Raw genomic sequence first — 57,671 nt, forward strand, 5'->3', positions numbered from 1 at the left:
TTACTCCCCCACCCCGGCCGGAACCACCAAAAGACATTTACCTCGTTACCTCCATCCGTGTGAATAACGTACCGAAAGACAGCCTCGTTTATAACGATCACCACCAGGTTACAGAAAGATGGGACTATAATACATCATACAGGATCTGGCAAAATTATGTGGCCTACCAGTACAACCAGGAAGGTTATGTATCAATGGCCAGATATTACACCGAAAATGATAATACCATCAAAAGTCTTAGCCAGAAGGACTCTGTAGCGTGGACAACAGACAGGTTTATTGTTTACACCACCTTTTACAGGGAACTCGGTAATGAAATTTCCGGATACGATACGCTTGGTTATTTACATATAAACAATCAAAAACTGCTCACCCTCGAAGGTACTAAAGATACCTTTCTTACTGGTGTAGGGGTGGCGGTGTTATTCAAACAATATCAATATAACGGGAAAGATGTCACACAGTTCCTTGATTGGAACTGGTACCATGTATATAACGGGCAACCCATTTTACTCATGAACAAATTTGACCTGGCGTATCTTCCATTTGAGAACCCCTTGTTTCCACAGGTATCAAAAAATCCGCTGTTGTTCCGCGCCATTGGTGGTGATAAATTTCCTTATCCTTCCAACGAATATTACCCTTACCTCTTGAGTGAACACCTGGCAGGTGCTTTTACGTATGAAGCAGATGATATACCTTCGAAGATATGCCCGGTAACCTATAAAATGTATGATACCACGCATTATCCACAAACGCAAAGCATTGCAGGCATCAATAAAACAATTGATTACACTTATAAAGTGATTAAAGCAGAGTAAGAACCCGATTATACCCATGAAATACATTACTCAACTGGCCTTTGTGCTTGCGATACTTAGTACTGCCGGATGCAGAAAAAAAGATCGGCCTAAAGAAGCGACCGGACCGGCGCCCTTAGAAGTTACCCGCCTGTTGACGTTCATTTATAAAGATAATGTTCTTTATGAGCGGCTGGACTATAACAACAAACAACTGACCACCTGGCATCATTTTGACCCCACCACTGAAGTAAATAATATCCGTCTGGAATTTAAAACCGATACCAACGGAAAGCTAATAGGAACACTCCTTTACCAAAAAGACGGAACCGGTTTTAAGCTGATAGAAAAAAATGAGGTACAATCACTCGAAAAAGAATTTAAGATAACAGGAAACCTGTATCGGCTATCCTCCGGAACCCCGGACACGATACCGGATGCCATGCGATTTGCATTTGATGACAACGGCAGAATGATTGAACTCACGGATACATTGACAACGGAGAAGAAAACCGATTATCTGAGTCAACTCATAGTCATCACTACCTGTAATTATTCTGGCGATCAGCTCAACAACCTGACACGCAAAGCTTACAATTATTATGTTTCCCCCACACTGCCTGGCGGAGAAAAAATCAATCTGTACCACACAGGTATATTTCAGTATGAATACGATGATACACCCAACTTTTTCTATGCCCTTGGCAAACGATATCCTTATCTGCGGTTTATAATGACGCCGGAGCATCCTTTATTTGCCGGCCGCACCAATGTAAAAAAAATAACGTATCCTGGTGGCCAGACTGAAATTATCCATCTCTTTCAGGATACCCATGATGACCACGACAACCATATCATATACACTACAGAGGTGACTCTAAACAATGGTGTTACCAATAGTACCACCCATTGGCAGTATCATTATATCCTTCTCCCATAATTTCCGGAAATTTTCCTGACTTTTGTAACCAGATATAATTGTTACTCATGAACCTTGCACAATTTCAGGAATATTGCCTTTCATTACCCGGCGTTACAGAAGAGTTTCCTTTTGGAGATGAAACCCTGGTATATAAAGTTTGCGGAAAAGTATTTGCACTCAGCGGCCTTTCAAATTTTGAATCCATTAATCTCAAGTGCGACCCGGAAGAAGCCGTTGAACTACGGGAGCGCTATGAAGGCGTGATCCCCGGCTATCACATGAATAAGAAACACTGGAATACTGTGGATGTACATTCCGGTATCCCCAATAAATTGCTGCTGGAATGGATCCGGAACTCGTACAACTTAGTAGTGGCGAGTTTGCCAAAGAAAGAAAGAGAGAAACTGGGCCAATAACCGTTCCCCATATACCTGGCAATCATCCCCCGTTTTTTTATTACATTAGCCCGAAATCTAAATCTAAAATAAACTGTTTATGAGAAAATGGCTGCTGCTGGCCTGTGCCGCGCTGTTTGTAATTCCGGTGGCATGTAAGGCCGTTAACCAGGATTCACTCTGGATGTATGAGCACTACACAAAAAAGGAAGTATACATCACCATGAGGGACGGTATTAAATTGTTTACCTCTATTTACCTGCCAAAAGATCAATCGGAGAAGCATCCCATCCTGATGACCCGCACCCCCTATTCCTGCGCGCCTTATGGCGAAAATGTCTTCCGTCCGTTGTATAAAAATCATTACAAGGAATACCTGAAAGAAGGCTACATCATGGTCATACAGGATGTAAGAGGCACCTGGATGAGTGAAGGTAAATTTGTAAATGTAAGACCTTTCAATCCCGCTAAAAAAGGGAAGAAGGATATTGATGAAGCCAGTGATACTTATGATACGATCGATTGGCTCGTAAAAAACCTCGGTGGCAACAATGGTAATGTTGGGATATTCGGTATTTCCTATCCTGGCTTCTACTCAACAATGGGCGCGCTGAGTGGTCACCCGGCCCTGAAAGCCGTGAGTCCGCAGGCGCCTGTTACGGATTGGTTTTTGGGAGATGATTTTCATCACAACGGTGCTTTCTTTATTGCAGATGCCTTTTCTTTTTATACCGTGTTTGACCATCCGCATCCCAAACCCACTACGGAAGGACCAAAAGGTATCGACTACTATACGCACGACAATTACAAATACTACCTGGAAACCGGCGCGTTGCCCAACTTCGCCAAAATCATCGGCGACAGCGTAACCTTCTGGCATGAAATGTATGCACATCCTACTTATGACAGCTGGTGGAAAGCCCGCAACGTGCGCAACTTCCTGCAAAATGTAAAACCTGCCATGCTGATTGTTGGGGGCGTGTTTGATGCGGAAGATTGCTTCGGCGCGTGGAATACCTATAAAGCAATTGAAACCAAAAGTCCGGCTACCAACAACCGTATTGTAATGGGTCCGTGGTACCACGGACAATGGGCATCCAATGATGGTACCCACCTCGGTAATGTGCGCTTTGGCAGTAACACCGCCGAATACTATGCGCAAAACGTTGAAATTCCTTTTTTCAACTATTACCTCAAAGGCAAAGGCGCTGCACCTGATATCGCAGAAGCCACTATTTTCTTCACCGGCGAAAACAAATGGAAACAACTCCCTAAATGGCCTCCGGCTAACATGGAAGATGCACCGGTTTATTTGCAGGAAGATGGCAAGCTCTCTTTTACCAAGCCCGCTGCTGCTAATAGTTTCAGCGAATATGTAAGCGATCCGGCCAAACCTGTTCCATATACAGAAGATGTGCATTTTGGACGTACCATTAACTACATGACCGACGACCAGCGCTTTGCCGCCCGCAGACCAGATGTGGCTGTATTTGAAAGTGAAGTACTGGATAAAGATATTACCCTGGCCGGCCCGGTAGTGGCAGACCTGATTGCCAGCACCAGCACTACAGATGCCGATTTCATTGTAAAAGTGATTGACGTATTCCCCGACGATTTCAAATATGAAGAAGACGCGCCTACCGAACATCGCCGGGTGCCTTCTGCCACTTACCCGATGGGCGGCTACCAGATGCTGGTACGTGGAGAGATCATGCGTGGTAAATTCCGCAATAGCTTTGAAAAGCCGGAAGCATTTGTTCCCAATCAACCTGCTGAAGTGAAATTCACGATGCCGGATGTAGCCCATACCTTCCAGAAAGGACACCGCATTATGATCCAGGTACAAAGCAGCTGGTTTCCGCTGACAGACCGGAACCCGCAGCAGTTCATGGATATTTACAAGGCCACAGATAAAGATTTTAAAAAGGCTACTATCCGCATCTATCACGATGCACAGCATCCATCCAATGTGGTGCTGCCGGTAGTGAAATAATCAATTGCCGGGATGATGCCGATGGCATCATCCCGGTATTATTACCACCGTACTTTTCCACCCCCTCCCCATTCGATCCAGTCGGAAGCTGCTCCGTTTACGGTTTTAAGTCCGAGTTGTAAAAAGCCGTATTTAGCAATGTTATAACGGATAGCCAGCCGCATAAAATAATCGCCTTTTTCATTATCTCTTTTCCACACGTAAGTACCCACCTCTGCCCTTACCTGGAAACGCTTAATATTTAATACATAGGCCAGGTGTGTGCCCATCAGCATTTTATCGCTGGGGCGAACTTCGCCGTAGCGCTGCTGGTAGGTCCAACCCAAGGAACCGTCGTAGAAACCATCCATGCCAATGCCAACGCTGCTTTTATGACTGAAGCGGTAATCATAACCCAATATCAGGGAGGCGGTGCCATAAAAGGCTTCCAGCTTTTCATCGCTGGAGGCCTGCACTACACCAAAAGCGCCGTATAAACTGATTTCATGATAACGTTGCAGCGGTGGCACCGGCGTTGTAATGAATGTAGGGCGGCGTGCGGCTTCGTATGTGGGGTCAATCTGTTGCTTTACGATACTGCGGATGGTATTATAATGATAACGCACGCCAATATTCAATCCCGCCATATTGAGCCCCAGGTTGGGCGTATGGGTGCGCCCGTTTGAAAAATGGGTAAGATCAATGCCATAAAGAAAATCGAATGAATTCGACACTTTCAGCACTCCGGTGATGCTGAAATTAACATAGGCATCCAGCTTAGACCCGATGGCGTCGTTGAGCGGGTTGGTAGTGGAGTCGTAAGGGTTCAGGTCGTATGTGATACCGAGCGACAGACCCGCTTCAAAGTGATTTCTTTTCCGGCGGTGGAAGGGCGCATAAAAAAAACCGTACACCCCGCTGGGGTTGCCGAGAATGGTAGGGTTACCGATATCGCCGGTGTAGAATCCAATGCCATAACTGGGATAGTTGAATACCCGCTGCCACTCTTTTTCCCCGGTCGACTGCCACCCCATTCTCAGTTCCAGCGACTTATAACCGTCGTTCAGCGCGTTTTTCAGCTCATCGCTGGTATAAAGATGCGTGCCCCCGTGGAGTTTCAGTTCAATAAACTTATGTCTTCCCAGGTTTGGATTCAACCTGGCTTTTTTCCACAAATCCGTGGTATCCTGTGCCGGCAGGCATCTCCCGTAAAATAACAGTAAAACAAACAGGGTAAATTTCCACATAATAAAAACAGATGAAAACAAGGTAACGTAATCGAATGTTCATCTCTGCAAAAGGCTTGCCTGTGAAATATTATATTGATTAACTTGCAGCATCTTTAAAAAGCCTTATTTTAACTAACATTTCTGTCTATTATTTATGATGTACAAAAAATACCTGTTCATAGGAGCCCTGGGATGCTTATCCGTACAAGGTTTCAGTCAGGCTAAACCTGCACCTAAGAAGCCAGTGGCCAAAACAGCCGTTAAGTCGCCGGTATTGAAAAACAAACTGGATTCCGTGAGCTACGGAATTGGGGTGAGTGTTGCGGAAAACCTCAAAGCCCAGGGACTGGAAAATGTGAATCCTGCCCTCCTGTCCAAAGCGGTACAGGATGTGTTGAAGAATAAACCATTAACACTGTCAAAAGATCAATGTGATATGAGCATAAGTAATTATCTGCAGCAGCTGAAAGCAGACAAAGCTGCCAAAAACCGCGAAGCAGGACTTAAATTCCTGGCGGAGAATAAAGTAAAACCAGGCGTGGTAACACTGCCTGATGGTTTGCAGTACCAGATCCTGAAAGAAGGCAATGGCCCTAAACCTACAGCCGCCGATAAAGTAAAAACGCATTATCACGGTACCTTAATCGATGGTACGGTGTTCGATAGCTCCGTAGACAGGGGACAACCTATCTCCTTCCCTGTGGGCGGCGTGATCAAAGGCTGGACAGAAGCGCTCCAGTTAATGCCTGTGGGCTCCAAATGGCGTCTTTTCATCCCTTCCGAGCTGGCGTACGGCGACCGTGGTGCGGGTCCGAAAATCGGCCCTGGAGCGGCGTTAATATTCGATGTGGAGCTGCTGGCGATAGAGCAGTAATGCAGCGGGTGGGCGCCTTCATAGCGCCTTCGGCGCTTTTAAATTGTCTTGGAGCAGGATTACGCTGATTATGCTGATTGAGATGATTTTCCCACCTTTTGTTGTTTGATATTTTGAGGGGATATGAAAGCGGATATTTGATTTTATTGATTTTTTTTACCTTTTTGTAATAAAATATTTTGGTGAGATAAAAGCGGATATTTGATTTTATTATAACCACCAGATTAACAAAATTCGGGGAGATAGCAGCAAATGTTTTTGCTGTTATCTCCCCGAGATATTTAGTCAAAAAATCAATAAAATCAAATACCCACTTTCATCTCCCCTCAAAATATCAAACAACAAAAGGTGGGAAAATCATCTCAATCAGCATAATCAGCGTAATCCTGCTCCAAGACAATTTAAAAGCGCCGAAGGCGCTACTCCGCTCTAAACACCCGCGGGCGGCGCTGTTCCAGCAGGAAGAAGTCGGCCAGTACCATAGCGGTCACCGCTTCCAGTACCACTGGTACGCGCAGCGCGATGCAAAGGTCGTGACGCCCCTTCACGCTGAAAGTTTCCACTTCTCCGCTTTTTATGTTGAGGGTTTGTTGTTCTTTCGGTGTGCTGGAGGTAGGTTTCACAGCGATGCGGAATACCAGCGGGTTGCCATTGGTGATACCGCCCACTACGCCGCCGGCGTGATTGGAGGCTGTTTTACCGGTTGTATCGACGATGGGATCGTTATGTTCCAGTCCTTTCATTTTAGCGGCGGCAAAGCCGGCGCCAAACTCAATGCCTTTGATAGCAGGAATCGCGAAAACGGCATGCGCCAGTGCGGATTCCAGCGAATCGAAGAAGGGTTCGCCCAATCCAATGGGGAGGCCATTTACTACGCACTCTACGATACCACCTACCGAATCTTTTGCTGCAATAGCTGCTTCCAGCCCGGCTTCCGGATCGGGGTTGCCCCCTACTTCCGTGATAGTAGCGTTTACCTGGATTTCTTCGCCCAGGATCTTTTTAGCGATTACACCGGCGGCTACCAGGTTGAGGGTGAGCCTGCCGCTGAAATGTCCGCCGCCGCGATAGTCTTCAAAGCCGCCGAACTTTTCGGTAGCTACAAAGTCGGCATGCCCCGGACGTGGGAATTCCCGCAGCTTTTCGTAATCAGTACTGCGGGTATTGTTATTTTCAAAAAGAATAGTCACCGGTGCACCGGTGGTGAAATCGTTAAAAACACCTGACTTGATAAAGGGCAGGTCTTCCTCTTTGCGGGGCGTAGTGCCCCTGGAGCCGCCTTTACGGCGTTCCAGGTCTGCCAGGAAATCTTCCTGCTTTAACGGGATACCGGCAGGTATACCATCTATATTTACGCCAACGCTGGCGCCATGTGATTCTCCAAAAACATTTACCCTGAATAATCTGCCAAAACTGTTCACACGCTGATGATTTAAAGTGAAATTATACGGTTACTGCCACTTTACCACCCAGCAATTCCAGGTGGTCATAAAATTCCGGGTAGGATTTATTGATTGCTTCTGCATTGTCGATGATCACCGGGCCATCTGCTGTGAGGGCAGCTACTGCGCAGGCCATTGCAATACGGTGGTCGTTATGTGAATGTACGTGTGCGCCTTTAATGCCGGTGCCGCCATGTACCAGCATGATATCGCCTTCGAGGTCAATGCTGATACCCATCTTGCCAAATTCTGCCTGTAGTGTTAAGCCACGGTCACTTTCTTTATGGGCTAAACGGCTAACGCCTTTTATTTTCGTAGTACCGTTACAGTTAGCCGCCAGCGCTACCAGCGGAGGGAACAGATCGGGGCAGTCGGTGGCATCTATTTCAAATGCGTTCAATCCGCCTTTTTCTATGTTTACGGTGAATACGCCGGACATTAAATGTGCCCCGGCTTTCTCCAATGCTTCCAGGATGGCTTTATCCGACTGGGCAGAGGAGGTGTTGAGATGCTGTACTTCCGCTTTACCGGCTACTGCTGCAGCAACCAGCAGGAATGCGGCGCCGCTCCAGTCGCCTTCCACCGTATAGTCGCAGGCGTTATATGCCTGTTTCTTTCCGAAATGAAAGGTTTCAAAATTCTTTTCTTCCACCTGAACGCCAAAATGCGCCATCAGTTGGAGGGTCAACGCAATGTATGGTTTGCTTTTCAAATCTGTTACGGTGATCGTTACATTTTCTGCGGCAGCACCGTAGGCCATGAGCAGGCCGGTGAGGAACTGAGAGCTGAGAGAACCATCAATCGTAATATCTTTCGGATGTAACGGGCCCTCGATATGCAGCGGCAATTTACCGCCCTGCGTGGAACACTTTACATCCAGTTGTGGTAATACTTCTTCAAAGAAATCCATCGGGCGGGTAGTTAAACTACCGTGGCCTTCTATGGTGATGGGCAGTGACGACAACGCTGCGATGGGTGTAAACATACGGATACCCAAACCGGATTCGCCGCAGTTGATTTCATCATAAAACGGTGCTACACCGTTGCTGGTGATTTCGAAATAGTCGTATTCCCGTTTGATTTTAGCACCCAGGTTTTCGGCTACTTCCAGTGCTGCCAGGCAATCATTGCTCAGGCCGGGATTACGGATAATACTCTTCCCTTTTGCCAGCAAAGCTGCTGCCACAGCGCGTTGCATGGCGCTTTTGGAAGGATTGGCCGTAACTGTGCCTTTAATGATGGCTGGTGATACAGTAACTTGCATATGTATATTTCGTCTGCCTTTAATTGATTAGAAAAAAATTTACAATTCCTGCAGTAACAACTTCAGTTCTGCAATGGGAACGGGCATGGTGGTTGCTTTCCCGATCTGTTCCAGCAACACAAAATGTATTACATCTTTCTCCCGTTTTTTATCCAGTTTAAAGATGTCGAACACCGCGTCTTTATCTGAATTAAAAGCTACGGGCAGCTGGTAATCGCTGATCAGTTTTATCAGGCGGATGGTTTGATCTGCCGGCAGGTTCATCAGCTTTTCCGAGAAGCGGGCAGCTGCTACCATTCCTATCGCTACGGCTTTACCATGCGCTATATGTTCGAGTTTTTCCACGGCATGCCCGAGGGTATGACCAAAGTTGAGCCATCTGCGGGGGCCGATTTCCAGCTCATCTTCCAGTACTACTTTCGTTTTTGCTGCTACCGATTTTTCCACCAGGTATTGCAGTACTTCCACATCACGGGCCAGTGCTTTCTCCCTGTTATTTTCGAGATAATCAAACAGCGTGGCATCCATGATACAAGCGTATTTGATAATTTCAGCAAAACCGTTGTGCCATTCTTCTGCCGGCATGGTGAGGGGCAGGGTGTAATCGAAGAGGATAAACTCCGGCTGACGGATAATGCCCAGCAGGTTTTTCTGTTTACCATGACTAACCCCGTTCTTTCCGCCAATGGAGGCATCTACCTGCGCTAATAAGGTGGTAGGTACAAAGCCAAAGGGAATGCCGCGCATGTATATGCTGGCGGCAAATCCTGCCACATCGGTGAGCATTCCGCCACCAATTCCTACCAGCGTTGTTTTGCGGTCGGCTTCGTAAGCAATAAGACCATCGATGATCTTATCTACCGTAGCCATATTCTTTAATTCTTCCCCGGAGGGCACCACAATTTTGTTCCAGTTGTGCAGATGATGACCGTGATAGTATTCTACATTTTCATCAATTACCAGTATAGCCCTGTGACGGTTTACATGATTGCCCAACTCCATCAGGCTTGCTCCTAAAAAATAGGTCGTTTCCTGTTGTTGAAACTGGTGGGTTTGTATGAGCATGGAGCGATTAGCTTTAGCTGTCAGAAAAACTACTGCCGGCTGTTGTGATTGTCCAACAGCCGGCGGCTGATGGATCTACTTATCTTCGTTCATTACTTTGTTCTGGCGGTTGATGGATTCCAGGTGAACTGCATCGAAATACTTCACGATGAAGTCTTTGGTCAGACCCAGCTTCTCACCCTTAGACACAGCGCGGTCCAGGATTTCATTCCAGCGGTTTGTTTGCAGGATGGTGATGTTATTTTCTTTCTTGTACACACCGATCTTTTCTGCAATTTTCATACGGTTGCCGAGCAACAGCATAATTTCATCATCTACCTGGTTGATCTGCGCGCGCAGTTTTTCCAGTGCGGAGTTGAAATCTTTTTTATCGGAATGTTCTCTTCTCCAGGTGATACCATCCAGCAGGTCTGCTAATTTTTCAGGCGTGATCTGTTGTTTAGCATCGCTCCATGCGTTATCCGGATCTACGTGTGTTTCCAGCATCAGACCATCGTAGTCGAGGTCGATTGCTTCCTGGGAAACTTCCTGCAGGATATCGCGGCGGCCGGAGATATGCGAAGGATCGCAGATCATTGGCAGTTCAGGCATACGGCGTTTCAGCTCAATAGCCAGGTGCCACATGGGTGCATTACGGTATTGGGTGTTGCCATAGCTGGAGAAGCCACGGTGAATTAAACCAACTTTATTGATACCTGCTTTCTGGATTCTTTCCACGGCGCCAATCCACAGTTCCAGGTCAGGATTGATAGGATTCTTAATTAAAACGGTAGTGTCCACACCTCTCAGTGCATCGGCTACTTCCTGTACAGAGAAAGGGTTTACGGTAGTACGTGCGCCTACCCACAGAATATCCACACCGAAATGCAGCGCGTCTTCCACTTGTTTGGCAGTAGCTACTTCCACCGCCAGTGGCAGGCCGGTGATTTCACGGGCTTTCTGCAGCCATGCCAATCCCTTTGTACCGATGCCTTCGAAAGAACCGGGGCGGGTACGGGGTTTCCAGATACCAGCGCGTAAAACGTCCACTTTACCTGTTTTCTGCAGGGCCAGTGCGGTGGCTAATACCTGCTCTTCGGTTTCTGCACTGCAGGGTCCGGAAATGATCAACGGCTTTTTATCGGAAGACGGATCGGAGAATTTTGTTTTAGATAATATCTGTTCCATTGTCTGTACCATAGTATTGAAGTTAAGTAGATTATCAGAATTTAGTTATTTCAGGATCTTCCTGATTTTATTGGATTTTTGAATCAATTTGTAAAAGGTGTCGTAGTCTTCGTTTTCCAGCAATGTTTTCATTTGCTGTAACTGGCTGATGTGCTCTTCCAGTACATCAAGTACATTGTTCCGGTTGTGTTTGAAGATAGGTACCCACATATCAGGGGAGCTTTTCGCCAACCGCACGGTGGATTCAAAACCACCGCTCGCCAGTTCGAAGATGCGTCCTGACTCCTTCTCTTTTTTCAGCACGGTTAAGGCCAGTGCAAAAGAAGTGATGTGGGAAATGTGGGATACATAAGCGGTGTGCAGATCATGTTCTTCCGCATTCATATATACGGTGCGCATCTGCAGCCGGTCTACCATGTTTTCCACTACTTCAAGTGCGTCTTCATCGCTGTTTTTCACATCGCAGAGCACCATCGTTTTGTTAACGAAGAGATTGCGTACAGCAGCATCGGGGCCGGAATACTCGGTGCCGGCCATCGGGTGAGCCGCTACAAAGCGTCCTCTGTTGGGATGACCGGCAACGAGTTGCAGTATTTTTTCTTTGGTAGAACCTACATCCATAATCACCTGGCCGGGGCGCGCTTTATCCATGATGGCAGGCAGGGCTTGCAGCACTGCATCCACCGGGATGGCCAGTATTACCAGGCCGGAGCGATTCATGGCATCCTCCAGGCTCGCGCCTTCATCAATGATGTTCAGTTCCAGTGCCCGTTGCAGGTGCTCCTGGTTCTGATCCACCCCGATGATCCGCTCCGCCACGCCTTTTTCCTTCAGCGTGATGGCGAGCGAGCCGCCGATTAAACCCGTTCCTATTATTGTTGCAATCATTTTACGTTGGTTTTGATACGTTCTATCGCTTCCTGGAAAACCTTTTCATCCTGGCATAAACTCACCCTGATATAGCCGTTACCGTTACTTCCGAATATTCCTCCCGGAGTAATGAATACACGTGCCTTCTGCAGTATTTCATCAGTGAGCGTATATCCGTTCTCGTTAGTGGATGGTATCTTCGCCCAAACGAACATGCCCACCTGGTTTTTATCGTAGGTGCAATGCAGCAGATCCAGTAACTGGAATACTTTTTCCCTGCGTGCACGGTAAATTTTATTTAAGTCGTCGTACCAGTCTTTTCCCAGCTGCAGTGCTTTTACAGCGGCCATCTGCATAGGCTGGAACATACCGGAATCCATATTGCTTTTGAAGCGCAGCACCTGTGCAATCCATTCTGCCTTGCCCACCAGCATACCGATACGCCATCCGGCCATATTGGATGATTTGCTGAGGGAGTTCAGCTCCAGCACCACATCTTTTGCACCTTCAAACTGCAGCAGGCTTTCGGGTTGTTCATTCAGGATGAAGCTGTACGGATTATCATGACAGATGAGGATATTATGTTGTTTGGCGAAAGCGATGAGCTTTGCGGCAAATTCCCTGTTTACTTTTGCGCCGGTAGGCATATGCGGGTAGTTTACCCACATCAGTTTCACGCGGCTCAGGTCTTTTTGTGCCAGGGCATCCAGGTCTGGCAGCCAGCTGTTTTCTTCTGTCAGGTCATAATCAACAACAGTAGCGCCACTCAGGTTCACTGCGGAGCGGTAGGTAGGGTAACCCGGGTTAGGGATCAGGGCCTCATCACCTTCCTGCAGGTAAGTCATGCAGATATGCATAATCCCTTCTTTGGAACCTATTAGCGGCAATACTTCCGTATCGGGGTTCAGGGTTACGTTGTAATAGCGTTGATACCAGTCTGCCATCGCTTTACGCAGGGCGGGAATGCCTTTGTATCCCTGGTAGTTGTGCGTATTCGGCAAAGCGGCATTTTCGTTCAATGCAGCCACCACTGAAGGATGAGGAGGCAGATCGGGGCTTCCGATACCGAGGTTGATCACCTTTGTGCCGGTTTGGTTCATTTCCTCAATTTCCCTGAGCTTTTTGGAGAAGTAGTATTCTTCTGTGCCTTGTAATCTTTTAGCAACCTGTATCTGCATAAAACTGATTAATGTGTTTTTCCTTTTTTATAAATACCCAGCACTTTCAGGTGTTCTGTGAGTGGCTCTATTTTCGATAATGCTTTTTCGAAGTGAGCGGCGTTATCAAATTCCATGTCGGCGTGGAAGTAATAATTCCATTCTTTTGCCGGAATCGGAAAGGATTGCAGCTTCGACAGGTTGATGCCGGCCACTGCAATCTGGGTAAGTACTTTAGCCAAACTGCCCCTGTCGTGGCTTGTTTGAAAGTATACAGATGCTTTGTTGGCATCTTCCGGCGTAGCGATGGGCGTACGGGATACAGCCAGAAAGCGGGTATAGTTATTTTTATTGGTGTGGATATTAGGCGCTATGATATCCAGTTCAAAGATTTCGGCGGCCAGCTTACCTGCAATAGCAGCCGTACTTTTCAGTTTCTTCTGTCTTACGTGCTTGGCACTGAGGGCGGTATCTTCTGTTTCCACCAGTTTGATATGCGGGTATTTTTCCAGGAAATCCATACACTGCAAAAGGGCCATCGGGTGAGAATGCACCTCCCTGATATCTTCCATTGTTTGCCCGGGCAACACCATGAGGTGCTGATTGATCTGGAGATAAATTTCACCGGTGATATGCAGACCGGAGTTTTTAATGAGACTGTAGTTTGGTAAGATGCTACCGGCAATTGAGTTTTCGATGGCCATCATACCTGCATCCACATCGGTTTGTTGTTTTGCTTTTTTAACCAGTTCTGCAAAGGAGGCACAGCATTCTATTTCAGTTTGTTTACCGAAATACCCCTGGGCAGCAACCTGGTGAAAAGACCCTTCAAACCCCTGTATGGCAATTTTCATGTGTATGTGATTGATTTTATTCAGTTATAGTTGCTACAGCAACTAGCTATTTAAAACAGAAAGGGTCCCGATCCGGGACCCTTTGCGCTGTACTTTTATATGTAAGTATGTTATTGCAAACGAGTCCCCTGCTTCTTCGCATAAAAGAAGTAAGAGAAGTAATAAAAAAAGTATTTGCCTGAAACTGGCTGTAACATGTACTTATTTGTTTGTTGGCATCCACTGCCGGTCATGGTATTAAAAAAGGCCTTCCGGTTCCGGAAGGCCTTTTTGTAGTTCTTTTATCTTTTACAAACGACCTCCCTATTTCTGGTACCAGAAATAATAAAAGCTAAAAAAGCCGAAAGAGGTTTGCTGCGTCATATTATTATTTGTTACTCGTTTTGAGTGTAGGACAAAAATACGGCACGATTTTAATTATCCAAGGGCTAATATCAAAAAATATGCTTTTTTTAATAATAAAGGTCCTTTATTGAATAACTTTCAAAGAAACATATTTCCGTAACCAAAAACAGGGCATAAAAAAACCGTTCAGGCTAAGCCGGAACGGTTAATTATAAATTCTAAAGTCAGATTAGTGATGAGCAGCAGCTGAATCAACAGTTTTAGCAGTAGAATCAACAGTTGCTTTTGCAGCGTCAGCTACAGAGTCAACAGCTGAAGTAGCTACCTGAGCAGCTGAATCGATAGAAGCACCAGCAGCGCTAGCAGTAGAGTCAGTACCATTTTCAGTTTTTGCACCACCGCAAGCAACTGCGAACAGACCGAAAGACAGAGCTAAGAAACCAATTTTGATTACGTTCTTCATGTTACAATTATTTAAGTTGTTTTTGAATGATTTAACCTTTATACCGGGATCACCTAAAAGGTAACCCAAACTTTTAAAAATATTTTTTTTCGCTACTTTGGGTTACCAAATGCCTAATAACTGTATTAAGAGTGAAGCAAAATCAAGACATAACAAGAGACCGGGAATTATTGCTGGGACTGGCAAAAGGCGAGGATAAGTCATTGGAAATCATCTATTCTGAGAATTTTCCGGTGGTATTACGAATGATCCTTCAGCATAATGGCTCCGAAGATGACGCAAAAGATGTGTTCCAGGAGGCCATTATAGTATTATATGAAAAGGTACAAACCAGTGATTTTACTTTAAGCAGCAGGCTAAAAACCTTTCTTTATTCGGTTTGCCGCCATCTGTGGCTTAAAAAAGTTCAACGTACCTACGGATTATATGCTTTAACGCCCGAACTGGAAGAAGTGATTCCGGCTACGGAAGAGCTGGAAGAGCACGATGCAAAGGATCAGGAATTCAGGATCATGGAAGGCGCGATGAGCAATATTGGTCAACCCTGCCAAACCATCCTGGAAGATTATTATCTGCATAAAAAATCTATGCAGGAAATAGCAGAAAAGTTCGGATACACCAATGCTGAAAACGCCAAGAACCAGAAGTATAAGTGCCTGATGCGGTTGAAGAAGTTATTTTTTGATCAATACAAAACACCACTATAAGCAGAAAGCAGCCATGAAAGAAGACATGATCTTATTACGTGAAATTGAGCGTTACCTGGAAGGGGAAATGAGCGAACAGGAGAAAACTGCTTTCGAAACTTTACGTCATACCAATCCCTTGATTAACAAACAGGTAGAAGAACATCAACTGTTCCTTCAGCACCTGGGCAATTACGGCAAACGCCAGCAGTTACAGGCAAAGCTCAACCAGATACATCAACAACTGGATATGCCAAGCCTCCGCAAACAGGCACAGGAAGAAAACCAGACTGCAAGAAGATTAACCATCCGCCGCAGAACCATTACGAACCTGGCTGCCGCTGCCTGTATAGCACTGGTTACTTCTTTATCCACCATTGCGATCATACAGAATGTATCTAAAAGTAAATCAACTGCACAATACGAAGATGTAAGAAGGGTACTGAATAATATTCAGCGTTCCCAGAATGCACTCATCAACGATATGAACAGCAAGAGCCGGGCTCCGTTAAACCCCGGCACTTATGGAGGTACTGGTTTCGCGGTATCCGGTAATGGCTATATCGTTACCAACTATCATGTAGTAGCCGGCGCCGACTCCGTATATGTTCAGAATAATAAAGGAGAGGCTTTTAAAGCCATCAGCATATTTGAAGATATTTCCAGTGATCTGGCAATACTGAAAATTGCAGATTCTACTTTTAAAAGTCAGCCCCTGCCTTATGCTTTGAAACCACAGAGCGTAAAACTGGGCGAAGAAGTATTCACCATGGGATTCCCCCGCGATGAAATTGTTTATGGCAAAGGTTATATCAGCGCCAAAACAGGTTTTAACGGGGATACCACTGCCTACCAGGTATCTATCCCGGTGAACCCGGGCAACAGCGGTGCTCCCCTGCTGGATAGCAAAGGAGATGTAGTAGGAATAGTAACCGGCAAACAAACTACTTCCGATGGTATTGCCTTTGCGGTAAAATCTGCCCACCTCAAACACCTGCTGGATGAGATGCCAAAAGACAAACAAACCAGGAAGGATTGGAATCATAAGAGCCGCCTGGAAGGAATGAACCGGGTAGATCAGATTAGGAAGCTGGAGGACTTTGTATATATGGTGAAGGTGTATAATTGAACCAACACCTATTAACATAAAAAAGCGCGGGATATAACGATTGTTATATCCCGCGCTTTTTTATGTTCCAGCCTGGTTATTTCTTCAACCAGGATTTGTATTTATCAGTAATCCAGTACAACAGATCGTTGTTATTAATGGTACGCATGGTATTATAATCAGGATAATTATCCCTCATAAACAACTGGAGTGAGTCGCCTTTAAGCCCTGTTACCCGGCTTACCAATACCGGTGTAAAGCGGGAGTCTATAAACTTCTCCTTTTCCATCTTCTCATAATTCTCTTTAAACTGCCGTTTTTGTTTTTCTTTTTTGGAGAAACGGGTAATCGGACTAAACACAATACCAGCACCTTCAGGCGTACTACCGCCAGCCAATGGCTTGTTTGGATTATCCAGGATATAGCCGTACTGGTTACGTCTTTCCATTGAATCTATCTGGTAAGGACTGTACTGGGAGGTGATTTCCACTCCTTTCAGGAACTTACCGGCAGATTCCATCACCACGTTAATGGTTTGAGTACCGGAAGTTTGGGTAACAATGATCGTATCCGGCTTGTACCCTACGAAAGTAACCAGGAGCCGGTCGTTGCGGGAGGCTGATATCCTGTAATACCCTCCCTGGTCAGAAAGCGACCGCTTCCCGGAGTTGAGATTGCTGACGGTGGCGTAGGGCAGCACCAGCTTGTTGCTGTCTGAAATCATCCCGGTAACAGTTACCTGGGCCTGTACCTTTGGAGCAAATGCCATACTGAATATACAGCCTAGTGCTATGATGCGCATGAAAACCTTCATATAAAATATAATAATTTTTACAGCCGAATCCCTTCCATTCTTTACAAACAGATCAGTATAGACATTGTTCATCTACCCTAATGAAGTACAAATTAAAGAAAATGCCACGGTGTTTTAAAAACAAATCCTTCCACCCCGGGGGCGGAAGGATCGCTGTATTTAAAATTTCAGGTTGTACCAATCAGGCAGACTTCAGTAAATCGATCACTTCGTCCCGGCTTTTACCCAATTTCTGCTGCAGTTTTCCGATCAATTTATCTTCTTGTCCTTCTTCGTACAACAGGTCATCGTCGGTCAGGTCTGCATACTTTTGTTTCAGGGTACCTTTTATTTCGTTCCACTTTCCTTTGATCTGTAACTTGTCCATAATCTTTCAATTTATATGGTGATATAATCGGGTTGCTTATGAACATGAAGAGCCAAAGAATATGCCATCACCCTTATTTTATAAAGATACCTGGATGCGGGTACTGAAAACCCTGCTTTCGCCGGCAGCCAGCTGAACCAGTCCGAGTCCGTTGTTAAAGGCGTCCGGCGCGCCGCTGAGGTTTTCTACAGCGATGCTGGTACGGTGCGGTGGAATATATATCTGCAGGATGGGATAGCTATTTTCGGGATAGAAGGCAATGTTGATATTTTTCTTCGGATCGTGGATCGTGGCCAGCGGTTGTGGCTTTGTGAGATCCAGTACAAAAGAATTATCCAGCTCCACGTCTTTCAACACCTTTCCTTCAACAAATTCGGTATATGGCAAAACGTTTCCTGTAGGCAGCAGTTTTTCATTGAACTCCACTATTTCTTTGGAAGCGAAGGTAAGTACCAGCTCATCTACCGGTGTACCTGTGCTGAAGTATGGATGCCAGCCATCCATCACGGGAATGGCAACGCCACTCTTATTCACGAGCGTGGTATTCAGCTGCAGGTCGTTGCCGGCCCGCAGGGTAAAGGTAGCGATGCAGTCGTATGCAAAGGGGTACCCTGCATCATCGGTTTGTTTAAAATGATGGGTAAGGGTTACCGATGCCTGCTGGTCATCTGCCTGTTGCGCTGTTACGGTAAAGGGCGCATCATATAATAAGCCGTGGATGGCATTTCCGGGTGCCAATGTTTTCTGGATAGTGTAGGGTTTGCCTTCCCAGGTATATTGTGCATCCTTCATGCGGCATGCATAGGGACTAAGTTTTACGCTTTTGAAGCTGGTGCGGAGATTTGCTTCCAGGTCGGCGATATCTTTGTAACTATCTATCAGATTCAGTGGTCCTGTTGTATGCTTTACTTTGAAAGCGTGCAGCAGTGCGCCGAAAGAAGGAATTATTTCCACCTGTGTACCTGCTTCGAGATCCTGGAGCGCAATGATGTCAAATCCTGCCTCTTGAAAAGAATGGATGCCAAATTTCATTGTTCATTATTTTGGAAGAAAAATAAAACATTTTGGGATTTTACTTTGGGATTATTTGGTAACAGCCATTTGTTGCTACCGGTAATCCAAAGAAAAATCCCAATAGTATATTAGATGCTTGCGTTGATCAGGTTTTCCAGCCATTCCTGTTTGCCGCTGGTTTGTTTAGGCTCTCCATTTGCCACTGCAAAATTGCGGAGGTCTTCCAATGTAAGTTTACCCGCTTCAAATTCCTGTCCTTTACCGCTGTCGAAAGACGCGTACCGGTCCTGGCGGAATTTTTTATACGGTGTGGCGGTCAATACTTTTTCTGCAACAATAGCAGCTCTTGCGAAAGTATCGATGCCACCTATGTGTGCGTGGAAGATGTCTTCCAGGTCGGTGGAGTTACGACGGGTTTTTGCGTCGAAGTTTACGCCGCCGCCGGCAAATCCGCCAGCTTCGAGAATAACCAGCATGCTTTCAATGAGGTCGTTGAGGTTGGTGGGAAACTGATCGGTATCCCAGCCATTTTGCGCATCCCCGCGGTTAGCATCGATGCTGCCCAGCATCCCCGCATCTACTGCCACCTGCAGTTCGTGCTGGAAGGTATGGCCAGCCAGTGTTGCGTGGTTTACTTCGAGGTTCAGTTTGAAATCTTTATCGAGACCAAACTGGCGCAGGAAGCCGATCACTGTGGCGGCATCATAATCGTATTGGTGCTTGGTAGGCTCGCAGGGTTTAGGCTCAATAAAGAAGGTGCCTTTAAAACCCTGTGCCCTCGCGTAATCGCGGGCCATGCCCAGGAAACGGCCCAGATGTTCCTGTTCGCGTTTCATATTGGTGTTGAGCAGGGTCATATATCCTTCACGACCGCCCCAGAATACATAGTTTTCGCCGCCCAGTGCGATGGTGGCATCCAGTGAATTTTTCACCTGGGTACCTGCATAGGCCAATACGGCGAAATCAGGATTGGTAGCAGCGCCGTTCATATAGCGCGGGTTACTGAATACATTGGCAGTGCCCCATAACAGTTTTACACCGCTGGCTTGTTGTTTCTGTTTAGCATAGGCAACGATCTGCTGCATACGGCTTTCATATTCTGCGATGTTGGCGCCTTCGTCTACCAGGTCTATGTCATGAAAGCAGTAGTAAGGAAGCCCCATTTTGGTAATGAACTCAAAAGCTGCGTCCATCTTGTCTTTAGCACTCTGATTCGCATCCGGGGAAGCGAGCCAGGGGAATTGTTTGGTACCAGGACCAAAAGGATCACCACCTGTTCCGCAGAAGGTATGCCAGTAGGACACGGCAAAACGGAACAGTTCTTTCATAGATTTACCCGCGATGAGGCGGTTTTCATCATACCATTTATACGCCAGCGGGTTATCTGACTGTGGTCCTTCAAACTGTATTTTACCAATCCCTTTGAAATACTCGTTGTTTCCTAATGTAATACTCATAACTAATATGGTTTTTTAAAATGCCAGATCTACTTATATGTTTCCGTTAATGCATCAGGGTACGAAGACCGTTCAGCCAGTTGCCATAAACATCCCGGTATTGTGATTGCAGGGCGGGATCCGGTTCTATTACTGCGAGGCATTCCATGCCACGGAAAGCATCTGCCATGCTAACATAACCGGCGCCTATTGCTGCGCCGCGGGCTGCGCCCTGTGCTCCATCTGTATTATATAGTTCTATCACAACATTGGCGGTATTGGAAAAAGCTTCCCGGAATAAGGGGCTGAGGAACATGTTGGCATGTCCGGCTCTTACGCGATGGATGCTGAGGTCCATTTCAGCCATGATATCCATGCCATAGTTGAGACCAAACACGATGCCTTCCTGTACGGCACGCATAATGTGCGCGCGGCTGTGGCGGTTGAACTCAAGGTTGCGGAGGGTAGCGCCGAGGCTCCTGTTTTCCAGGATACGTTCCGCACCATTGCCAAAAGGAAATACCTGCAGGCCGTTGGCGCCTATCGGCGCCTGTTGCGCCAGGGTATTCATTTCGGGATACGTGATATCACCTACCAGGTTTTTGAGCCAGCTGTTGGCAATGCCGGTACCATTGAGGCACATGAGCACCCCATTTCTCGTATGGGCGTGGTCGTTATTCACATGCACAAACGTGTTGACGCGACTTTGCTGGTCGAAGCTGTTTTTATCGTGCACGGCATATACAACGCCTGAGGTTCCTGCCGTGGTGGCGGCTTCACCGGGTTGCAGCACATTGAGAGAAAAAGCATTGTTAGGCTGATCGCCGGCGCGGTAGGTAACCGGTGTGCCGGGCGCCAGTTTCAGTGTAGCAGCTGCAGCCGCTGTAAGCTGGCCCTGGATGCCGAACGTAGGTACGATGGCAGATAGCAGTTGTTCGTCTATGTTATAATATTTCAGTAATGATTTGGAAACTGCATTTTCCTCAAAATCCCAGAAGGTACCTTCTGATAAGCCCGAGATGGTGGTGCAGGCTTCGCCGGTTAATTTCATGGCAATGAAATCGCCGGGCAACATTACTTTATGAATGCGTTCATAAATATGCGGTTCATTTTCCTGGATCCAGCGAAGCTTCGAGGCGGTAAAATTACCGGGTGAGTTCAGCAGGTGCTCCAGACAGTACTGTTCGCCAAGTGCTTTAAAGGCAGTATTGCCGGTATTTACAGCGCGGCTGTCGCACCAGATAATGGCCGGGCGCAGCACCTGCTGTTGTTTATCCACACACACCAATCCGTGCATCTGGTAGGCAATACCTATTCCTTTGATCTGTGCAGGATCCACTGTAAAGCGGTTCAGCAGCAGTTCCGTAGCGTGAACAATTTCCTTCCACCAGCTCTCGGGGTCTTGTTCTGCCCAGTCGGCGTGTGGTACATCAATGGCCATCTCTTTTTCGGGGCAGGTGGCGGTGGCCACGCAGGCGCCGGTGTCAGCGTTAAGCAATGCTGCTTTGATAGATGATGACCCAATATCGTATCCTATAAAGTACATAACGTGAGAAATTAACAATCTGAAAAAGGACCGGATATTTTACGACAGGAAAATGTCCTAAAATATCCGGATACCAAAATAATAAAATGTTCTTATTACCAGAATACAGTGTACAAGGCGATAAGGATACCAACAATCAGTAAGGCGCCCACCGTAAAGCCCAGGTTGGGTTTAAACATGCTGGCATCGATAGCCAGTCCTTTCGGATTGTTCACACTGCGTTTATCCGACAACGTGATAATGATCATACCTACTACGCACACTACAAACACCAGTCCCATACGATCGATGAAAGCCATTTCGTATAACCCGCTGTCCGGGTTCAGTGCGGCAAAGCCAAGCTGATGCAAAGGTTCCAGGTTCACCCATGCCGGCATAAACTTCAGGAAGAAGGAAAGGAGTAAACCACCAATCATCGCAAACATGGCTGCGCTGGAGGTTGTCCGTTTCCAGAAAAACCCGAGGGCAAACATGGCGAATACGCCCGGAGAAACAAAGCCGGTATATTCCTGGATAAACTGGAAACCACCTTTTTTATCTATGCCAAGGAAGTTGGAGATCACGATTGCGATGATCATGGTGATAATTACCACAGCACGGCCCACGCCTACGATCTTCTTTTCATCGGCATCTTTGTTATATATCTTCTTATAAATATCCAGGGAATAAATGGTGGAAATACTGTTGGCTTTACCTGCCAGGGAAGCCACCACCGCAGCTGTTAAAGCAGCAAACGCGAGTCCTTTTAAACCGGAAGGCAGGAGATTGAGCAATACCGGGTAAGCGTTATCCGGGTTCAGGGAACCTCCTTTCATCATGGATTGTGCAAAGTCGCCGTGATTCTGGGCATACAGTACATAAGCCGCAATACCAGGTAATACTACGATCACCGGCATCAGGAGTTTCAGGAAGCCTGCAAACAGTAATCCCTGACGGGCAGTTTTCAGATCCGCACCCAATGCACGCTGCGTAATATACTGATTACATCCCCAGTAATTCAGGTTTACGATCCACATCCCCCCTATCAGCACGCTCAGGCCGGGCAGATCGAGGTACTTGGGATTTTCTTTATGAAGGATCATATGGAAATGATCGCTGGCATGTTGCGTCATCAGGGAGAAGCCTCTTAATACGCCTTTTTCGCCGAAGTGCTCAGACACCAGCTGTAATGCCAGGTAGGTAGTGGCTAATCCGCCGAGGATAAGGAAAAACACCTGTATCACATCGGTGTAGCCGATCACCTTCATCCCTCCCAGTGTAATGAGGATGGCGAAGAAGGCCAGCGCCACCATACACACATAGAAGTTAATACCGGAGATCGTGGACACCGCGAGGGCGCCAAGGTACAGGATAGAAGTAAGGTTTACCACCACATACAATAACAGCCAGAAAACGGCCATGATGGTACTTACCGTTTGATTATACCTGCGTTCCAGGAACTGGGGCATGGTATAGATCTTATTTTTCAGGTAAATCGGCAGGAAAAATACTGCCACCACGATGAGCGTAGCAGCCGCCATCCATTCGTAAGTGGATATGGCCAGCCCCATACTGAATCCGTTTCCGGACATCCCGATAAACTGCTCCGCAGAAATATTGGAAGCAATGAGCGATGCGCCGATAGCCCACCAGGTAAGGGAACCTTCTGCCAGGAAAAAGTCTTTGGAATCCGTTGTGGTCTTCTTCTTTTTCTGATAGATATAGTAACCATAACCAGCCACTATTAAAAAATATACCAGGAATACCAGGTAATCAAAGATGTGTAAGGATTTTGTTTGCATAACGTTCAAACGTGGTTATAAAAAATTTAGCGGATCAATATACATAATAAATGTAAAAAATACGCTTACAATTGTTTTTTTTGCGTGAAATAAAAAAACGCGAGGGCTGCCGCGGTTTACCGGGTGTTAAAACTATACATTTAAATTGCTCATCATAGTGCATTTATGTAAAAAGAAACAATTGATACCCTTTACTTTCACAAAAGGTACCTGTGAACGGAATAAAATATCTTCCAGGTTGATTTCCTTTCCTTTATGGGGGTGGGGAATTGTCAACTGAATGCCTGGTAGCGTGGAAATAAAAAATAAATATAGAGCACAGAAAACCGGGAAGCAAGTTTTTCCGCTCCGTCGGGAAAAAACATTTTAATCAATGGGCAGGTCGGGGCAAATCCCGCGGGCGCCTTCAGGACTCCAGTGCCATTACAGCGATGTTATCCCCGATTACAGAACCGATGGCCACTCCCATTCCTCCCATGCGTACGCCCATGATCACATTATTCGTATGTGCTTTTACGATAGGTTGTTTTGTTTTACCAAAAGCCATGATACCCGTCCACTTGTCGGCTATGGTTACCTCTCTGCCGGGCAGTATTACGGTGCGCAGCAATACTTCCAGTTCGTGCTGGATCCGGTCGTTGAACCGGAAGTCGGTGGAAGTTTCCCCGGCGAAGTCGAGCTGGCGGCCACCGCCAAGCAGTACCCTTCCTTCCAGTTCCCTGAAATAATAATATCCTTCTTCCATGTGGAAAACGCCTTTAAAGGGCAGGTCTTTTACCGGTGTGGTGATCAGCACCTGTCCCCTGCCGGGCACTACTTCTTCCTCCGGGAGCAGCCGGCGGGTAAAGGCATTGGTGCAGATGAGCACCTTACGGGCTGAAAAGGCAATATCTTCTTCCAGGGTATGATGCGGCACGATAACGTTCACACCTGTATGAAAATCGTCTATTGTTTTCACGGTGCAACCGGTTTTAATTTCCACTCCTTTTAATACAGCTGTATCGATCAGCGCCCGCATCATTTTGCCGGTATGCAGTTCACCCTCAAAATTATTGCGGATAAGTGCTTTTACATATGCTGAGGCAAAACCGAAAGCAGGAAGACGGTCGTTTGCCAGCGTGAATGCGGGTTCTCCGTTGAAGAGCTCACCCAGGATGTGATTTACTTCCGGGAGCTGGTGCAGGGCCCATTCTTCGCGGGGGCCAATCAGTTCATGGCTGCCATTTTCCTGGTAGCCGATGGTGGTATCGCCGAGGCGGCTGCGCAGCAGGCGTAAGCCTTGCAGCCGCAGCCGGACCAGGTCCCTCACCGCATCTGTGGGCATTGTTTGCAGATCGGTCAGTATTTCGGTGAGGCTTCCGATGCAGGCGAAGCCGGCATTTTTGGTACTGGCGCCGGTGGGCAAAATGTCCCGTTCCAGCACCAGTACCCGGCAGCCGGGCGCTCTTTCTTTCAGGCTGATGGCAGCCGACAGACCAACGATACCGCTGCCGATAATGATATAGTCGTATTGCAACAAGCTTTCCTTCTCCCAGAAACTTAACATACTTGATATTTATACAGTGCCTACAGATCCGCCGTCTACCCGGAATACCGCGCCTGTGATGAAGGAGGCGTGATCAGAAGCCAGGAACGCCACTATGCTGCCGGTTTCTTCCGGGGTGCCGGGGCGGCCCAACACCTGGTAGGGACGGTTTTCTTTCAGGAATTCTTTGGCAGCTTCGGCGATAGAAATATTTTTTTCTTTTGAGATGCCTTCCAGCATTTCATCTACCAGTGGTGTTTTGATAAATGCCGGCGAAACGGTGTTTACCAGGATATTATCTTTTCCGTAATTCTGCGACAGCGTTTTTGAATAGTTATTCAATGCGGCCTTTGTAGCATTGTAATGGCCCATGTTGGGGTCCGGCTGTTCCGCATTTTCGGAGGAGATGTTGATGATCCTGCCGCCACCCTGCTTTTTCATGTGAGGAATTACCAGCTGGGTGAGCGCTACCAAGCCGAAGAAATTGACTTCAAATACCTGCCGCCACTGCGGCATGCTGATGGTGTCCAACGGACCGAATGCGTCTATACCGCCGGCGTTATTTACGAGGATATCGATGTGACCGAGCTGCTGCACCGTGGTAGTGACCAATTGCTGCAGGTCCGCTTCTTTTGTCATATCTGCTACCACCGCCAGCACGTCCAGTCCCTGCAGGCGGAACATAGCGGCTGTATCTTCCAGTTCATCGGCATTACGGGCGGTGATCACTACAGTAGCGCCTTCCTGCAACAAAGACGCCGCGATCCCTTTGCCTATACCTTTACTGCCACCGGTAACGATGGCTACCTTTCCTTTTAAATTAAGCTCCATGATCTTATATTTTAGACCAAAAATAAAAACCGGGTATCTGTTTATTACTGTATAAGTTATTGAAAAAACAGTAAAAGCAGCTGTTTAACCCCGCAGGATTCCGGATAGTACAAATTATGTAGCTTCGGGGGACTAAAATTATACACCATGATTGCGACAAAAGCTTATGCTGTGCAGGATGCTGCATCACCGTTGGGTCCCTGGAATTTTGAACGCAGAGAGCCGGGACCGCATGATGTGCAGATTGAAATCCTTTATTGCGGGGTATGTCATTCCGATATTCACCAGGTGCGGAATGAGTGGGGCAATTCAATTTACCCGATGGTTCCCGGCCATGAAATAGTGGGGCGGATCACCAAAGTGGGTGATCATGTCACCAAATTCAAGGTGGGCGATCTGGCGGGGATAGGTTGCTTTGTGGATTCGTGCCGGGTGTGCGATCCCTGCAAATCCGGAGAGGAACAATATTGCATCACCGGTGGCGCCAGTACCTATAATGGTTACGAAATGGACAGAAAAACGCATACCTATGGCGGATATTCCACCCATATTGTAACAGATGAAAAATATACGTTGAAGGTTTCTGATAAGCTGCCGCTTGAGGGAGTAGCGCCGCTGTTATGCGCTGGCATCACCACTTATTCCCCGCTTCGCCACTGGAAAGTAGGCAAAGGTCATAAAGTAGCGGTAGTGGGTTTGGGCGGTCTGGGCCACATGGCGGTAAAGCTTGCGGCGTCTATGGGGGCTGAGGTAACGATGCTGAGCACCTCTCCCTCCAAGGAAGCGGATGCCCGCCGGCTGGGCGCCCATCATTTCGCGCTGATGACAGATAAAGCGCAGGTAAAGCAGCTCTACAGTCAATTCGATTTTATCATCAATACTATTTCCGCCCCCCACGATTACACGACTTACCTGAACCTCCTGAACCTGGATGGTGTGATGATTTGCCTGGGAGTGCCACCGGAACCGTCCGTGGTACCGGCCTTCAACCTGATCATGGGACGCAGGAGCATTGCCGGATCATTGATCGGCGGCATCCGCGAAACGCAGGAAATGCTGGACTACTGTGCGGAGCATAATATTACCAGTGATGTGGAAGTAATTAATATTAAGGATATCAATACCGCTTATGAGCGGATGCTGAAGGGTGATGTGAAGTACCGGTTTGTAATTGATATTGCCAGTTTGAAATAAGTGTAGCCGGAGTGGCCACTTTATTTATACCCGTTCCGGTAAACCGGAACGGGTATTTTTTTGTTATGCAGTTGTTAAGCAGAAATTGTCCTTTGATTTTGTTGGTATATTAGTCACTATCCCTAAATTTCCCGTTATGTCGAGTACTACCTCAAAGAACCACAACAGGTACCGGCACCTGCATTTAGCTATAATTAGCACGGTTGTTATAGCCATTGCCGGCGTTTTACTGTACTTTTTTGTTAAGCGGCACACGCCTGATTTACCGGATATCGCCGCCAACCTGCACCAGGCAGTAATGCCGGAAGAAGATACCAGTGTAGGAAAATGCGCGCAGTATCCCATCACTGCATTAGAGCTTCAAAAGCTATATCTGGCGAATGATCCGGTAGCCGTGGAAAAGTATACAAATGAAACGGTGTATATAAACGGTGTTTACATTGGTACTGGTATTAACCCGATGGGTACTGCCTACATGATCCTTAAAAGTGGCGACAGGTCCCATTCCATTAAGTGTTTTCTACAGAACAAAGAAGATATTAATTTAACGAAGGGGAGCCGCGTTTTACTGAAGGGTTATTGCCGGGGGCAGATATGGGATCTCAAAATTGAGGAGTGTGAATTACTGGATCTTCCGGTTGTAACATCGCAAAAAAAATAGCGCGCCCTTTTACGGGCGCGCCTCATCTCTATACAAGATATCCGAACAGGCTGTCGTCTTTATTGAGTTCGGTGATCTGGAAATTATATTTCTGACAATTGGCAATCAGTTTATCATAGTCCTCGCGGTTTCGCAGTTCCACCCCTACCAGCGCGGGACCTATCTCCTTATTATGTTTCTGGATATATTCAAACCGGGTGATGTCATCATCCGGGCCGAGTATATCGTTCACAAATTGTTTCAGGGCTCCCGGGCGTTGTGCAAAACGTACAATAAAATAGTGTTTCAATCCTTCATACAGGAGTGAACGTTCCTTTATTTCCTGCATGCGGTCGATGTCGTTGTTACTGCCGCTGATCACACATACTACTTTTTTCCCTTTGATTTCCGCGGCATGGTCGTCCAGTGCTGCGATGGACAAGGCGCCCGCGGGTTCTACCACAATTGCATCTTCGTTATATAACCGGAGGATGGTGGAGCACACTTTTCCTTCCGGCACGAGGTGCATTTTATCCAGCACATCTTTGCAGATTTCGTAGTTGAGGGTACCTACTCTTTTAACAGCAGCGCCATCTACAAAGCGCTCTATTTCATCGAGGGTAACGGGACCGCCGTTTTCCAGTGCGCGGAGCATAGAGGGTGCGCCTTCCGGTTCCACCCCGATGATACGGGTATTAGGGCTATATGTTTTGAAATAAGTGCCGAGGCCCGCAGCAAGACCGCCGCCGCCAACGGGTACAAAAAGAAAATCGATAGCGGACTGGTCTTCCAGGATTTCAACGGCTACGGTTCCTTGTCCTTCAATTATTTTCGGGTTGTCGAATGGTGGGATAAAGGTCATACTATTGGCTTTTGTGAAAGCCTGGGCTTCCACAGAGCAATCGTCGAAGGTATCCCCTACGAGGCGGATTTGTATATGATCGCCGCCAAACATATTTACCTGGTTAACTTTTTGTTTTGGTGTGATCACCGGCATAAACACCACGCCTTTAATATTCATGGCTTTACATGCATAAGCAAAGCCCTGGGCGTGGTTACCGGCGCTGGCGCAGGTAACGCCTTTGGCCAATAGTTCAGCAGGCAGGCTGCTGATCAGGTTATAGGCGCCGCGCAGTTTATAAGAGCGTACAATCTGCATATCCTCTCTTTTCAGATATACGTCGCAGTTATAACGCCGGGAAAGATTGGCGCTATACATCAGCGGAGTGCGGGTAACGATTGGTTTCAGTTTCACAGCCGCGTCCAGGATATTCAGGGAATTGACACTACTCATTACTTCAGACATAAAATGTAATTAATACAAATGGCAAAGCATTTTCGGGATTATCGAAATCATGGAACCTGTATTCAGTATCAGAAAGATGTATTCTTCCGTACTAAATACGAGCGCCAATAATTTCAATAATTCGAAAATGCTTTGCCATTTGTAATGTATAATATTTGCTATTACGCGTTGTTAGGGCGCAGCTTACGTACGGCCGCACCAGCCTGCCACATTTCGCTTTCACGGAGTTCTTTCAGTTCTTCGTTCAGTTTCTCACGGTAATCCGGAGTGCTGTTGGAAGCGATAGAACGGGCAGCTTCTTTACCTGCAGCAACGCTGGCATACAGTTCATCAAATACAGGCTGGGTAGCAGTTTTGAACTTCTTCCACCAGTCGAGCGCACCGCGCTGAGCAGTAGTAGAGCAGTTGGCATACATCCAGTCCATACCATTTTCTGCTACCAGTGGCATCAGTGACTGTGTGAGTTCTTCTACTGTTTCATTGAAAGCTTCAGAAGGTGAGTGACCATTCTTACGCAGTGTTTCGTATTGAGCAGCGAAGATACCCTGGATACAACCCATGAGAGAGCCGCGTTCGCCGGTAAGATCGGAGAAAACTTCTTTTTTGAAATCTGTTTCAAACAGGTAACCGGAACCAACACCGATACCCAGTGCTACTACGCGTTCTTTAGCGCGGCCGGTAGCGTCCTGGAAAATGGCGTAGCTGGAGTTCAGACCCTGACCAGCCAGGAACAGGCGGCGCAGTGAAGTACCGGAACCTTTTGGAGCTACCAGGATTACGTCTACATCAGCAGGAGGAATGATACCGGTTTGTTCTTTATAGGTGATACCGAAACCGTGGGAGAAGTACAGTGCTTTACCAGGAGTCAGGTGTTGCTTTAAAGTAGGCCACAGGGTGATCTGTCCGGCATCAGACAGCAGGAACTGAAGAATAGTACCTTTCTGAGCTGCTTCTTCGATATCGAATAAAGTTTCACCAGGAACCCAGCCATCAGCAACTGCTTTGTCCCAGGTTTTGGAATTTTTACGTTGACCTACAATAACATTAAAGCCATTGTCTTTCAGGTTCAGTGCCTGGCCAGGACCTTGTACGCCATAACCAATAACTGCAATCACTTCGTTCTTCAGCACTTCCCTTGCTTTTTCCATAGGGAATTCTTCTCTGGTTACTACTTGTTCGAGTACCCCTCCAAAATTGATGGTTGCCATGTGTTGTTTTTTTAGCTTTTAGCTACTAGCTGTTAGCTGTTAGCTGAGGTGTGATTTGAATGAATAATGATTAAGATGTCAGCTGCCGGCGGCTGGCCGGCAGCCAGTTATTTGCTGAAAGCACACGGCTAAATGCCGGGAGCTTCCTGTGTGTGTAATTCTTTCAGGTGCTCGTGGAAACGGCGGCTCCATTTTACAATGGCTACCCTTCCGCTCTTAGTGTACTCTATCAAGCCATATGGCTCCAGTTTCTTGATAAAGTCGGTCAGCTCCTGCTGGTGACCTGTTTTCTCGATCACAAAATAATCCGCGGTGATCGTCAGGATACGCGCATTGTTTTCACGTATCAGTCTTTCAATATCACCTGTATGTAACGACCGGGTAGAAATTTTGTACAGCGCCAGCTCCTGGTATACCACTTCATCTTCTTCATGCACAAAAGCGCGGTGAATTTCAATCAGTCTTTCTATCTGTCCAACTACTTTATCCAGCTTCTCACGTGTAGACATCACCGTTATTACAAACTTATACACACCGGGAATTTCTGTTTCAGCGGTGGTTAAGCTGGTGATATTGATACCCCTGCGGGTAAATATTATGGTGATACGGTTGGTTATACCTATACGGTCTTCCGTATATACCGTTACTGTATACTCTTTTTGCATATACCTGTTGTGAATTACAAATGATCAATGTGAATCCTCCGGGATGCTGCTACTCCAGCCTGATGCTGGAAACAGGAGCACCTGCGGGCACCATAGGGAATACGTTATCTTCTTTTTCCACTACCACTTCCAGCAGATAAGCACCCTTGTGCGCCAGCATTTCATCAATAGCGGCGGATATATCTTCCCTTGCTGTTACTTTTTTGCCGGGGATATAAAATCCTTTAGCAACCTGTACAAAGTCGGGATTGACCATTTCAGTGGAGGAATAGCGCCTGTCGAAAAACAGCTGCTGCCATTGTCTTACCATTCCCAGGAAGTTGTTATTCAGGATCACTATTTTCACACCAATCTGTGACTGGTGAATAGTGGCCAGTTCCTGTAAGGTCATCTGGAAACAACCATCGCCGATAATAGCAACTACTTCTTTTTCGGGCGTACCGGTTTTAGCGCCCATTGCTGCCGGCAGCGAAAAGCCCATCGTACCCATTCCACCTGAGGTGACATTGGTATTGGGATTTTTGAAGCGGTAATAGCGGGAGGCTACCATCTGGTGCTGACCGACATCTGTTACCAGCACTGCTTCGCCTTTGGTTTTTTCTGAGATCAGGCGGATTACTTCTGCCATTTTCAGCTCACCTTCCTGTGGATACAGTTCAGCATGCTGTACTTTATCATATTCTTTTTTATCAGCGGCGCGGAATTCTTCCAGCCAGGCGGCATGCTCAGCAGGGTTTACCTGTTTGATCAATGCTGCCAGGGCTGGCTTTGCATCTGCGTGAACGGCTACATCAGCTTTGATGATCTTATTGATCTCTGCTGCATCGATTTCGATGTGTATAACTTTGGCGTTGGGAACATAAGTGCCTACGTCGCCCGTTACACGGTCATCGAAGCGCATTCCCACTGCGATCACCACATCGGCTTCGCCGGTGAGCATGTTAGGACCATAGTTACCATGCATTCCCAGCATACCTACATACAGCGGGTGATCTACCGGTACGGCAGACAGGCCCAGTAAAGTAGATCCGATAGGAATGGCGGCTTTTTCCGCTAGCGCGATCAGTTCTTTTTCGGCACCTGATAACAGTACGCCATGGCCACAGAGGATGAATGGCTTCTTTGCACCGTTGATCAACGCTGCTGCTGCTGTTACCGCATCCTGGTTTAATTCAGGAATAGGACGGTAACTGCGGATATATTCACATTTCTTGTACTCGTATTCAAATTCCCCGAACTGTGCGTTTTTGGTGATATCCACCAGTACAGGGCCGGGACGGCCGCTGCGGGCAATGTAAAATGCTTTGGCCATTGCGCCCGGAATATCTTCCGGACGGGTCACCTGTATATTCCACTTGGTAATAGGCATGGTAATGCCGATCACATCTGTTTCCTGAAATGCATCGGTTCCTAACAGGGCGGCAGCTACCTGGCCGGTTACGCATACCATTGGGGTACTGTCCATATAAGCGTCGGCCAAACCTGTAACCAGGTTGGTGGCGCCCGGACCGGAAGTAGCAAAAGCTACACCTACCTTACCGGAACTGCGTGCATAACCTTGTGCAGCATGAGTGGCACCCTGTTCGTGCCGGACGAGTATGTGATGGACCTGATCCTGGAAATCGTAAAGGGCATCATAAATAGGCATGATCGCCCCGCCGGGATATCCGAAAATGGTGTCCACCCCTTCTTCGATCAGGGAGCGGATCACTGCTTCGGAACCTGTAATCACAGGCTTTGCAGCTAACTGTTTATCTGCTATCTCAGGCTTCATCGGTAACACATCCTTCTGTTGCATTTTTTACAAGTTTTGCGTACTTAAATAAGATTCCATTGGTCACTCTCAATGCGGGTTGTATCCACGCTGCCCGGCGTGCGGCCAGCTCTTCGTCACTGATTTCCACATTGATAAAGTTCTTCGTTGCGTCTATTTCGATGATATCGTTGTCTTGTACAAGTGCGATATTTCCCCCTTCAAAAGCTTCCGGGGTGATATGCCCAACCACAAATCCGTGGGTACCACCGGAGAAGCGGCCATCGGTAATGAGGGCTACGCTTTTGCCTAATCCCACGCCCATGATGGCGCTGGTAGGTTTCAGCATTTCCGGCATACCTGGTGCGCCTTTCGGGCCTACCTGGCGGATCACCACCACATCTCCTTCTTTTACTTTACCGGAGGTGATACCTGCGATCAGTTCAAATTCGCCGTCGAATACACGGGCGGGGCCTCTGAAGCGTTCGCCTTCCTTACCAGTGATTTTCGCTACGGAGCCTTCTGTAGCGAGGTTACCGTAGAGGATCTGGATGTGGGCGGTTGGTTTCAGTGGTTTTTCCAGCGGCACAATGATATCCTGTGTGCTGAAGTCTATGTCTGCCACGTCTTCCAGGTTTTCGGCGATTGTCTTACCGGTAACGGTCAGGCAATGGCCGTGGATATACCCTTTTTTCAGGAGGTATTTCATTACCAAAGGAACGCCGCCGATGTTGTGGAGGTCTTCCATGAGGTATTTACCACTTGGTTTCAGGTCGGCGATCAGCGGTGTTTTGTCGCTGATGCGCTGAAAATCTTCCAGCCTGATGGAAATGCCTACTGACTTCGCGATGGCGATAAAGTGCAGTACGGCGTTGGTGCTGCCACCCAGGGCCATGATGATGGTGAGAGCATTTTCAAATGCCTCTTTGGTCATGATGTCCTTAGGTTTAATATCTCTTTCAAGGAGCAGGCGGATGTATTTACCGGCAGCAATACATTCATCTTTTTTGTCCTGGCTCAATGCGGGGTTGGATGAGCTGTACGGGAGGCTCATACCGAGTGCTTCGATAGCGGAAGACATGGTATTAGCGGTGTACATACCGCCACAGGCGCCTGCGCCGGGGCAGGAATTCTGTACAATGCCTTTGAAATCGCCTTCATCCAGTTTACCGGCCATTTTCTGACCTAATGCTTCAAATGCTGAGATGATGTTGAGATCCTGGCCTTTATATTTTCCGGGTGCGATAGTACCGCCATAAACCATGATAGAAGGGCGGTTGAGGCGACCCATCGCCATCAGGGAGCCGGGCATGTTCTTATCGCAGCCTGGTACGGTGATCAGGGCGTCGTAATACTGTGCTCCTGCAACGGTTTCAATGGAATCTGCAATCAGATCACGGCTAACGAGGGAATAACGCATCCCCGGTGTACCATTGCTCATACCATCACTGACGCCAATGGTATGGAAAATGAGTCCGACCAGATCATTTGCCCAGACGCCTTTTTTGACATCTTTAGCCAGATCATTCAGGTGCATATTGCAGGTGTTGCCATCGTAGCCCATGCTAACGATACCCACCTGTGCTTTTTTCAGATCTTCTTCTGTTAAACCAATTCCATACAATTGTGCCTGCGCAGCTGGTTGCGTAGGGTCTTGCGTGATCGTCTTGCTGTATTTATTTAATTCCATTGCTTTTTGTTATTACCCCGATTACAGGTGTTTATAGGTACCCTATTTTAAAAACTCTCCACAAATTACCCGGTGGCGTCGTCAAATTCAAACCAACTTATTCCAATTTACCGGTCTTCAAATCTGCCTTTTAAGCTTTAAAACCCTTTACTGTAAAGGATTATAAGTTTTTCGATTTACAACCTTCAAAGGATTTTAACTGTCAGCTGTTAGCATTTAGCGAATGCTAACAGCTAACAGCCAACGGTTATGCCAGTTGAGCTTCGCGTTGGAATGCTTTTTCCAGCACTTTAGCTTTGTAGGCCTGTTGGAGTATTTTTCCGAGCGACTGCGCCCAGGGCTTGCTGAAAGACTGACCGTCCAGGGAGTCGATACCGATGATTTCTGCTGCAGTACCGCAGAAGAAGGCTGCTTCGGCTTCTTTTAATTCCGGGATGGTAAATAATTTTTGTTCCAGTGGGATATTCAGTTCCTGGCAAAGTTCGATAACAGTGGCGCGGGTGATGCCTGGGAGGATGTTACCGGCGGGAGGAGTGTATATTTTGCCGTCTTTTTCAAAGAAGATGTTAGCACCGGGGCCTTCTGCAACGTAACCATTCATATCCAGCAGCAGCGCTTCATCGTAACCTTTTTCTTTTGCTTCCTGCGAGGCCAGTATTGAGTTTACATAAAGGCCGGCCGACTTGGATTCTATTTTAAAGGCTTTGGGATTTGGTCGTTCGTAGGAGGAAGTCATTACGCGCAACAGCTTTTCTCCCAGGTAAGCTCCCCATTCCCATGCGCAGATCAGGATGTGCGACTCTGCGGCGGCTTTCAGCGTCATATTCGGCGGACAGAACACCAGCGGCCTGATATAAGCTTCTTCCATGTTATTCATCTCCAGTACTTTATAACAAGCGGCGATCAGCTCTTCGTTATCAAATTTGTAGGGGATGTGGATCAGTTCGCAGGAGCGCTTCAGGCGGTCGAAGTGTTCTTTTGCTTTAAAGATCTTCACTTCGCCGTTTGCGGTTTTGTAGGCGCGGATGCCTTCAAAAACAGCATAACCGTAGTGGAGCGACTGGCCATACAGGTCAGTTGTAGCAGCATTTGCTTTGGTGTACTCACCGTTGATGTAAAGAAAAGTGTTGTCGTTGTAATAGCTATACATAAAATTGAAATTATACCAGGAATATACAGTCCAAAAAAAAGCCTCCCTCTTTGCGGAGGAAGGCGTTATATTTTGTGATTATATGCACGTTTACCTATCCTCCATACTGGTGGCTAATAATGACAACGACGATAATCACGACCTTCGTGATAGCCCAGTTGAGCTGAGGCACGATGTGATTAAGTTTTATATTGTCTTTATTTACCCACATGGAGGTGCTTATTTTCTTTAGCGTTTCTACAAAAGTATTCGTGAAAAAAATAAAAAACAACAATACAGGCAATATTTAGTAAAAAATTAATCACATTAAGGGTTTTTGAAAATATTTAAAAAAACAAGGCAATAGTTGCTTGTTTTCTAAACAAATCATAGGATCGTTATAAATTAATCTACTGGTTTTGTGTACAAAAGACGCGGATTTTGTCTTTTCCGCTGATTACGCTGATTATACTGATTACCTGGATTTTTACTTTTTGGATTTATAAAGGATTAAGGGAGATAGCAGCGGATGTATCCGCTTTATCTCCCTTAATTATTATTTTAAGGAAATCTAAAAAATCTAAAAAAAATCCAAAAGTAAAAATCCGGGTAATCAGTATAATCAGCGTAATCCTGAGCCAAGACAAAATCCGCTCAAAAAAAATCCCGGTGCTTCCTGCACCGGGATAAAATGATTTCATTTCATTTACTGTTCACGTTCTAAAAAATGATTTCATTTACTGTTCACTTGTTACATTGACGTGCAGGCATTTATCGATGATATCCTGCAGTACTGTTTCTTTTTCCATGAGCCGCTGCAGTAAAACCAGTTGATTTTTTGCGCGGTCGTAATTGTGTGTCGGGTACTTGATGGGATAATATACGTCACCGTTCAGATAATCGGTGAGGAAGCGTATCCCCTGCATGTAGATCATAAACTTCCCGGCAAAGAACAGTTGTTCTTTTTCTACTTTTGTCAAAGTACCGCCAATCTCTGCGAGGTACCCCTGCATAAGGGCTTCGTAGTATTCTTCGCGGATAACGATCTGGCTGAAATCCCTTTCTTCTTCAGACACGGGGCAAACATAAGTGCGTACCATGTCGCCTAGGTCTGAGATGATTTTTCCGGGCATCAGGGTATCCAGGTCACATACACAAATACCTTCATAAGTATCCTTGTTGAGCAATACATTATTGATTTTGGTATCGTGATGCATCAGATGGTCCCTGAATTCAGGATTTGTTTTCAGTTGTTCATACGTTACTGCGATGTCAGAATAGCGGAGGAAATCTTCAATCATCTCTTCTGCTGCAACTTTCCGGTCTTCCTTTGCCGTTCGGATAGCCTCCTGGAAGGCGCTGTACCGAAGGGTCAGGTTGTGAAAGTTTGGAATCGAAGCTTTAAACGGCTTCAGGTCAATTCCCGAAAGGTAACTGGCAAGGCGGCCAAATTGTCTGGCTGCTTCATACGCCTGCTTTGGGTTGTCGGCCTGGTCTACCGTTACGGAATCCGCAATAAAAGGGATCAATCTCCAGTATTCGTTGTCAATTACAAAGAGCTCTTCCCCATTAACCGTGGGGATCGGCGTAATAAACAGATAGCCGGGATGATGAACTGCCAGATAATCCGCTGCCATTCTCTGGTTGGCGGCGATCACTCCTGGTTCCTTAAATACGTTTACGTTGATCTTTTGTAAAACGTATCTACTGCCGTCCTGCTTTTTTTCTAACAAAAAAGTGTTGTTGATGTGTCCTGATCCAAATTTTCGGACATTTAATCCTTCAGGCTCAAGTCCGAAAGCCTGAAGGATCCTGCTGTTGGGTTTTATTTCCATAAATTGTCTGGATATTCTCCATTCTTAACCAGCGCCGACAAGCTGGCCTGCACTCCCGGTGCATCTTCTTTGTAAGTAACGCCAAACCATTTTGCGCTGGTTGGAATTACTTTTACCTGGCCAATACCACGGCGGGTAAATTCGTCGGCTACAATCGTAATAAAGAATTCAGATTTAGGATTGCTGCTGTTTTTCTCCAGAAATTCGCTGAAAAGGCCCTGGCTCAATTCAAATACGCTCGGGTGGAATCCCCAGAAGTTCATGGATACCGGCGTGTTGGCAGGTAACGGATGTTTGCTGCCATCTGCTTCTTCATAAACGATCTGGTCGTTTTCAGCATATATCTTGGTCCTTTCGTTGATAGCCGCCAGGTTGCCGTCTGCGCTTACTTCGCATACGCCGCGGGAAACAGAACCGTGCTCACTGATAGTTTTGCCCAGTTCATAGCCAACTACGCTGTATACGTTGGGCTTACAGTCGTTATTCAGGAAAGCAGCCATTTTAACGAAAGCATCTGTACCATAAAAGTCATCTGCATTGATCACTGCAAATGGCTCATTGATAGCATTTTTGGCGCAAAGAACCGCATGGGCAGTACCCCATGGCTTGGTTCTGTCGGCCGGAACCGTATGATCTCCTAAAAATGCATCCATTTCCTGGTATACAAAATCAACAGCCACGCGGCCTTTGAGCTTTGGTTCAAAGATTTCCCTGAACTCAGCCGCAAAATTCTCGCGGATGATGAACACTATTTTTCCAAAACCGGCGCTGATAGCGTCGTAAATAGAGTAGTCAACGATAGTTTCACCGCTGGGGCCAAATTGCTGGATTTGCTTTAAACTGCCGTATCGGCTGGCCATACCGGCCGCCAAAATCAATAAAGTCGGTTGCATTTTTCTGATATTAGTTTTATAAGTGTCAACTATTTACCTAAAAATATCGGCGCTAAATTTAATCATTAAAACTATTTTCACACTTTCTTTTTGTAGTAACGCCCTTTTTTAAAGATTAATTAAACTGAACAATGAAGAGATTATTAGTGCTGGGAGCCGTTGCCATGCAGCTTCTTACTACTGCCAATGCGCAACAGAAAACAAATCCGGATGACATTAAAGAAAAAATGCAGTGGTTCTCCGATGCCAAACTGGGCATTTTCATTCACTGGGGCATCTATTCTGTCAAAGGAATCGATGAATCCTGGTCATTCCACAACAAAAAAATATCCTACCCCGATTATATGCAGCAGCTGAAAGGCTTTACTGCAAACAATTACAACCCGCAGGTATGGGCCGACCTGATCAAAGAATCCGGCGCCCGCTATGCAGTGATGACCACCAAACACCACGATGGCGTAGCGCTGTGGGACAGCAAATACAGTAAACTGGATGTTGCCAACAGTACACCGGCGAAAAGAGACGTGCTCACCCCTCTCTACGCGGCTTTGCGGCGCGATAGTATCAAATGCGGTGCCTATTTCTCCCTGATCGACTGGAGCCACAACGATTATCCGCAGTTCCTGAAAGACAGCAACCGCTATGATATCAAAGCCCAGCCCGAAAGATGGCAACGCTTCCTGAAATTTTACGAAGGACAAATGGCCGAGATAATGACGAAGTTCAACCCGGACCTGTGGTGGTTCGACGGCGACTGGGAACACTCCGCCGAAGAATGGGAAGCCCCCAAAATGCGACAGATGCTCACCTCCCATAACCCTAACACCATTATCAACGGACGCCTGCAGGGATACGGCGACTATGAAACGCCGGAACAGAACTTCCCCGTGTCACGCCCGAAATACCACTGGTGGGAGCTATGCATGACCATCAACAACAACTGGGGATGGCAGCCACAGGACAACAACTGGAAAACGCCTTTTGAAATTATCACCATCTTCGTGGATGCCGTAAGCAATGGCGGCAACCTCCTGCTCGATATCGGCCCCAAAGCCGATGGCAGCATCCCGGAAGAAGAAGTTCACATGCTGAAAGAACTCGGCGCCTGGAACAAACGCAATGGCGAAGCAGTGTTCAATACCATCGGTGGTATTCCGCAGGGACACTTCTACGGCCCCACCACCCTCTCAAAAGATTCCAGCACCCTCTACCTGTTCCTGCCGGCTAAAACCAGTGGCCAGGTAATGGTGAAAGGACTTTCCAATAAAATTGAAAGCATCACCGTACTGGGCAACAACAGCCAGCTGACCCACAAAGTAGTCGGCAAAATTTCCTGGAGTCCTGTACCCGGACTGGTTTTCATAAACGTACCGGAAAATGTACAGGATAAATATATCACTGTGCTGAAAGTGAAGCTGGATAAGGCCGTGAAGCTGTACAGAGGCCAGGGTGGTTTCCTGACCAACGATTAATAAACGATTTTAATTTTATATTTGGGGAGATGAATGCTGCAATATGCCTTCATCTCCCCGATCTTTTTACTGCCTTATCACTTAATCGCTACATGCTTTCTTACGATAACATCACCCTTGAATCCTTTCAAACTTCCTGGCTGCCGGAGCATATCCACGCTGCCATGCTGCGTTTGGATAAAATTCACCCGGAAGTATCCGGGAATAAGTGGTTTAAGCTGAAACACAACATCGAAGCGGCTAAGACTAATAACAGCAACGGCATCCTTACCTATGGCGGCGCTTACTCCAATCATATTGCAGCCACCGCCCTGGCCTGTAAGGAAGCAGCCTTGCCCTGTGCAGGAATTATCCGTGGAGAAGAGCATAAGGGCCAGTTGAATCATATGCTTCAAACCGCAGCAGACAATGGCATGAAGCTGGTTTTTATTAGCCGGGAAGATTATCGCCATCACAAAGCAGGTAACACCTTATATCCCGGCTATCATGTTGTTCCGGAGGGCGGTCACAATGCCCTGGGCGCCCGGGGCTGTGAAGAGATCCTTTCTATCTTCCCCACAACAAATTATACACATATCCTTTGTGCCGCAGGCACAGGCACCACACTCGCGGGCCTGATCAACAGTGCTGCACCGCATCAGCAGGTAATTGGCATTCCCGTATTAAAGGGCGCGCAGTACCTTGAAAAAGAAATTACTGACCTGCTGCATCCCGGTAATAACAACCGCTGGCGGCTATTATACGAACACCACGGTGGCGGCTATGCCAAAAAATCGCCTGCACTTATAGATTTTATCAATACTGTCTATCAAGAAACAGGTATTCCCACAGATTTTATTTACACCGGCAAACTGGTAATGGCCTTTCGTGATCTGGTCCAGCAGGGCTGCTTTCCGGCGAACAGCAATGTATTGCTGGTACACACCGGAGGCCTCCAGGGCAATCTTTCCCTCCCTCCCGGCGTTCTATCCTTTTAAAAACTGTTCATTATATTTGAACGGTAGTGTATTTTTGCCAACTTTAAGAGCTCACGGAATAATCAGTATGAAGCAGATTGTGCGTATAACATTTGTTATTGGAATTTTTTTATTGACCGGATTTGCAGGAAAGGCTCAGGCACAGGAGTTTGTGCCACCTGTGCTGCCTAATTTTACCGCTTCTATTAAAACCGGTAGGATACAACTGGACTGGATCTCCGGCTTCACACAGGTAAAGGAAATAGGTATTCAGCGCTCGCTCGACAGCGTACTGAACTTCAATACCATTGGTTACGCCAGCTACCCTACTCAAACAAGGAACGCCTATCTTGATAATAAACCGTTACCGGGCAGTAACTATTACCGTCTCTTTATTTTATTCACCAACGGACGTTTCATGTACAGCAAAACGGTACTGGCTCTGTCCGACAGCACTATCCGCGCCGATCAGAAATTGCAGTATGCCGACATCATGGATGCTTCAAGGGGCCTGAGAGGCAAGGAACAGGAAAACAGGGAGCCGGAAAGAGCATCCTGGCACCCCTCCAACTATATTTACACTACTGCCGATGGCAATATCAACATAAAGCTGCCGGATGCACCGCAAAAGAAGTACTCCATTAAGTTTTATGAATCCAACGGTACTTTCCTTTTCGATATCGACCAGGTAAAAGGCCCTTCCCTCATTTTAGAGAAAGCTATTTTTATGCATGCAGGATGGTTCAACTTCGAAATATTTGAGGAGGGAAAATTAAAGGAGAAATGGAACCTGTTCATTCCGCTCAACTACAAAATGTAACTATACCATTTCAGCGTTGAACACTTCGCCGAAATGTTTACTCAGCTTAGCTTTCACTTCTTCCAGGCTTACCGGCTTACCCACTTCTTTATCGAGTGAGGCTACCTGTTTGTCGGCAATACCACATGCAATGATGTTGTTGAAGTAGTCCATCAGGGTATTCACATTCAGGGCAAAGCCGTGCATGGTTACCCAACGGCTGCAACGAACCCCCATAGCGCATATTTTACGGGCTTTCGCTTTATCGTGCGGATCCAGCCATACGCCGGTTTCCCCGGAAGAACGGTCGCCGGTTACGCCATATTCCGCCAGCGTGCGGATAATCACCTCTTCAAGGCAACGCAGGTATTTACCAATATCTGTAAAGAAATTTTCGAGATCCAGGATAGGATAACCCACCACCTGGCCGGGACCATGAAATGTAATATCTCCGCCACGGTTGGTAGGCACAAAGCCTATCCCCTGCTCCTGCAGCTCCTGTTGGGAGATCAGGAGGTTTTCCATATGACCGCTTTTACCAATGGTATACACGGGAGGATGTTCGCAAAACAACAGGTAGTTGGTAGTGGCCTTTGGCAACTGATCGGCTACCCTGGTTTTCAACTGCACATTTTCCTTCAGCAACTGCTCCTGGTAGTCCCAGGCAGCCTGGTAGTCTATTACGCCGAGGTCTCTTACTACAATCTTCTGCTTTACTTTATCCATGATCATATTGGTCTTTTTCAGCTGCGCAAAGGTACGCCAATTCGCTGTGATACGGAACATTTGCCCACAGGGCTGCTAAACTGCCAACTAAGCTTTACCTTTGCAAAAAATTATATTAATGGCTGAAGAATTGCTGGAACTGGAAGATGAGCTGGAAAACGGGGATGGCAGTGAGGAACTATATGAAAAGATTAATATGGTGGTCGACAAAGGTCAGGACCCTATCCGTATTGATAAATTCCTTACTAACCGCATAGAAGGCGCCACCCGCAATAAGATCCAACAGGCCCTGGATGGTGAACTGGTGTTGGTGAACGACAAACCCGTTAAGGCCAATTACAAGATCAGGCCACTGGACAGGATCGTCGTGTTTTCCAACCGGAACCCGGAGAATACCGACATCATTCCACAAGAGCTACCGCTGAATATTGTATTTGAAGACGACGATATTATGATCATCGACAAACCCGCCGGCCTGGTAGTACATCCCGGCTGCGGCAACCGCGATGGTACACTGGTGAATGGCCTGTCGTGGTACCTGGGCGATAAAACCCAGGCTACCGAGCCGGAAATCCCGCGCTTCGGGCTGGTACACCGCATCGATAAAAATACCAGCGGATTGCTGGTCATCGCCAAATCCGACAAAGCGATGAATGACCTGGCCAAACAATTCTTCGATCACACCGTGCATCGCCGCTATATTGCGCTGGTATGGGGCGACTTTGAAGAAGACGAAGGCACCGTGGTGGCCCACGTAGGCCGCCATCAACGCTTACGTAAGATTATGGATGCATATCCGGATGGCGAATATGGCAAGGAAGCCATCACCCACTACCGCGTACTGGAACGGTTTAATTATGTAACCATGGTGGAATGCCGTCTTGAAACCGGCCGCACCCACCAGATCCGTGTACACATGCAGCATATCGGCCACTCGCTGTTTAACGATGAAACCTACGGCGGTAACCGCATTGTGAAAGGAACCGTATACACGAAATACAAACAGTTTGTGGAAAACTGCTTCAGTATTATGCCACGCCACGCCCTGCACGCACAACAGCTGGGCTTCATACATCCCCGCACCCGCGAGCAGATGTACTTTGAAAGCAACCTGCCTTCCGACTTTACCTCCGTACTGGAAAAGTGGAAAAGATATATTGCAGCCAGACCGCTGAAAGACGACGAAGTATAACTCATAACTGGTTTTAGCGGAGAACTGTCTCCGCTAAAATCATCTTCTCCTAAAATTCATATTTATTATTATAAATATTCTACATGTTTAGGTTATCTTAGCAGCAATTACCCATGTCATTACATGAGAGACCACATATCTGTTTTCTGTCGATTCTTATTCCTTATACCGGTTTTGCTGGTATGCTGCCTGTTTGGCAACAAGGCCGGCGCCCAGAACACCCCCTTTGCTGTATCCTCTACCTGTGTAAACGATACTTCTTTTTTCCTGATCATCAATCCCGCGGGCATTGACTCTGTGAAGTGGTTTTTTAACGATCCCCCTTCGGGAGATAAAGACTCTTCCAGGAGCATGCAGGCGTATCATATTTATAACAGCGTTGGCACTTATACCGATACCCTCATCGCCTGGCGCAATGGCCTTCCGGATACCACCATTCAATCTGTTACCATTGTTACGCCTGTGATCTTCGATCTCGGCGATCAGGACATTACCCTGTGTGAAGGCGGCACCATGACATTGCAGGCGCCCATCATTCCCGGCGCTACTTACCTGTGGCAGGACAGTTCCACCGGCAGCAGCATTCTTGTAGATACTTCCGCTACCTATAAAGTAAAAATAAATGGCTGCCCGAGTCCCGACTCCGTCAATATTTTCTATACACCCATCCCGGAAATAGAGCTTGGCAAAGACCTCGTGCTATGCACCGGCGAACATATTGCGCTGGATGCTACCGCGCAAAACTGTACGTATCTCTGGAGTACCGGGAATACAGAGCCCACGCAGGATGTTTACACCTCAGGCACTTATCACGTAGACGTATATCCGAAAGGTTGCCCTACCGTGTCGGACGATATCACCATTACGTTCACCGGCGCCCCTTATCCCTTTTCACTGGGTCCGGATACCCTGCTGTGCCCCGGAGAATCGATCCGCGTAGCTCCTGCCATTCCCGAGGCCACCCGGTGGGAATGGAGTACCGGCGCCACCACGCCGGCGGTGACTATTAGCAATACCACTAACCTGTGGGCGCTGGTAGAAATTAACAACACCTGCAGTGTGGTAGATACCATCTTCATTAATTATAACCGTTTAAAAAAACTGGACCTGGGCAACGACACCAGCATCTGCAAAGGGAACTTCCTGGTGCTTACCGCCGATTTCGGAAACGGGCAATATCTCTGGCAGGACAGCTCCGATCAGGCCACGTATTATGTGACCAAGCCCGGCTTCTATTATGTGCATGCACAAATAGGCCGCTGCGAATCGATGGATAGTATCTCTGTAAAATTTGAAGACACCCTGCGGGTAAACCTTGGTCCGGATACACTGCTTTGCAGAAATGAAGTGTACCAGCTGCGCGCTACCGGCGCCGGCGGGGGTACCTATAAATGGCAGGACAGTACCAGCACACCCATGTATACCGTTACGCGGCCAGGGTTTTATGCGATGGTGGCTACCAATAGTTGCGGGCAATCCGTTGACTCGGTAGAAGTAAAATACCACGATTGCGAATGCCAGCTGTATTTTCCTACTGCCTTTTCCCCCAACGGAGATGGAAGAAATGATTATTTCCGGCCGGTATACCGGTGTCCCATATACGATTATACACTCAGCATCTATAACCGCTGGGGAGAACGGATCTTCTTTACCACAGATCCGCAGGTTGGCTGGAACGGGCGTGTAAACGGTACTTTAGCGGATATTGCCACCTATGTATGGATAGTGGATTATAAAGAAGTGATCACCAGGTTTGCTGTGCATAAAACCGGTACCATTACTTTGGTGAATTAGCTATCACTGCGCCCCTGTGAAATTCAGGAACCTGGCTGCGAACACGGCTGTTTCCCTTTTCTTGAAGGGTACGTTCCAGGTGCCGTTATAGGTAACCAGGGCGGGGATCAGGAGGCCATTGTATTTGGTCATCTGTACATCCATCTTCACATTAAAATCAAACAACATCGTTTTGTAAGAAAGAGCATATTTACGGCCAACGATCTCAAAATTATCTTTGTTAAACCAGGTGATCAGCTCATCTATCACCACATCTGCCCTGTCGATGCGGCTCAGGCCGGGCTTTGTTTTGGCGGTAAACACATAGCAGGAGGTCCCGTCCACATAGTTTGCAGCAGTGATGGAAAAGTCATAATACCGCATTACTTCACTGTTGAAGATGGCTACTTTGGGCCCTACGATGGGTACGCCACGGATAGGTTTCCCGGGGTTAAAGATCAGCTGTTTCAACTGCGCCTTGTGCCGGGCAAGGCTGCCGCTGGAGCGATCGGGATCCTCACCTGATTCATCTGTACATACGGTGCCTTTGGTAAAGAAGAGGTTAGCGTATAATTCAGCGGTATAATAATTATAATTTCCTTTGCGGGTATAGAAATCGCCGGTTACTTTTTCGTTAGAAACCTGCATGGTGCGGCACTTCCCTTTCATTTCCTGGTGGGTTTGATTATAAAGGGAGGCCTGTACCTGCGCATTTTTGCCAAGTACCTGGATATCGTTGATGGCGTCAAAACCTACGATATGCAGGTTTTTGAATGCGCGGTAAAAGGTGGTGTCATCTTCCACCCTTTTAATAAAGCTGTTAACGTCGAAGCCTATACGCTTTGCGGCTACAATAACTTCATCCAGGTTAACCGTCATTCCTTTATAGCGGGCTGTGTCCTGAGCGTTGAGTTGTAAACATTGTAACAGGCTGAGGGCAATGGTTCCGGCTATATTTTTCCAAAAATGTGACATAGCTGCAATTTAGTAAAAAAGAGCAAAGTGGGTGCCAGGCAAATACTAAAAACAGAAAGCCGTTGTAAGTAGCACTTACAACAGCTTTCTGTTTTTCTTTAAAAGGAGATAGAGAAGAACTATCTCTTTTTATCAACCGGGGATTTTTCCGGCCACATACATTTGTTCCATAGTAGGCTGCAGCGCACCACCTTTTTTCTCCAGGGTAACAGCAAACATTTGTGCTTTGCCGGTTACTTTCATTTTCTGGAGGAGGCTGGCTGTATCACCCATTTCGAACACGCCCATATCAACCGGTTTGCCATCTACGATAGCCCAGAGTTGATACTGTTTGTCGGCAGTTGGTTCTGGCAGTTTGTTAACTTTCAGATACACTTCCTGACTTTGCGGGTTCCAGAATACAGTAGCTAATGCTTCAGGGAACGCTTTGGTACCTGGCATCGGCACTTTCAGAACTTTAGGATCCTGGATAATTTCCATAGATTCCTGCATTTGTTCTAAGCGGGTTTTGTAAAGATTGCTCTTTGACAAAATGGAGTTCTGGGATACGAGCAAAGATTGGTATTTATCTTTGTACTCCTTGAATTCCTTGTACCGGTTAAAGAACACATAATTTAAAACAAGACTTCCCACCAGCAGCACGGCGGCGGCGGTGGCAAGCCATTTCCAGGATAGGCTTTTAGTTTCTTGCATGGACACTACTTTTGGTTGTTGCAGGTCTTGATCGGGTACAGGTTCACCCTCCTGCAAATTGGGTTCATTATTGATTTGTGTGAATAAACGTGTTTTAATATCCGTCTCCGGATTTTTGCCCTGCAACCTGATATATTCTTCCATACTGCGGCGATAGGCTTCCACCTCTTCGGCCACAGCCGGGTATTGGGCCATAGCGGCTTCCAGCTCCCGAATTTCTTCATCGCTGGCCATACCTGCTATGTATAGCTCAATAATTCCGGACGATATGAAATGTTGTGGGTCCACTATTGCAAAAAATATTTACTTGTTTAAAATGGTTCTTAATTGATTAATGGCATTGCGCATCCTCGTTTTCACGGTACCCAAAGGAATGTCCATCACCCGGGCAATTTCTTCCTGGGTACAACCTTTATAATATGCTAAATCTATCAGGGTACGCTGTTCTTTGGTAAGCTTTTCCAGGATCCGGGAAAACCCAAGGTAGTCGGTAGATGGCTGCACAGCAATGAGGCTGTCGACTACATGTACGTCATCCGGCATATTCCGGATTTTCTGCTCCATCTTATGGGATTTGGACCGGAGAATATCTATCGCGGTGTTCCGCGCAATATTCAGCATCCAGGTAAAAAGCCTGCCTTTTGTTTCATCGTAGCGGTCGAGATGACGCCAGATCTTCATGAATACGTCCTGCAATACATCCCCGGCGGAGCTATCGTCGTTCAGCACCTTTACAATCACCCCGTATAATGCCGGCGAATACTGGTCATACAGGTAACTGAATATTTTCTGGTCACGGGCTTTTAAACCCTGCACCAGCTCAGCTTCTGTATATATAGCAGCGTATTGCAAAACAGATTGGATATAGTTTTAGATAGTTAGTTACGGATAGATTTCACAACACGACAGAACGGAACATGATCATCATGCCTTCAGCTTTCACGGATATTTTTTTTATAACAGTTGTGCTTCTTTGAAATGGTTAATCGGGGTGCCGGTAAAGGCAAGATACTCATTTATCATGATAAACAAACCCGGCGTTATTTTGCCAGTTTTGCCGACATGCATACCTGGTCCATACTGGGATCCTGGCTGCCGCCTTTCTTTTCAAGCGTAATGGCAAAGCCTTGTGCAGCAGCCACCGCTTTCATCTGTTGTAACAGTTGTGATGCATCGGCCCCGGTGAGGAATACACCTGCATCCACCAGTTTCTTATTCACAATGGCCCACAGCTGGAATTGCTTACCGGCCGGAGGTATAGGCATTAATTGTGCCTGCAGGTATACGGCCTGTGTTTTTGCATTCCATCCTACGGCTACCAGGTTGCCTGCATACTTGCCGCCACCGGGGATCTTTGTCCATTTAAAATCGGGGTTATTCAGCGGATCTGCTTCTGCTACCACGTTGGCGGGCGTTTCCTTCAAACTGGTCAGTGCCTGTTGTTCCTTATCTGCTTCCAGCTTTTCTTTGGTGGCTATGAGCGACTGGTAGCGGCTTTTATAGTCGGTGGATTTACGGAAGAAAAAGAAGTTCATGAAAACACTGCCCAGCAACAAAGCTACAATGGCGGCTGTGAGATACTTCCATAGCTTGTCATTTGATTTTTTTTCCACCGGCAGCTGTTTTACCGGTGTTTCCCGGGAGGGTTGCTGCACTTGTTTTTTATTTTTCCCGTTCAGGGGAGCGGAGATGGGCGCACGCAGTTCATCCGGCAGCAGGTTGTTTCCTTCCTGCGTGTTTTCCTGACGGATCATTTCCATCAGCCGTTCCTTAATGCCGTAGGGAGGGGCTATCGCGTACAGCTGCACAAAACGCTCCTTGTCATGCTGCAATGAATCCACTGCAGCTTTAACGTCGGGGTATTGAGATACGGCCGTTTCTACCTCACCTTGTTCTGTTTCCGGTAACATACCGAATACATAGCTTTCAAGGATTCCGGATGATATGTATCGTTGTACATCCACTATTTCTTATAATTACAATTGTTTTAACAGTGTTCTCAATTGTATAATAGCATTACGCATGCGGGTTTTCACCGTGCCCAATGGTATTTCAAGGGACTTGGCTATCTCTTCCTGGGTATGTCCCTTGAAGTAAGCCATGTCAATAATAATACGTTGATCTTTTTGAAGCTTTTCAATCACTTTGGTTAAACCAAGATGGTCCACAGATAAATGCACCGCCAGTTGTGGTTCATACATCAGTGCCACGCTGTTTACATCCTGTACGCGCTGTTCCAGTTTGTGATTTTTTGAGCGGAGACTATCAATTGCTGTGTTGCGGGTGATATTCAACATCCAGGTGAATAACCTGCCTTTTGAGGCATCATAACGGTCAATATTCCGCCAGATCTTTACAAATACTTCCTGCAGCACATCTCCGGCGGCTGTTTCTTCTCCCACTACTTTCAGGGCTACACCATATAAAGCGGGTGAATAGTGATCATACAAATAAGTGAATATCTTTTCATCCCTGGCTATAAGGCCCTGAATCAATTCAACTTCAGTGTATGTTAAGGTAGCTCCCAAGTTTGAGGATATGGATGTTATACTTTATGATACCAAAATAACAGGTTTTCTTTACATTACAAAATTATTTCCTATTTAGGGAAAGTCATCCTGTAATCTACTCTTATTTTACCTTTGGTAATATCTTCCAGCTTACTTTTCAACATTCTGCGCTTTAATGGCTTCAGGTGATCGATGAATAAAACCCCGTCGATGTGGTCATATTCATGGAGGATTACCCGGGCAGTCACGCCGGTGAATGTTCTTACATGCGGGGTAAAATTCTCATCCACATAGCTCAGGGTAACGGTTTCCGCACGGTTTACATCTTCACGCACCTTTGGAATGCTCAAACATCCTTCATTATATGCCCACTCTTTTCCGCCGGTTTCCACGATATGTGCATTGATAAATACACCTTTTACCCCTTCATCTCCGGGATAATCGTTCTTTTCGTCTTCTTCCAGGTTATGAATAATCTGCTCACTATCTACCACAAACAGCCGGATCGCCTTATTTACCTGTGGAGCAGCAATGCCCACACCGTTAGAACCATACATGGTTTCCCACATATTGGCAATCAATTCCTTCAGGTTTGGATATTCAGGAGTGATGTCTTCTGCTACTTTTCTCAATACCGGGTGCCCGTAAGCTACAATTGGCAAAATCATGTTCAAATACTTGGTTTAATCCGCAAAGATAGACAATTTCGGAGTTCAGCGGAGGTTGTCTTTCTCAGGATTACGCTGATTTTGGTGATTTTTTATATGTTATTATATTTTATTACGGAGATATTCCTGTAATATAATAGTGGCACTTATTTCGTCTACCAGGGCTTTATTCCGGCGGTCCATTTTCTTCAGACCGCTGTCGATCATCGTCTGGAAGGCCATTTTAGAGGTAAAACGCTCATCTACCTTTACAACAGGGATATCGGGGAAATTCTTTTTAATGATGCGGATACACTCTACCACCAGTGCAGTGGCATCGGTAGCGTTACCATCCAGTCCTTTGGGTTCTCCTATTACAATCGTTTCCACCTGTTCGGCGGCGAAGTACTTTTTCAGAAAGGGAATAAGGTCGTGCGTGGCAACGGTGGTAAGCCCGGTGGCAATCATCTGTAAAGGGTCTGTTACGGCCAGTCCCGTTCTCTTTTTTCCGTAATCTATTGCCATCAGGCGGGCCATATACTAGCTTTTAACAGGGTTAGGGCTAATGAAAAACGAGCATATCTGTGATCGCAAAAACAGCGAACACCACGCTCGCAATCCCGTTGGTAGTCATAAACATGATATTGATCCTGCTGAGATCATTGGGTTTTACCAGTAAATGCTGGGAAACGAGCATCACCACAAAAACAGCCGCTCCTATCCAGTAGATCCAGTGAAAATGCCCGGTTAAGCCGATAGTCACTACCAGCGCGGCCGCTATCACATGAAGTAATTCAGAAAACCGCAGGGCGCCGGAAAGTCCCAGCCAGGCCGGAATGGAATTCAGCTGCTGTGATTTATCAAAATCCTCGTCCTGCAGGGAGTAAATAATATCAAATCCGGATACCCAGCATAATACCAGGAAAGATACCAGTACCGGTAACAGTGCAAAACTACCGGTTACTGCCAGGTAAGCGCCTATAGGCGCCAGCGACAATCCCACGCCCAGCACCAGGTGGCAAAACGCGGTAAAACGCTTGGTATAGCTATATCCCAGCACCACCAGCAAAGCTACCGGCGACAGGTAAAAGCATACCGGGTTGATAAACCAGGTAGCGATAATAAACAATACCACATTGGCTATAATAAAGAACAGGGCATTTTTGGGAGATATGATACCGGCCGGGATTTCCCTTTTTGCCGTACGTGGATTGAGCTTGTCGATATCCACATCCAGCCACCGGTTGAATGCCATTGCAGCGCTGCGCGCAAACACCATGCACAGCACTACCAGTAAAAAAGTAACCCAGTTGAAGCCGCCGCCTCCTTTGGTGGTAGCCATAAAAAAGCCGGTGAGGGCAAAAGGCATGGCAAAGATGGTATGACTGAACTTTACCAGCGATAAATACTTGTTGACCGTAGAAATCATATAATTAATCCTTTAAGCCTTCTTCAATTTTACAAAGATATCCCAAACCACAATACCAGTGCTCACGGAAATATTCAGGGAATGCTTCATGCCCAGCTGGGGAATTTCGATACAACCATCTACCAGCTTCATTACTTCCCCGTCCACCCCACTCACTTCATTCCCAAAAACCAGTGCCAGCGGCTGATCTGCCGGAGGCGTAAAACTATTCAGCATATAACTGTTCACCGCCTGCTCAATGGCCATCACCCGGTACCCGGCTGCTTTCAGTTCCTGTACCGCGCTCACGGTGGTGTCAAAATACTGCCACTCCACCGTTTCGGTAGCGCCCAAAGCCGTTTTATTGATATCGCGGTGCGGTGGCACCGGCGTATAGCCACAAAGAATGATCCCCTGTACCAGGAATGCATCCGCGGTACGGAACACTGATCCCACGTTGTGCATGCTGCGTATATTATCCAATACCAGTACAATAGGCGTTTTATCGGCAGCCTTGAACTCTTCCACCGTTTTACGGCCCAGTTCATCCATGCTTAATTTTCTCATCACCTGCAAAGATAATAGGATGGGATGAGTTTTATATATTTGCGCCATGGCAAAAAGTAAAACGGAAGAAACACCGCTCATGCAGCAACATAAGGCCATCAAGGACAGATACCCTGATGCCGTACTGTTGTTCCGTGTTGGCGATTTTTATGAAACGTTTAATGAGGATGCAGTTATAGCCGCCCGCGTACTGGGCATTGTGTTAACCAAAAGGGCCAATGGGTCCGCCTCTTATGTTGACCTGGCAGGATTTCCCCACCACTCGTTAGATACTTATCTCCATAAGCTGGTAAAAGCCGGTCACCGGGTGGCCGTGTGCGACCAGCTGGAAGATCCCAAAACAGTAAAAGGCATTGTTAAACGTGGCGTCACCGAAATGGTCACACCTGGCGTAGCCATCAACGATAAGCTGCTCGAAAACGCCAGCAACAACTTCCTGGCGGCGGTTCATTTTGGTGCAGACACCACCGGTGTGTCTTTCCTCGATATTTCCACCGGCGAGTTTTTTATTGCAGAAGGCAGCACGGAATATGTGGATAAGCTCCTCCAGAGCTTCCGTCCGGCGGAAGTACTGTTCGCCAAACAACAACAGAAAAATTTCAAAGCCACTTTCGGCACCCGTTTCTACACCTATACGATGGATGAGTGGATATTTACCACCACCTATGCGGAAGAAATACTGCTGAAACATTTCCAGACCCATTCCCTGAAAGGATACGGCGTGGAAGGCCTGCCCGCTGCTATTATTGCTGCCGGCGCCACCCTTCACTACCTGAAAGATACCGAGCATCCCAACCTCCAGCATATTACACGCATGCAGCGCATCAGCCAGGACGATTTTCTCTGGATGGACCGCTTCACCGTGCGCAACCTGGAGCTGCTCAACAGCAGCGTGGAAAACGGCCATACCCTCCTGAAAGTACTGGACAATACCGTTACCCCCATGGGGGCACGCCTGCTCAAACGCTGGATGGTATTCCCTCTCCGCGATATCAAAGCCATCAACGAACGGCTGGATACCGTGGAATACTTTATCAAAGAAACCGATCTCTCCAAATCCCTGGTACACCACCTGAAACAAACCGGCGACCTGGAAAGACTGGTATCCAAGATACCGCTGAAGAAAATAAATCCGCGGGAAGTACTACAGCTGGCCCGCTCCCTGCAACAGGTACAGGCCGTGCAGGCACTCCTGGAAAACAGCAGCAGCGACTACCTCCGCCGGCTAAACGAAAAACTGGATCCCTGCGTCCCCTTACTGGACCGCATTCTTAATGAAATTATGGAAAACCCGCCGGTACTGGTCAACAAAGGCGGCTGCATCAAAGAAGGCGTAAACGCAGAGCTGGATGACCTCCGCAATATCGCGAACAAAGGGAAGGACTACCTGCTGCAAATTCAACAGAAAGAATCCGAAGCTACCGGCATCCCTTCCCTGAAAATAGCTTTCAATAATGTATTCGGCTATTACCTGGAAGTAACCAACACCCATAAAAACAAAGTGCCCGACCGCTGGATGCGCAAGCAAACACTGGCCAACGCCGAACGCTATATTACGCCCGAACTGAAAGAGTATGAAGAAAAGATTGTAGGGGCGGAAGATAAGATCCAGGTGCTGGAAAGCAGATTGTTCGACGACCTGGTACAAAGCCTGCAGGCGTTTATTAAGCCGGTACAGGAAGATGCGCAGGTGTTTGCGCGGATCGACTGCCTCCTGTGTTTTGCACATAATGCCATGCAGTACAAGTACCGTCGCCCGAATATCACGGAAGGATTTGACCTGGTCATCAAAGAAGGCCGTCACCCGGTGATCGAAAGAGGACTCCCTGCCGGTGAAAGCTATGTTTCCAACGATCTGCAGCTGGACAAAGCATCCCAGCAGATCATTATTCTTACCGGACCCAACATGTCCGGTAAATCGGCCCTGCTGCGGCAAACAGCGCTCATCACCCTGATGTCGCACATGGGCAGCTTTGTACCTGCCACCAGTGCTGATATTGGTCTTACCGATAAAATATTTACCCGTGTAGGCGCTTCCGATAACCTGAGCGGCGGTGAATCTACCTTCATGGTGGAAATGAACGAAACCGCCAGCATCATCAACAGCATTACCCCGCGCAGCCTTGTGATACTGGATGAAATAGGGCGCGGTACCAGCACGTACGACGGGATCTCCATTGCCTGGAGCATCGTGGAATACCTCCACGATATGACGGCGCACTGCCCTAAAACGCTGTTTGCCACGCACTATCATGAGTTGAATGAACTGGAAAACAAACATGCGCGGGTAAAGAACTTCCATATCACTAATATGGAATCGGGGAACAAAATTATTTTCCTGCGTAAACTGGCGCCGGGCGGAAGTCGCCACAGCTTTGGTATTCACGTGGCGCGCATGGCGGGCATGCCGCCTGAGCTGATCAACAGGGCCAATGAAGTGCTGGCAAATCTCGAAGAAAAACATATTGATGCGCCATTGCAGAAAAACATAAAACAGATCAGCACACCCTCTCAGAAACTACAGCTGAATATATTTGACGCCCACAGTGATGTGTTCCAGCAGATCCGTGAGAAACTGGATACTGTGGATATTAACCGGTTAACACCGGTGGAAGCATTGCTGAAGCTGAGCGAGATTAAGAATATGATCGGGTAGGTTTCTGATCGTCTTTATAATAAAAAACGTCCCGGAATATCCGGGACGTTTTTTTATTATAATCATTGTTCACTGGTCCTTAACGAACGTCCCAGAAAATTTTGATGTTGGCTTTGTCCTTTGACGCTACCTGAGCATAGTTATCAGGATTGTAAATCTGCTCTGTAGATGGATACAGCAAACGCTGTGGTGGCGTCGTGGAACCGGAAGATGTACCGGTAGCAAAAGGTAATACAGGATAACCTGTACGTCTTACTTCTGTCCATGACTCGCCTGCCTGCAGGATGAAGAAGTTCACCCATTTTTGTGTCCAGATCTTTGCCAGTTTTTGCTGGGAAGTACCGGTGTAGGCAATGGCTGGCCTGGCAATGAAACTGCTGATAACAGTGCCGGACGGTGTAGGCAGTATAGGCCACACACCAGAGCTGAATACAGCAGATTGGTTAATACTGTAATAAAAATTTACTGATTGAGCAATACCGTTTTCATAATCTGTTTGCGGTGTACCAATGCTCCATCTTTCACCTGCTTCTGCTTTCAGGAAGCTTACTTCAGATGCCGTAAATATTACGCCAGGCACATTGTAGTTATTAAAGAAAGTAGCGGTATCGTAGGTAGCATACCCTAAGTTTTCATAATCAGTAGCAGTACCATTTGCCGGGAAACCATGCATACCGTGCTTTGCACCCGCATCCCAATAAACATCTGTACGTGGATCACCATTGATCGCCATCACAGTATCCAGCAGAAAAGCAGGTGCAAACGGACTACCCGTCAGAGCGCTTTGCAGGTCGCTTTTTAAAGTAGGCGAACTCATTTTGATCAATACGTTCTGAGAATTGTCACTCACCAGCGGATATTTGGACGGGTTGGTCAGCATAGCTGTTACCGCTGTTTTGGCATTAGCTTCTTTCACATAAGAAGTATGCATCAACAGGCGCAGGCGCAGGGAGTTAGCATAACGCCTCCAGGCGGTAAGATCACCATTCAGCACGAAATCAGCTCTCTGAAAAGCGGCTAACGTTTCAACAGAGATAGAAGCCGTTTCAAAATAACTGTTCAGGTTGTCCAGTCCGGCAATCAGTGTATCATACACAGCAGCTGCATTATCAAAAGGTGCAGGTATCACCACACGGTCCGTGTTGAGAGAACCAGCCTTGCTGAAAGGAATATCTCCCCAGAGATCTATCATTTGTGCAGCCTGATCGTACAACACCACTTTGGCACAGTTCAGGAAAATCAGTTGATCTGCCTGCTGGGCCGGCGTCAGGTTACTATAAGTAGTTTCCATTTCCCGGTAGTTAGCCATGATACCCGGACCAACATAGTTCAGGTCATTATCGTCGCTTTTGCTACCTGCGTAAAAATCGATCCAACGGTTCTCTGTATAAGCCGGAGTAGGAATATACATTTTTATGGATGGCGACAGTGCCGTTGTTTGCGAAAATGCTGCAGTGGTAGGCAGTATAAAGGTCGCGTAATCCCAGTAAGACGGGCGCATACGCTTGTTCATGTACATACCGCTGAGCAGTTTGCTCATTGAGCCGGTAGTAGTTAACTCCGGGTTCGGGTAGGCGTCTGCAATTTGTTTCTTGCAAGAGCTGAAAGTAGCTACCAGCAAGATGAGCAGTGAAGTATTTATTAAAAGGCGTTTCATTTTAATCTGTTAAGTTCGTTTACAAATCAGTATTCTGCTAGAAACGGGCACGCAGGCTGGCTCCCAAACTTCTTGTTGGACCAACGGTACCACCATCAATTCCCTGGCTAAACCATTGAGAACCTACTGCTACTTCCGGATCTAAACCTTTTGGTAAAGTCTTCCATACATAGAAGAGGTTTCTGCCAACCAATGAGAACTGCAAACCCTGGAAGTGTAATTTTTCAACAATGCTTTTAGGCATGTTATAAGTAAGGGTTACTTCACGAAGCTTAATATAACTGTTTTTCATTACAGCATTCTCATACAGGCCATTGGTTTGCCAATCATACTGATTCATGTAATATTGCGCAGCAGTAATTACCTTTTCATTCTTCTTACCATCAGCAGTTACACCTGGTAAAATCACACCATCGTGATGTGCACCATTCGGGTTAGCCACCAGGTTACCACTGGCATAGTCAATTGCATCGTAAGCAATACCACCATGAGCAGCATCCCTGTATTGCAGGGTACTGTTAAACATACCTGCACCGATCTGATAGTAGTAAGGAATAGATACGAGATCGCCACCTAAACGGTAATCCAGCGTAAAATCCAGCGTAAAGTTTTTATAGCGGAGCGAGTTGGAGAAACCACCCACTACTTTAGGCATGATGTTACCGGCTAATTCCCATGCGTTGGTATTAGCGGTATAAATACCATCTGCATTTACCAGGTAGTTACCGTTCGCGTCTTTATCACGTGGGTGTACATAAATGTTACCCAATGGATCACCTACGTTGGATTGCAGCAACAGGTAACCACCGTCATAACTCTGCATGGTTAAGGTTGTCATACCATCTCTCAGCGCGGTCAGCTTGTTCTTGTTGATGGCAAAATTAAAGCGGGTAGTCCAGCTGAAATTTTTGGTAGTGATGGGAGAAGCATTGATAGCTGCTTCAAAACCGGAGTTGCTGAGGTCCCCTGCATTCATGATCTGAGAGGTAGCACCACCGGATGCTGGTGTACTCATAGTCAGGATTTGATCCATGACTTTGTTATTATAGTAACTGAAGTCTACACCAATCTTATTTTTCAGGAACCTTGCCTCGAAGCCAACCTCAGTTTCCCTTTTCTTTTCGGATCTCAACTCTTCATTACCAAAGGCGCTGGGATTGGTTTGCTGATAGGGAATGTTATTTTTACTGAGGGTAACCGTGTAAGGATTGTAGGCAACATTAGCCTGGTACATGTTTGGATGATTACCCACCAGACCGTAAGAAGCCCTGAATTTCGCATAATCCATGAAAGAAGGCAACTTTACTACTTCTGACAACAGGAAACCAGCATTCACGGAAGGATAGAAGTACTTGTTATTTTTTACCGGCAAAGTGGAGGTAGACTCATAACGACCGGTT

General features: G+C 46.9%; 52 protein-coding genes (2 of these 52 only partly in view). 15 read left to right on the plus strand and 37 right to left on the minus strand.

Annotation, left to right across the window (positions count from 1 at the left end):
- The 4 genes from ACLHR0_RS13595 to ACLHR0_RS13610 all read left to right on the plus strand — a co-directional run.
- Positions 1–821, plus strand: the 3' portion of a protein-coding gene (locus ACLHR0_RS13595) for a hypothetical protein (protein ID WP_436487262.1). It extends 103 nt beyond the left edge of the window; 821 of the gene's 924 nt are visible here — the last part of the coding sequence; its start codon lies beyond the left edge, outside the window; it ends in the stop codon at positions 819–821.
- Between the two features lie 16 nt (positions 822–837).
- Positions 838–1,740, plus strand: a complete 903-nt coding sequence (locus tag ACLHR0_RS13600) for a hypothetical protein (protein ID WP_436487264.1) — start codon at positions 838–840, stop codon at positions 1,738–1,740.
- A 47-nt stretch (positions 1,741–1,787) separates the two neighbouring features.
- Positions 1,788–2,138 carry an MmcQ/YjbR family DNA-binding protein gene (locus tag ACLHR0_RS13605; RefSeq protein WP_429050877.1) on the plus strand — a complete coding sequence of 117 codons (351 nt, stop codon included), beginning with the start codon at positions 1,788–1,790 and terminating at the stop codon, positions 2,136–2,138.
- Positions 2,139–2,217: 79 nt separating this feature from the next.
- A complete protein-coding gene (locus ACLHR0_RS13610) occupies positions 2,218–4,110 on the plus strand; it encodes a CocE/NonD family hydrolase (RefSeq protein WP_436487266.1) in 1,893 nt (630 codons plus the stop codon).
- A 41-nt stretch (positions 4,111–4,151) separates the two neighbouring features.
- On the opposite strand, the gene ACLHR0_RS13615 is transcribed toward ACLHR0_RS13610, so the two are convergent.
- A complete protein-coding gene (locus ACLHR0_RS13615) occupies positions 4,152–5,336 on the minus strand; it encodes an acyloxyacyl hydrolase (RefSeq protein WP_436487268.1) in 1,185 nt (394 codons plus the stop codon).
- A 136-nt stretch (positions 5,337–5,472) separates the two neighbouring features.
- Between ACLHR0_RS13615 and ACLHR0_RS13620 the strand changes: the two genes are divergently transcribed.
- A complete protein-coding gene (locus ACLHR0_RS13620; RefSeq protein WP_436487270.1) occupies positions 5,473–6,192 on the plus strand; it encodes an FKBP-type peptidyl-prolyl cis-trans isomerase in 720 nt (239 codons plus the stop codon).
- Between the two features lie 419 nt (positions 6,193–6,611).
- Here the strand turns inward: ACLHR0_RS13620 and ACLHR0_RS13625 are convergent, their stop codons facing one another.
- The 8 genes from ACLHR0_RS13625 to ACLHR0_RS13660 form a co-directional block, all read right to left on the minus strand.
- Entirely contained in the window at positions 6,612–7,613 is a 1,002-nt protein-coding gene (locus ACLHR0_RS13625) for a chorismate synthase (RefSeq protein ID WP_436487271.1), read from the minus strand.
- A gap of 22 nt (positions 7,614–7,635) precedes the next feature.
- A complete protein-coding gene (gene aroA, locus ACLHR0_RS13630) occupies positions 7,636–8,898 on the minus strand; it encodes a 3-phosphoshikimate 1-carboxyvinyltransferase (protein WP_370912377.1) in 1,263 nt (420 codons plus the stop codon).
- Between the two features lie 39 nt (positions 8,899–8,937).
- Entirely contained in the window at positions 8,938–9,963 is a 1,026-nt protein-coding gene (aroB, locus tag ACLHR0_RS13635; protein WP_436487272.1) for a 3-dehydroquinate synthase, read from the minus strand.
- 75 nt (positions 9,964–10,038) lie between these two features.
- Positions 10,039–11,142 carry a chorismate mutase gene (locus ACLHR0_RS13640; RefSeq protein WP_227024498.1) on the minus strand — a complete coding sequence of 368 codons (1,104 nt, stop codon included), beginning with the start codon at positions 11,140–11,142 and terminating at the stop codon, positions 10,039–10,041.
- 33 nt (positions 11,143–11,175) lie between these two features.
- On the minus strand, positions 11,176–12,018 hold the full coding sequence (locus tag ACLHR0_RS13645; RefSeq protein WP_370912375.1) for a prephenate dehydrogenase: 843 nt from the start codon (positions 12,016–12,018) through the stop codon (positions 11,176–11,178).
- Positions 12,015–13,178, minus strand: a complete 1,164-nt coding sequence (locus tag ACLHR0_RS13650) for a pyridoxal phosphate-dependent aminotransferase (RefSeq protein ID WP_370912374.1) — start codon at positions 13,176–13,178, stop codon at positions 12,015–12,017. The genes ACLHR0_RS13645 and ACLHR0_RS13650 overlap by 4 nt, the downstream gene beginning before the upstream one ends.
- Positions 13,179–13,186: 8 nt before the next feature.
- A complete protein-coding gene (locus ACLHR0_RS13655; RefSeq protein ID WP_370912373.1) occupies positions 13,187–14,011 on the minus strand; it encodes a prephenate dehydratase in 825 nt (274 codons plus the stop codon).
- Positions 14,012–14,585: 574 nt separating this feature from the next.
- A complete protein-coding gene (locus tag ACLHR0_RS13660; RefSeq protein ID WP_370912372.1) occupies positions 14,586–14,819 on the minus strand; it encodes a hypothetical protein in 234 nt (77 codons plus the stop codon).
- A gap of 131 nt (positions 14,820–14,950) precedes the next feature.
- On the opposite strand from ACLHR0_RS13660, the gene ACLHR0_RS13665 reads away from it, so the two are divergent.
- Together ACLHR0_RS13665 and ACLHR0_RS13670 are read left to right on the plus strand one after the other, a co-directional pair.
- Complete coding sequence (locus tag ACLHR0_RS13665) at positions 14,951–15,526, plus strand: RNA polymerase sigma factor (RefSeq protein ID WP_436487275.1); 576 nt, start codon at positions 14,951–14,953, stop codon at positions 15,524–15,526.
- Positions 15,501–16,634: a S1C family serine protease gene (locus tag ACLHR0_RS13670; RefSeq protein WP_436487277.1), complete on the plus strand. Its 1,134-nt coding sequence runs from the start codon at positions 15,501–15,503 to the stop codon at positions 16,632–16,634. The genes ACLHR0_RS13665 and ACLHR0_RS13670 overlap by 26 nt, the downstream gene beginning before the upstream one ends.
- Before the next feature lie 76 nt (positions 16,635–16,710).
- On the opposite strand, the gene ACLHR0_RS13675 is transcribed toward ACLHR0_RS13670, so the two are convergent.
- The 8 genes from ACLHR0_RS13675 to ACLHR0_RS13710 form a co-directional block, all read right to left on the minus strand.
- A complete protein-coding gene (locus ACLHR0_RS13675; RefSeq protein WP_429050898.1) occupies positions 16,711–17,427 on the minus strand; it encodes a carboxypeptidase-like regulatory domain-containing protein in 717 nt (238 codons plus the stop codon).
- A gap of 181 nt (positions 17,428–17,608) precedes the next feature.
- A complete protein-coding gene (locus ACLHR0_RS13680) occupies positions 17,609–17,794 on the minus strand; it encodes a CsbD family protein (RefSeq protein ID WP_429050900.1) in 186 nt (61 codons plus the stop codon).
- A 78-nt stretch (positions 17,795–17,872) separates the two neighbouring features.
- Positions 17,873–18,826 carry an aldose 1-epimerase gene (locus ACLHR0_RS13685; RefSeq protein WP_436487281.1) on the minus strand — a complete coding sequence of 318 codons (954 nt, stop codon included), beginning with the start codon at positions 18,824–18,826 and terminating at the stop codon, positions 17,873–17,875.
- 110 nt (positions 18,827–18,936) lie between these two features.
- Complete coding sequence (gene xylA / locus ACLHR0_RS13690) at positions 18,937–20,265, minus strand: xylose isomerase (RefSeq protein ID WP_429050904.1); 1,329 nt, start codon at positions 20,263–20,265, stop codon at positions 18,937–18,939.
- A 46-nt stretch (positions 20,266–20,311) separates the two neighbouring features.
- Positions 20,312–21,790 (minus strand): xylulokinase, encoded by a 1,479-nt coding sequence (locus ACLHR0_RS13695; protein WP_436487284.1) that lies wholly within the window; start codon positions 21,788–21,790, stop codon positions 20,312–20,314.
- 95 nt (positions 21,791–21,885) lie between these two features.
- Positions 21,886–23,571 (minus strand): sodium/sugar symporter, encoded by a 1,686-nt coding sequence (locus ACLHR0_RS13700; RefSeq protein ID WP_429050906.1) that lies wholly within the window; start codon positions 23,569–23,571, stop codon positions 21,886–21,888.
- Positions 23,572–23,977: 406 nt separating this feature from the next.
- Positions 23,978–25,117, minus strand: coding sequence for an NAD(P)/FAD-dependent oxidoreductase (locus tag ACLHR0_RS13705; RefSeq protein ID WP_429050908.1), 1,140 nt, complete (start codon positions 25,115–25,117; stop codon positions 23,978–23,980).
- A 9-nt stretch (positions 25,118–25,126) separates the two neighbouring features.
- Positions 25,127–25,927 (minus strand): SDR family NAD(P)-dependent oxidoreductase, encoded by an 801-nt coding sequence (locus tag ACLHR0_RS13710; RefSeq protein ID WP_436487287.1) that lies wholly within the window; start codon positions 25,925–25,927, stop codon positions 25,127–25,129.
- 147 nt (positions 25,928–26,074) lie between these two features.
- On the opposite strand from ACLHR0_RS13710, the gene ACLHR0_RS13715 reads away from it, so the two are divergent.
- Positions 26,075–27,121, plus strand: coding sequence for an NAD(P)-dependent alcohol dehydrogenase (locus ACLHR0_RS13715; RefSeq protein ID WP_370912361.1), 1,047 nt, complete (start codon positions 26,075–26,077; stop codon positions 27,119–27,121).
- 136 nt (positions 27,122–27,257) lie between these two features.
- A complete protein-coding gene (locus tag ACLHR0_RS13720) occupies positions 27,258–27,782 on the plus strand; it encodes an OB-fold protein (RefSeq protein WP_429050912.1) in 525 nt (174 codons plus the stop codon).
- Between the two features lie 28 nt (positions 27,783–27,810).
- On the opposite strand, the gene ilvA is transcribed toward ACLHR0_RS13720, so the two are convergent.
- The 8 genes from ilvA to ACLHR0_RS13760 form a co-directional block, all read right to left on the minus strand.
- Entirely contained in the window at positions 27,811–29,067 is a 1,257-nt protein-coding gene (gene ilvA / locus ACLHR0_RS13725; RefSeq protein ID WP_429050913.1) for a threonine ammonia-lyase IlvA, read from the minus strand.
- A gap of 161 nt (positions 29,068–29,228) precedes the next feature.
- The gene (ilvC, locus tag ACLHR0_RS13730; RefSeq protein ID WP_370912358.1) at positions 29,229–30,275 is read right to left on the minus strand and encodes a ketol-acid reductoisomerase; all 1,047 of its coding nucleotides are present in this window, start codon (positions 30,273–30,275) and stop codon (positions 29,229–29,231) included.
- A gap of 128 nt (positions 30,276–30,403) precedes the next feature.
- Entirely contained in the window at positions 30,404–30,940 is a 537-nt protein-coding gene (gene ilvN, locus ACLHR0_RS13735; RefSeq protein ID WP_142686236.1) for an acetolactate synthase small subunit, read from the minus strand.
- A 49-nt stretch (positions 30,941–30,989) separates the two neighbouring features.
- Positions 30,990–32,738, minus strand: a complete 1,749-nt coding sequence (ilvB, locus tag ACLHR0_RS13740) for a biosynthetic-type acetolactate synthase large subunit (RefSeq protein WP_370912357.1) — start codon at positions 32,736–32,738, stop codon at positions 30,990–30,992.
- The gene (gene ilvD, locus ACLHR0_RS13745) at positions 32,704–34,383 is read right to left on the minus strand and encodes a dihydroxy-acid dehydratase (protein ID WP_436487291.1); all 1,680 of its coding nucleotides are present in this window, start codon (positions 34,381–34,383) and stop codon (positions 32,704–32,706) included. Before ilvD ends, ilvB begins: the two co-directional genes overlap by 35 nt.
- 247 nt (positions 34,384–34,630) lie before the next feature.
- Entirely contained in the window at positions 34,631–35,533 is a 903-nt protein-coding gene (locus tag ACLHR0_RS13750) for a branched-chain amino acid transaminase (RefSeq protein WP_370912355.1), read from the minus strand.
- A gap of 716 nt (positions 35,534–36,249) precedes the next feature.
- The gene (locus tag ACLHR0_RS13755; protein WP_370912354.1) at positions 36,250–37,347 is read right to left on the minus strand and encodes a phosphotransferase enzyme family protein; all 1,098 of its coding nucleotides are present in this window, start codon (positions 37,345–37,347) and stop codon (positions 36,250–36,252) included.
- Positions 37,338–38,240, minus strand: a complete 903-nt coding sequence (locus tag ACLHR0_RS13760; RefSeq protein WP_370912353.1) for a sugar phosphate nucleotidyltransferase — start codon at positions 38,238–38,240, stop codon at positions 37,338–37,340. The genes ACLHR0_RS13755 and ACLHR0_RS13760 overlap by 10 nt, the downstream gene beginning before the upstream one ends.
- A gap of 131 nt (positions 38,241–38,371) precedes the next feature.
- Between ACLHR0_RS13760 and ACLHR0_RS13765 the strand changes: the two genes are divergently transcribed.
- The 3 genes from ACLHR0_RS13765 (at position 38,372) to ACLHR0_RS13775 (ending at position 41,488) form a co-directional block, all read left to right on the plus strand.
- Positions 38,372–39,712, plus strand: coding sequence for an alpha-L-fucosidase (locus tag ACLHR0_RS13765; RefSeq protein ID WP_436487294.1), 1,341 nt, complete (start codon positions 38,372–38,374; stop codon positions 39,710–39,712).
- Between the two features lie 29 nt (positions 39,713–39,741).
- Entirely contained in the window at positions 39,742–40,689 is a 948-nt protein-coding gene (locus ACLHR0_RS13770; RefSeq protein ID WP_436487296.1) for a 1-aminocyclopropane-1-carboxylate deaminase/D-cysteine desulfhydrase, read from the plus strand.
- Positions 40,690–40,756: 67 nt separating this feature from the next.
- Positions 40,757–41,488, plus strand: coding sequence for a hypothetical protein (locus ACLHR0_RS13775; RefSeq protein WP_429050924.1), 732 nt, complete (start codon positions 40,757–40,759; stop codon positions 41,486–41,488).
- Here the strand turns inward: ACLHR0_RS13775 and lipB are convergent, their stop codons facing one another.
- Positions 41,489–42,253 carry a lipoyl(octanoyl) transferase LipB gene (gene lipB, locus ACLHR0_RS13780; RefSeq protein ID WP_429050926.1) on the minus strand — a complete coding sequence of 255 codons (765 nt, stop codon included), beginning with the start codon at positions 42,251–42,253 and terminating at the stop codon, positions 41,489–41,491.
- 58 nt (positions 42,254–42,311) lie between these two features.
- On the opposite strand from lipB, the gene ACLHR0_RS13785 reads away from it, so the two are divergent.
- Both ACLHR0_RS13785 and ACLHR0_RS13790 read left to right on the plus strand, forming a co-directional pair.
- Complete coding sequence (locus tag ACLHR0_RS13785; protein WP_436487299.1) at positions 42,312–43,385, plus strand: RluA family pseudouridine synthase; 1,074 nt, start codon at positions 42,312–42,314, stop codon at positions 43,383–43,385.
- A 123-nt stretch (positions 43,386–43,508) separates the two neighbouring features.
- Entirely contained in the window at positions 43,509–45,179 is a 1,671-nt protein-coding gene (locus tag ACLHR0_RS13790; protein WP_436487300.1) for a gliding motility-associated C-terminal domain-containing protein, read from the plus strand.
- A 3-nt stretch (positions 45,180–45,182) separates the two neighbouring features.
- On the opposite strand, the gene ACLHR0_RS13795 is transcribed toward ACLHR0_RS13790, so the two are convergent.
- The 9 genes from ACLHR0_RS13795 to ACLHR0_RS13835 all read right to left on the minus strand — a co-directional run bounded on the left by ACLHR0_RS13795 (position 45,183) and on the right by ACLHR0_RS13835 (position 51,958).
- Positions 45,183–46,133: a hypothetical protein gene (locus ACLHR0_RS13795; RefSeq protein ID WP_429050930.1), complete on the minus strand. Its 951-nt coding sequence runs from the start codon at positions 46,131–46,133 to the stop codon at positions 45,183–45,185.
- 132 nt (positions 46,134–46,265) lie between these two features.
- Positions 46,266–47,060 (minus strand): anti-sigma factor, encoded by a 795-nt coding sequence (locus tag ACLHR0_RS13800; protein ID WP_370912345.1) that lies wholly within the window; start codon positions 47,058–47,060, stop codon positions 46,266–46,268.
- A gap of 69 nt (positions 47,061–47,129) precedes the next feature.
- Complete coding sequence (locus ACLHR0_RS13805; protein WP_436487303.1) at positions 47,130–47,678, minus strand: RNA polymerase sigma factor; 549 nt, start codon at positions 47,676–47,678, stop codon at positions 47,130–47,132.
- A gap of 188 nt (positions 47,679–47,866) precedes the next feature.
- Positions 47,867–48,736, minus strand: a complete 870-nt coding sequence (locus ACLHR0_RS13810) for an anti-sigma factor domain-containing protein (RefSeq protein ID WP_436487304.1) — start codon at positions 48,734–48,736, stop codon at positions 47,867–47,869.
- Between the two features lie 66 nt (positions 48,737–48,802).
- Positions 48,803–49,321 (minus strand): RNA polymerase sigma factor, encoded by a 519-nt coding sequence (locus ACLHR0_RS13815; protein WP_370912342.1) that lies wholly within the window; start codon positions 49,319–49,321, stop codon positions 48,803–48,805.
- A gap of 104 nt (positions 49,322–49,425) precedes the next feature.
- Positions 49,426–50,004, minus strand: a complete 579-nt coding sequence (gene def / locus ACLHR0_RS13820) for a peptide deformylase (RefSeq protein ID WP_436487306.1) — start codon at positions 50,002–50,004, stop codon at positions 49,426–49,428.
- 102 nt (positions 50,005–50,106) lie between these two features.
- The gene (gene ruvX / locus ACLHR0_RS13825) at positions 50,107–50,520 is read right to left on the minus strand and encodes a Holliday junction resolvase RuvX (RefSeq protein ID WP_370912340.1); all 414 of its coding nucleotides are present in this window, start codon (positions 50,518–50,520) and stop codon (positions 50,107–50,109) included.
- 25 nt (positions 50,521–50,545) lie between these two features.
- Positions 50,546–51,412 carry a UbiA-like polyprenyltransferase gene (locus ACLHR0_RS13830; RefSeq protein ID WP_429050935.1) on the minus strand — a complete coding sequence of 289 codons (867 nt, stop codon included), beginning with the start codon at positions 51,410–51,412 and terminating at the stop codon, positions 50,546–50,548.
- A 12-nt stretch (positions 51,413–51,424) separates the two neighbouring features.
- Positions 51,425–51,958: an RNA methyltransferase gene (locus ACLHR0_RS13835; RefSeq protein ID WP_436487308.1), complete on the minus strand. Its 534-nt coding sequence runs from the start codon at positions 51,956–51,958 to the stop codon at positions 51,425–51,427.
- A gap of 46 nt (positions 51,959–52,004) precedes the next feature.
- Here ACLHR0_RS13835 and mutS point away from each other — a divergent pair, with 46 nt between their 5' ends.
- Positions 52,005–54,614 (plus strand): DNA mismatch repair protein MutS, encoded by a 2,610-nt coding sequence (mutS, locus tag ACLHR0_RS13840; protein WP_429063046.1) that lies wholly within the window; start codon positions 52,005–52,007, stop codon positions 54,612–54,614.
- A 79-nt stretch (positions 54,615–54,693) separates the two neighbouring features.
- Here the strand turns inward: mutS and ACLHR0_RS13845 are convergent, their stop codons facing one another.
- Both ACLHR0_RS13845 and ACLHR0_RS13850 read right to left on the minus strand, forming a co-directional pair.
- Complete coding sequence (locus ACLHR0_RS13845) at positions 54,694–56,271, minus strand: SusD/RagB family nutrient-binding outer membrane lipoprotein (RefSeq protein ID WP_436487310.1); 1,578 nt, start codon at positions 56,269–56,271, stop codon at positions 54,694–54,696.
- 37 nt (positions 56,272–56,308) lie between these two features.
- Positions 56,309–57,671 carry the 3' portion of a SusC/RagA family TonB-linked outer membrane protein gene (locus ACLHR0_RS13850; protein WP_436487312.1) on the minus strand. The gene runs 1,919 nt beyond the window's last position, so only the last 1,363 of its 3,282 coding nucleotides appear in the window; the start codon falls outside the window, past its right edge — the gene reads right to left on this strand; the stop codon is at positions 56,309–56,311.

This window comes from Chitinophaga sp. ARDCPP14, from assembly GCF_051362515.1.
Lineage (GTDB): Bacteria > Bacteroidota > Bacteroidia > Chitinophagales > Chitinophagaceae > Chitinophaga.

Coding starts and splice junctions, on each gene's coding strand:
- ACLHR0_RS13600 (WP_436487264.1), top strand. CDS start 838: ATGAAATACATTACTCAACTGGCCTTTGTGCTTGCGATACTTAGTACT.
- ACLHR0_RS13605 (WP_429050877.1), top strand. CDS start 1,788: ATGAACCTTGCACAATTTCAGGAATATTGCCTTTCATTACCCGGCGTT.
- ACLHR0_RS13610 (WP_436487266.1), top strand. CDS start 2,218: ATGAGAAAATGGCTGCTGCTGGCCTGTGCCGCGCTGTTTGTAATTCCG.
- ACLHR0_RS13615 (WP_436487268.1), bottom strand. CDS start 5,336: ATGTGGAAATTTACCCTGTTTGTTTTACTGTTATTTTACGGGAGATGC.
- ACLHR0_RS13620 (WP_436487270.1), top strand. CDS start 5,473: ATGATGTACAAAAAATACCTGTTCATAGGAGCCCTGGGATGCTTATCC.
- aroA (WP_370912377.1), bottom strand. CDS start 8,898: ATGCAAGTTACTGTATCACCAGCCATCATTAAAGGCACAGTTACGGCC.
- aroB (WP_436487272.1), bottom strand. CDS start 9,963: ATGCTCATACAAACCCACCAGTTTCAACAACAGGAAACGACCTATTTT.
- ACLHR0_RS13640 (WP_227024498.1), bottom strand. CDS start 11,142: ATGGTACAGACAATGGAACAGATATTATCTAAAACAAAATTCTCCGAT.
- ACLHR0_RS13645 (WP_370912375.1), bottom strand. CDS start 12,018: ATGATTGCAACAATAATAGGAACGGGTTTAATCGGCGGCTCGCTCGCC.
- ACLHR0_RS13650 (WP_370912374.1), bottom strand. CDS start 13,178: ATGCAGATACAGGTTGCTAAAAGATTACAAGGCACAGAAGAATACTAC.
- ACLHR0_RS13655 (WP_370912373.1), bottom strand. CDS start 14,011: ATGAAAATTGCCATACAGGGGTTTGAAGGGTCTTTTCACCAGGTTGCT.
- ACLHR0_RS13660 (WP_370912372.1), bottom strand. CDS start 14,819: ATGAAGAACGTAATCAAAATTGGTTTCTTAGCTCTGTCTTTCGGTCTG.
- ACLHR0_RS13675 (WP_429050898.1), bottom strand. CDS start 17,427: ATGAAGGTTTTCATGCGCATCATAGCACTAGGCTGTATATTCAGTATG.
- ACLHR0_RS13680 (WP_429050900.1), bottom strand. CDS start 17,794: ATGGACAAGTTACAGATCAAAGGAAAGTGGAACGAAATAAAAGGTACC.
- ACLHR0_RS13685 (WP_436487281.1), bottom strand. CDS start 18,826: ATGAAATTTGGCATCCATTCTTTTCAAGAGGCAGGATTTGACATCATT.
- xylA (WP_429050904.1), bottom strand. CDS start 20,265: ATGAGTATTACATTAGGAAACAACGAGTATTTCAAAGGGATTGGTAAA.
- ACLHR0_RS13695 (WP_436487284.1), bottom strand. CDS start 21,790: ATGTACTTTATAGGATACGATATTGGGTCATCATCTATCAAAGCAGCA.
- ACLHR0_RS13700 (WP_429050906.1), bottom strand. CDS start 23,571: ATGCAAACAAAATCCTTACACATCTTTGATTACCTGGTATTCCTGGTA.
- ACLHR0_RS13705 (WP_429050908.1), bottom strand. CDS start 25,117: ATGTTAAGTTTCTGGGAGAAGGAAAGCTTGTTGCAATACGACTATATC.
- ACLHR0_RS13710 (WP_436487287.1), bottom strand. CDS start 25,927: ATGGAGCTTAATTTAAAAGGAAAGGTAGCCATCGTTACCGGTGGCAGT.
- ACLHR0_RS13715 (WP_370912361.1), top strand. CDS start 26,075: ATGATTGCGACAAAAGCTTATGCTGTGCAGGATGCTGCATCACCGTTG.
- ACLHR0_RS13720 (WP_429050912.1), top strand. CDS start 27,258: ATGTCGAGTACTACCTCAAAGAACCACAACAGGTACCGGCACCTGCAT.
- ilvA (WP_429050913.1), bottom strand. CDS start 29,067: ATGTCTGAAGTAATGAGTAGTGTCAATTCCCTGAATATCCTGGACGCG.
- ilvC (WP_370912358.1), bottom strand. CDS start 30,275: ATGGCAACCATCAATTTTGGAGGGGTACTCGAACAAGTAGTAACCAGA.
- ilvN (WP_142686236.1), bottom strand. CDS start 30,940: ATGCAAAAAGAGTATACAGTAACGGTATATACGGAAGACCGTATAGGT.
- ilvB (WP_370912357.1), bottom strand. CDS start 32,738: ATGCAACAGAAGGATGTGTTACCGATGAAGCCTGAGATAGCAGATAAA.
- ilvD (WP_436487291.1), bottom strand. CDS start 34,383: ATGGAATTAAATAAATACAGCAAGACGATCACGCAAGACCCTACGCAA.
- ACLHR0_RS13750 (WP_370912355.1), bottom strand. CDS start 35,533: ATGTATAGCTATTACAACGACAACACTTTTCTTTACATCAACGGTGAG.
- ACLHR0_RS13755 (WP_370912354.1), bottom strand. CDS start 37,347: ATGGAAATAAAACCCAACAGCAGGATCCTTCAGGCTTTCGGACTTGAG.
- ACLHR0_RS13760 (WP_370912353.1), bottom strand. CDS start 38,240: ATGCAACCGACTTTATTGATTTTGGCGGCCGGTATGGCCAGCCGATAC.
- ACLHR0_RS13765 (WP_436487294.1), top strand. CDS start 38,372: ATGAAGAGATTATTAGTGCTGGGAGCCGTTGCCATGCAGCTTCTTACT.
- ACLHR0_RS13770 (WP_436487296.1), top strand. CDS start 39,742: ATGAATGCTGCAATATGCCTTCATCTCCCCGATCTTTTTACTGCCTTA.
- ACLHR0_RS13775 (WP_429050924.1), top strand. CDS start 40,757: ATGAAGCAGATTGTGCGTATAACATTTGTTATTGGAATTTTTTTATTG.
- lipB (WP_429050926.1), bottom strand. CDS start 42,253: ATGTTCCGTATCACAGCGAATTGGCGTACCTTTGCGCAGCTGAAAAAG.
- ACLHR0_RS13785 (WP_436487299.1), top strand. CDS start 42,312: ATGGCTGAAGAATTGCTGGAACTGGAAGATGAGCTGGAAAACGGGGAT.
- ACLHR0_RS13790 (WP_436487300.1), top strand. CDS start 43,509: ATGAGAGACCACATATCTGTTTTCTGTCGATTCTTATTCCTTATACCG.
- ACLHR0_RS13795 (WP_429050930.1), bottom strand. CDS start 46,133: ATGTCACATTTTTGGAAAAATATAGCCGGAACCATTGCCCTCAGCCTG.
- ACLHR0_RS13800 (WP_370912345.1), bottom strand. CDS start 47,060: ATGGCCAGCGATGAAGAAATTCGGGAGCTGGAAGCCGCTATGGCCCAA.
- ACLHR0_RS13810 (WP_436487304.1), bottom strand. CDS start 48,736: ATGTTACCGGAAACAGAACAAGGTGAGGTAGAAACGGCCGTATCTCAA.
- def (WP_436487306.1), bottom strand. CDS start 50,004: ATGATTTTGCCAATTGTAGCTTACGGGCACCCGGTATTGAGAAAAGTA.
- ruvX (WP_370912340.1), bottom strand. CDS start 50,520: ATGGCCCGCCTGATGGCAATAGATTACGGAAAAAAGAGAACGGGACTG.
- ACLHR0_RS13830 (WP_429050935.1), bottom strand. CDS start 51,412: ATGATTTCTACGGTCAACAAGTATTTATCGCTGGTAAAGTTCAGTCAT.
- ACLHR0_RS13835 (WP_436487308.1), bottom strand. CDS start 51,958: ATGAGAAAATTAAGCATGGATGAACTGGGCCGTAAAACGGTGGAAGAG.
- mutS (WP_429063046.1), top strand. CDS start 52,005: ATGGCAAAAAGTAAAACGGAAGAAACACCGCTCATGCAGCAACATAAG.
- ACLHR0_RS13845 (WP_436487310.1), bottom strand. CDS start 56,271: ATGAAACGCCTTTTAATAAATACTTCACTGCTCATCTTGCTGGTAGCT.